Raw genomic sequence first — 57,671 nt, 5'->3', positions numbered from 1 at the left:
GATGGTGCGTATTTTTGAATTTTTCTTTTTGGTTGTTCGCCAGATATTTCTGCAATCATTTTGACCAAATCATGTAAAGAATCAAGCTCCGTTAGAGCACGCTCAGGCAAATGAATTGAAAATTTTTTTCTATACGACTAAAAAGTTCCACTTTACCGATACTATCTATACCTAAATCACTCTCTAGGGAAGCATTTAATGATATTTTTTGCAAAGCACGCTGGGCATCAAGATCCATTAAGAATTTATGCACAATATCAAGTAAGTGTTGCTCAATTATTTGATGCTTCTTCTCTATGCTCATTATTGAAATCGCCCTTCAAATAATCATCCTATATTAAGCATATACGCCTTTTTACTATGAGAGTACCTCAGCGTAATCTCTTTAACGGCGCCATACCTATTAGTGTAGGTTTTGACTATCCCATGGATTAATCTTCTAATTTCAATTTACACTGGATAATTAGGGATTTTCATGGAGCATTTTTGCGATCCATTTTTTTAATTTATTGAAATGATTCCCTTTCCAATAAATTTTTCTGCAGGTTTGGCATTGCTTAAATTCTTTATAAAATTCTTTTGTTAATAATGGTATCTCATTCATAATGTGATTTTTCGCTACTTTTTTGAGTAATCCATTACAAACCAGGCAGCGAGTAAATGGATGGCATTATTTCGATAAGTCAAATCGCCTTATTACTTCTTTTACTTGCTGATTAAGTTCTATCTGACGCATCCAATGAGCATGTGTAATACATTTGTTTTTCAACAAACCTATATCGCGGGTTAGTACAATGCGCGGTTCTTTTTGGCAGCGCTTCACAATGGCTTCATCTGATAAATTTGTTTCATAAACAGTATCAAATCCCAGTAAACGCAGATACTTAGCTAGCTTTCCCAGATGAACATCAAGAATAAAACGAGTTGCTCGTAATGGTTTTGGACGAAGACGCGTGGGTTCTTTTATATCCAAACTCTCAAACATAGGATATACAGAAATGTTATCTTGATCTTGGATTAAGTAATTAAAAGCAACAGAATTACCATTGACCAAAATCAAATCGATTTCAGTGTGTGGAACTCCAAGTGACTCTATAACGTCTTTTATACTTGTTTGTTGTTTCAGAGTATGGGAAAAACGCTTTTGTCGCCTTTCCATGGGTAGAAAATCATTTAACTCCTCATAAAAACGCAACTGTATTGTGATCATGCTATGCTTAAATGAGTTACTTTTCTTAATTTATGGCAAATTAAGGAAAAAAAGACAGGGAAAAACACAAATATAAGGAGATTATTTTGAGTTTCTCACTAGAAAGCCCAGCATTTGAGCACAATGCTTTGATTCCTTTAGAATATACTTGTGAGGGAGATGACAAACCGCCCCCCCTTATTTGGCACAATCCACCGCCGCATACACAATCATTCGTTTTGATTATGGATGACCCTGATGCACCAATGGGGGCAAGAGATATTATTAGTGTAGCGCTAGTTCATCTCTTAAAAACAACCGAGGCTAAAAAAATTAATGTGCTTATTAAAATAATTAAAGGACCAGAGGGAAATCCAGTTAATTGAAATAATACAATTCCAACACAAGAAGAAATGACTCCAAGGATGATTGAAAGAAGACGATATTGTGCTAGATTCTGGGATAAATTTTTAGCCGCAGCTGAAGGAATGGAAACTAAAGCAGCAGTAAGTAATCCCCCAACCAGCTGCACCCCCATAGCTACTATCACCGCGATCATCATTAAATAAATGAGGTTGTAAAATTTAACATTAATACCTTCTGACTTAGCCAAGTCTTCGGAAATATTGATCAAAACCATCTTTGGATATATAAATTTAATAATCAATAAAATAAAAATCGAAACAATCATTGATATGATGGTCTCTAAAAGGGTGACCTGCTCAATGCCCCCAACTAATGCAGTTTCTGCTTGCTCTATTGACAAAAACAAAAAAGCTATGGCAACTCCAGATGCAAAAACAACGGCCGTCAAAGCTTCCATTGGCAACTTTGTTTTAAGTTCCAAAAGCCAAATAAAAATAATACCCAGCAGGACAAAAGGAAACGCACCTAATGCGATACTAAAGCCATAAACTAACGCCAAAGCGATTCCTGGCAAAGTCAAATGCCCCAAAGGACCAGCAACAAGTGCCATTCTTTTACTGAGCATCAAAGAGCCTAAATAACCTGATGCTCCACCAATAAATATTCCTGCAAGTAAACTCAAAGTAAATTGATAACTCATGTTTTACTCAGTGCTTATGTAAGTAATACTTTATTCCACCACCATACAATTGCTGCAAGCTTTCTGGAGTAAGTACGTTATTTGCCGGGCCGATGCACACGGCTTTTTTATTTAAACAAATAACCTGATTAGAAAATTGATAGACAACATTCAAATCATGGGTCACTAGTAACATGGTAAGCAACCAGTCTTTTTTCAACGTATCTAAAAGAGTATAGATGGTCTCTTCGCCACCGATGTCGATTCCTGTTGTTGGTTCATCAAATAGCAATACGTCCGGTTTTCCAACCAAACTCCAAGCTATCAACAATCGTTGAAACTGACCAGAGGATAAGTCACTCATTCTGTGGACCAAGAAACCATGATTAAGACCTACAGCACTCATAATCTGATCTATCACTTGATTGCTTGCCCGTTTTAACGAAAAAAACTCACCAACACTTAAAGGGATGTCTTTAATAAAAGGCAAACGTTGGGGAACATAACCAATTTTAATGTCTTTTTTCCATAATATTTCACCCTCATAAGGTAACAGTCCAAGCAAACATTTCAACAAAACAGTTTTTCCAGCCCCATTTGGCCCTAAAATGCTTACTATGTCACCCTTCTTTACGGAAAAAGACAGTTTATCGAGGATAATTTGGTGATCCAGTTCAACCGTCAAATCCCTCGCCTTTAAAATAAATTCATTATCCACGCTTTTCCTTTAGCTCTGCAGGAATAATAACGTACCCACCTAAAGAGTTTGAGCCCATTTTATCTCTTCCTGTGAAATGAACTGATCGAATCTATTGTAAAAAGTAGCATATAATTTCATTTTGTTCAGAAGCAATTTCATATTTCTTCCTCCAGATTGATATGAAACAGAATGAAATATCAAAAAAGGATTTTTTAATGCAAGGAATAGCAATAAAAAATTCATTTGGTTTTGGCAAAACAGTAGCTTTCTCCTGTGAGAAGATAAGAGAACAAGTTACTAACAGAGCTGAAAAAGAAGGTCTTGGAATTCTGGCAGAGATTGGTATTGCTTCAAAAACGAAATCGAAGAGTCAAAACCTGTTTGTCCCGTGTTTTGCATGAGGTATCAGCAATATCCTGGTTGATAGCGAACAATAAGGCATTCTGTCTGTTATGACCTTGGTTTAAAGCCCAATGCAGTAGATGACAACACCACTGGCTAACATTCCAAGTAACAACATAGAGGAGTCAAAAGCAAAGCGAACCGGTGTGAAACACCATACTAAAATTATTTTTGATATATAACTAGCCAAAATCGCGATGTATACCATAAAACGCGCATCATATATAGGAATATGATTTCCTAAATAAAGTAAGGCTGTTGCTAATGAAACACCATGGATTTCGACAAGCCCACCCAAAAATGAAAGCAATAAAATGCCCTTAACAGAAATAATTCGCCTTGCCATAGCAATCATTAGCAAGAATAATCCAATAATAAGAGACGTACGTACAATGGATAATAAGTTGAGCGGAGTAGATAACAAAATTTGCTCATTTGCTTGTGCTTTTTGAAAACGAAGCAAAATAAATGCGAACAAAACCCCACTACAAATCATTGCAACTATAGGCCAAATAATATAAATAAATAAACCTGGGGACGCTACCAAAATGATAATAAGTACATCTACTAACATTGCAATCGCAGCTAAAAGCCCTGAAGCAAGAATTGCATTCCATGATTTGGGATATCGCTTTAATGTATCATTTAATTGAGCAAAAACAGCAGTACTTGAAACTAATCCCCCAAATAATCCTGTCAGAGGAATTCCCAGGCGCTCACCAAATAAATGGATTGCTATATACCCCCCCAATTGAATCGCAGCAACTGTTGCAATTAATAATCCAAAATCTTTTGGATTGAATAAATGCCAGGGATCAAATGTACGATTGGGAAGGAGCGGTAAAATCCCTAACGTAAAAATAACCAGGATAATAATCGTTTCAATTTCATGAGGTTTGAATTTTTCTCGTGCCAAAATATGCAGGCGTTGGCGTTCAATGAGTACAAGAAAAATAATGGCACTCAACGTAATTGCCAGAAATGGTGATGTTGGAACCATATAACCCAGACAAAAAATGAAACACGCTGTAATTTGAGTTAAGATTTCAATACTATTGTTTTTTTTCTGATTAATAATCGATTGATAATAATTCAGCAACAAAATACCTATGACAAAAACACTTACTGCTATGGTAAGAGTCGCTTGTTGCAATACAGCAACCAAAGTACCCAACATCGATAATAATGTAAAATTTCTAACCCCCAGAAATTGGCTTCCTTCAGGGTGCCCACGCTCTCGTTCAATGCCAATTAGTAAACCAATTAATAATGATATGGTAAAGGAAAGTAGTGTTTCTAACATAATAATCAATTCCATGAACAGGAAGCTCTAAACTATCAATTCATCTGATATAAGGAATAATATAGTTCGATTAATGTTAAAAAACACTTTTTAAATTCGCATCAATGACTTGTTAGCATTGTTGTGACGAGGCTTTTCCAAATTTGTATAAGCCCTGGTTGCTACATTCTTGACTTGACAAAGTGATTTTGTACATCAAACTTAAATAAGCATAATGGGATAATTTATTGAACCACAATAAATGGAGCTTATCATGAGTAAAATAGCAAAATTGAAAAATATACACCCTGCAGAGCATACTTCCTCTCCTTTTATAAGACTGCAAAATGAAGTAGATAGATTATTTGGCGAGTTTTCCGATTTTTTCTCACCTTCCCGTTTTAAAGGCTGGGAGCAATTTGAACAGTTAAATCTTGCTCCATCTATGGATGTGGTTGAAGATAAAGATCACTTTAGTATCCAGCTTGAAATGCCGGGAATGGATGAAAAGGACATCCACCTATCGATAACAGATAATGTACTCACCATAAGTGGTGAAAAATCTACATCTAAAAAAAATAAAAATAAAAAATATGTTTCTCGAGAAATCAGTTACGGGAAATATGAGCGTTCCATCTCATTACCTTCGTCCGTGGATGTAGATAAAGTAAAAGCAAATTTCAAAAAAGGGATGCTTTGGATTCAACTTCCTAAGAAAGAAGAAACTATAGGTGGGGCTCGCGACATCAAAATAGAACAAGCCTAAACTTATTGCCCTACAGCATCAGCTATAGGGCATTACTAACTGTTTTTAAATCGATTAAATATTGAGAAAGTACATTGTTCAACAAAACGGGTACATTTCAGTATTAAAGATTTGAAAGTTCTGTGATCATTTAAATACCGCCCACTTCTTCACTCTGCCACTGATCCAAACCAAAGATTAATTCCTTCAACTAATGTCGGATGAGCAAACATAACATCACGTAATTTCTGGTAAGGTATACCCAGCTCCATGGCTAGTTGTACTACGCCAAGAATTTCACCCGCTTCGGCACAGAAAATTGAAACGCCTAAAATATGATCTGTTTTTGCATCAATAACTGCTTTCAAAAGACCTGTTGTTTCGCCTTGTGTTTTTGCCCGAGGAATACTCGCAGCAGGTATTTTTGCTATTTTTATAGAATGACCTTCAGCAAGGGCTTGTTTTTCTGTCATGCCAATTCGTGCTAACTCTGGGTCAAGAAATACTGTATAGGGAATCAACCGTCCTTGAGCCGAATGTTTACTCTGTGGGTTTTGTAGGTTATGTTTTAATAAACGATAATCATCCAGGGACAAATGAGTAAATTGAGCCCCCCCCTTGACATCACCTAAAGCCCAAATTCCCTTAGCTGTAGTTTCAAGATATTCATTAACTTTAATAAAACCACGTTCATCAAGTTCAACCCCCGTCTTTTCTAAATTTAACCATTCTGTATTTGCAATACGTCCAACTGCAATAAGCACATCACTTCCACGAATTAGTTCCGATTTTCCATTTTGATTCAAATCAACAATGATCGCCTCATGTTCCTCGTGGATACTTTTAATTTGAGTATCCAGTGCAAAATGGATTCCCTCCTGAGTCAAGGTTTCCAAAACTTGCTTGGCGATATCGCTATCTTCACGGCCAAGAAATTCCTTACTTGCTTCTATAACAGTAACATCTGCTCCCAAACGACGGAATAACTGCGCAAACTCCAAGCCAATATACCCCCCTCCAACAATCAGTAAATGTTTAGGCACCTCATCAACATTCATTAAACTGTCATTGGTGTAATAGTTGACTTTATCGAGGCCAGGGATAGGCGGTATAAAAGGCAAAGCCCCTGTATTAATAACAATTTTGTCCGCAGTAATTTCTAATTTATTTTGACCGTCTCGCGGCGAGGATAAATTCACCTCAATCAATTTATGGCCTAAAAAGTACCCTCGACCCAGCATAAGATCCATACCGGAGTCTAAAAATTGTTTTAAATTAGCTTCACGCATTGCAGTGACTACAGCATTTTTGCGTGCACGAATTGCTTTAAAATCAATAGGAGCAAGAACAGCATCTAAACCATAGGCTGTCGCTGAACGACAATAATGCGCAATCTTGGCCGATTGCACCAACGTTTTGGTAGGTATGCATGCTACATTAATGCACGTGCCACCAATTTGATTATCTTCAATCATGGCAACTCGTTGTCCATTTTTTGCCAAATCAACAGCAAGAGTTTTACCACCTTTGCCACCACCTAAAATGATTACGTCAAATTCCAAGGCCATTATAAATCCCTTATCGGTCATGATTTAATTTAAAATTAAGCACACGCATGATATAAATACAAGTTTCTAAATGTTCCATTTTCATTTGCCGAAAATTATCCGAAGGTTTATGCCCCTCTTGAATCTCAAAAAAAACTCACTATTTCCCCGAATCTGGCAAAAAATTGTAACGCTTAGGAAGTGAATTTATTCCCTATCCAACTTCATTTTGAAAATTCTGGTAAATCAATATTAATTCGCGAACCAAAAGCCAATCTTAAAGCATTAACAATTGCAAGAATGTCAATTAGCTCTTGAATTATTGCACCGCTTACTGGATTGATAAATCCTCCTGCTGCAACCCCCATCCCAATGATACTAAGCAACATACCTCCAATAGCGCTTTGCGAAGCAATCCTTCGAGTATTTAGGCTAAGATGGATTAATTCATCCACCTTACATAATGTATTTTCCATAATAACCGCCCCCGCCGCTTCAGCTGTTACATTACTGTATTGTCCAAACGCAATTCCGACCGTTGCTGCCGTCAATGCAGGCGCATCATTAATACCATCCCCCATAAAAACAGTTGGCGCTCTTTTAATCTCCTCTCGAACTATAGCCAGTTTTTGTTCTGGACTTTGCGATGCACGAATTTCTTTTATATTTAATAAATTAGCTAAATAGACAACTTCTGACTCACGATCTCCGGAAACCAACATAATTTTTTTAAATTGATGTGATGGGGCTAAATGGCCTAAAAATGATTTACTTTCAATGCGTGGAGCATCATGAAAATGTAACGAGGCAGCATATTGGTTATCAATCAAAACGATACATTCCAGTCCAGGTGCTACGGGCGGTAATAAGTGAATACCCTCAGGACTTACTTCTAAAATTTTTTTTCGGCTAGTAATGAGAATTGTATGGTTCCCAATAATTCCTCGTAACCCCTGTCCGGGTTTTTCAGATACATTTGAAGATTCAAGAAGAGTTATATTTTCTTTTTGTGCGGCATTTAAAACAGCATTTGAAAGAGGATGTTTTGAATAGCGTTCGAGGCTTGCCACATATTTTAAAACCATTTCTTTGGTATAGCCTGGAACCACGCTAATTTCTGTTAAAGCAGGCTTTCCGTAGGTAAGTGTGCCTGTCTTGTCAAAAATGGCAGTTTTGCAAGTAGGTAATTGTTCGAGAACAGTTGGATCTTTGATAACGATAGATTGTCTTGCAGCTCTTGAAATAGCACTAATGATAGTAATGGGGATAGCTATTAATAGCGGGCATGGTGTTGCAATGACTAGCACAGAAAGAAAACGTATTGCATCTCCTGTGAAATACCAAGCTGCTATTGCAAAAACAAGAGCGATAGGCGCAAAGATTGCCCCAATTTGATCCCCTAATCTCCTGATGGAGGGACGTTTTTGCTCTGCTTCCTCTAATACTTTTACAATGGCACAATAGCGTGAATCTGATGTAAGTTTCGTTGTTTTTATAATTAGTAAAGTTTCTCCATTAATTGCGCCTGATAAGACGAAAGCCCCTGGTGTTTTGGAGATTTGATAGGGCTCTCCTGTCAAATAGGATTCATCCATAGATCCATGCCCTTCAATAACAATACCATCTACAGGACAAGTTTCATGTGGATAAATCACAATTAAATCGTCTACCTTAATGTCTAATAATGGAATATCTTCAATATGGCTGTTTATTTTTCGATGAGCAATTGACGGCATACGCGCTACAAGGGAGCGCAAAACGGAAGATGCTTTTCGCATCGCGTAATATTCCAATGTTTGCCCACTGGCAAGCATAAGAATGATTAATGTTGCAGCCAGGTATTGATGTAAAATAACACCAGTTACCAAAGCGATCGCCGCCAATAAATCCGCACCTAAATTTCCTTTAAATAATTTAAATAATATTTGTAGAAATACAGGGATACCACCAATAACTATAACAAACAACAAGGGAATATTAAGCATAGGAATATCGAAAGCAAGCATAATAAGATATATGCCAATTGCAATTAATGCTAATAGTGCAATATATAATTGCCATTTTGACTTTAATGAAATTAAAGATAGGCGCATAAAATATCATTGAATTAATGTGATTAATTTCATCGTAGATGCTTTGCGTTTTTTGTCAAACTTATTGGGTTACATTTAACAGAATAAATGATGAACTATCCCCCTTGCTAAACCGCCAAATTCTGGCACTTCTATTGGTTCAGTCCTTCCCTATTTACCTATGTATAAAAAAATGACAAAGACAAATATATAGCCACCTGCATACATAAATCAATCAAACTTTAAGCACTGATAAAATTGTCTATAATATAATCAATCATGGATGATAATGGACTAATTATAATGACAATTCAACTTCTAATAATCTCTGAAATTGCTATGTCTTATGCACTATATAAATCAAAAAAGACAGGTTAAAAATTTAATTTATTTAAAGAATATTGACACCATTCAAAGAACAAATTTGCAGTATTAGTTCCGAATTTCCCTGATGAGCACATAGGGATCTATAGCCGTATAACTTAAGGTAAATAAAGGAGAGTTGCGTGTTACGTGCCATTGTTGCTCATATTTACCCGCCTTTCGTTTTCTTATTCTGGGTAACTTTCTTTTTGATTCTTACCAAGGTGGTGTTTTTTTATAAACGGCAAACTATGCATATTACGGCAGAGATGCACGGTACACGATTGGTTGTCAGTATCATAGGAGGTCTTTTTAGCATCTTTCTAGGATTTGTTACCTTTATCTCATGGAGTAATTATAAAGAAGCAACTGGTGTGGTTGCACAAGAAGTGACACAAATATATACAACTTGGGAGAATAGCAGAGGATTTCCATCTCCTGTTTTTCAAAATATTGATAAATTACTTAATGCATATATTTTATCGATTCTCAATGATGAATGGTCTGCAATGAAAAAAGGAAACGCATCATCAAAAACCCAAGATGCAAGCAACGCACTCTACTCAGAATTCTTGAAATATCGCCCTTCAGACTCTTATACCCAATCCTTTTATAATAGAGCGATTTCTTCTTTAAATGCAGCAACTGAGGCAAGAAACCAACGTATCAGCATGCTTGATGTCATTATCCCCACAGCATGGTATCTGATGATCTTAATTGGCACATTTACGATTATTTTCGTTTCAATTTTTTTGCTGGAAGGAATTTTTGTGGAGAATTGTATTCACGTAATGCTCTGCATTTTTCTGTCATTTTATCTTACTGCAATCATCGTCTTAAGTAATCCTTTGTCTGGCTTGATTACGATTTCTAATCAACCTTATAAGGCTCTTATATCCAGGATAAATGATCGACTTTAAAAACAGTCAGAGTCTGCCTTTTCTATTTTTTAATTGTCAGAAAAATTAAAAAGATCTGAACCTAAATTATTCCAAATGGGGTCTGGATTAAATAATTTGTCAGAGCTTTGATAAGAAACAAAACAGCATGATACAATATTTCGCCAAACAAGATACCTATTGAGTAAGAAATGATGGTACTACGCGAACCTTCCGCCCAGGATGAAACTGTATTTATTTCTACCATGAAAAATAGCCGTAGTTTTCATCTCCCTTTTATAATTGCGCCTTGTACTTCTGAAGAGTTCCAAACTTATGTGAATAAGAGCAAACAAGAAAGTGAAAAATACTATATTGCATGGGATGATAATCAACAAATTATCGGTGTTTTTAATATTAGCGGCATCATTCGTGGTGCATTTAAAAGTGCTTATTTAGGTTATTATGCCTCTGTAGAGCACCAAGGAAAAGGATTAATGAGTCAGGCACTTAAGCTTGTTCTTAAAGAGATATTCACAACTCTGGATCTTCATCGAATTGAAGTGAATATCCAACCTACAAATACAGCATCGATACAGCTGGCAACAAAAAACGCTTTTATTAAAGAAGGGTTTTCACCCCGCTATTTGAAAATCAATGGCATCTGGCAGGATCATTTTCGTTTTGCTCTAACTTTCGAAGATTGGGAAGCAAATCAGCAGTAGGAGATTAAGTTATAGCTGCAAAGTCAGGCATTAAACAACTACTAGCTGACACGCCTAACTTCATCAAATTTCTTAAGATCCAAAAATCAGCCTAATTAGTCCATCAGCTATGCAAATTTAACTTTTAGTTCTAACGATTTAAAGAGAAAGTAGGCTCTTTATCAGGAAAACCTGTTGGATTCGAATTTGGTTCAGTTTTGTTTTTTTGAAATAAACTCACGGTATGAATAGGCTCATCCTCGTTATCCAAATGGCCCTCATTAGCAGGAGTTCTCAAATTCTTTGCACCCTGAGAAAAAGATGATGGTGTGCTCTCTTTTACGTTCTCATGACGTGTATGTTTATCACGATGCCTGAATGCCTGGATGCCGTTATAAGGAGCCAAAAGTATATTTGCGATAGGGCATACCACAATTCCACCTACACCAACTACAGCACCACCTGCAAGAGCCAGTACTCCAACTTCGAATAGTCCTTTACTAAATAACAATCCTAATGGAATGCATATCCCTCCAACTACAACTCCCCCTGCTAATGCCGTAGCTCCAATTAATGGATCTAAAACCAATCGGGCTGGCAGAGTGACAATTGCTTCGGCATGATTTAATTTACTTTCTCTTTTCAACTCCTTTTTTTCATCTTTATCCCATGTAAATGCCGATTGCAAGCCTTTTCCATACTTACTCATTCCCCTAGAAAATTTTCCCATTTTATTTCCCCATTATTTAATATTTCGTTCCTTGTGTCTTAAATAATAACGGCGGGATAGTAAATAATAAGTACTTAATTTACAAAGGAAATACAGGAATTAAACTTATTCCACTCTGGAATAACTGCTGAGTTATCATCAAGCACCGAAAAGAATGGACCTTTCAACTGGGAAAATATATCCGTGTCTCCCGCTTTTATAAGTAGAGACAAGCTTTTTCTTCCTAACAACAGGCGAGCTTGGGCTTTTAGTTGCAATATACGCACTATACTCAAAATAAGAAGAACCTACTTTATTTACCCGAATAAAATGGCTTCCTTGTTCAGCGCTACTAAGAAATATTTTTACACCAATCCTTTATATGCTTGATAAGGATGGACTAAAAATAAGTGTGTTGGGCTACAGGTTTACCTCACAGTTTCTCAAGGGGATTTCTTGTTCATCAGGTTACCCAAGTTCGGTCTATTTGTACCAAAAATTTTTTGCCAAAAGATATACAAGACAATAGATTCTGGAAATGTAACCTGGAAAGCTATATCGGATTGTTACTTCCCAAGTTACGTGGTAACAACCTTAGATTATTCAGGATAACAACAGCTATCACTTCCACCTGCGATTCCAGCATGGAATAGGAGTGCATTTACTCCAACAATATCCTTTTTTCTCTTTTAAACAGCGATATCCAGAATAAGTATAATAATAATCACCCTCTGGAACCGTTCCCTGAACTGTATAGGTATTAGCCTGAGTATCTACAGCAATAGGCACACTTAACTTTTGGAAACTGGTAATGGTTTTCCTCCAGTCCCTGAGCAGCAATAGAGCGAATAAACTGACGGGGGAAGGGAATCAGGAAATGACAACAAAATTAAAAAACGGGATCCCATAAAAATCCCAAGGAAGAACGGACTCTTAGGCAAAGGTAGAGTCTCAAACAGAGTTATCCGAAGAAAACCTCAAAGAAATTGTGAATTCAAGAAACAAATGCAAATTCCAACTTTATTCCAGGTACATCTTTCAAAAACTTATAGAATAGGAAAAGAATTCAACGTATTTTCCTGTACGTAGTTTTGCAAGCGAATGATTTGATCGCGGGTTAGTTCTAACCTTTCAAGATTAGTAACCGTATGATCCCATAAATGGGATAAATCTTTATCATTAAGAAAGCATCCCAATACGCGCATAGGGCCACCATGAGTGATAATACAGATCTCTTGAGGTTTATCACCATAACTATTGCAAAGTTCCGAGAATGTTTGTAAAACCCTATGTTGGAATTCTTCTAATGTTTCACCGTCAGGAAAACCTGGAAATCCAAGAGGATCATTTTTCCAGAGATTCCATATTTTTTCTGGTTCCCCAGAAAGCTCGTCTACATAAAGTCCCTCTAATTTACCGGCATTAACTTCCTTTAAACCCTCAATAAAAACTGTAGGGGTTTTTATTTGTTTAAACTGCATACCAAACCATGTTTCCGCTGTTTGTATACATCGATGCAGAGGGCTTAAAATTAATAAATCAGGGGTTTTACTAGAATCCAATGTCCTAATAATATCTTGCTTGCCTTTCTCCGATAGTTCAATTTCAGCGTTAGGAGATTGTCCCTGTATTCGCTTTCTAGGCTCATTCCAGAGCGTTTCGGCATGGCGCATAATAACAATTTTCGCATTCCCTCTCCTAAAAGAAGAATCTGGGCTAACAGAGGAAAAAACGCTATGAAATAGGCCTGAACTCAGAGAAGAACTTTTTTGCTCTTCTTTTTTATCAATACATTCCTTTTTTTCTTGCATGCTTTACCCCAGCCCCCACCGAAAGATATATATTTTAAACATATTGTCTTTTAATTGTCAATATGACAACTCAATGAATGCTTTACTATTGTCGGTCAAAGGATTATAATTTATCAAATTAAATAAAATATAAACACTTTAAGCCCAAGCAAATCAAATAATTAAAGGATTCTTATGAAAAGTAAGATAGATTTCCACATGCACGAATATCCAGCCTCTCACTGGTCAATTGACTTTGCTAAGGCAGGCACTTCAATAGCAACTATTACTGTTCGCAATAAATATCATTTTTCAGTAATTCTTAATCCAACTGATTGTCAAGGATATCGCAGCATTATCCGTTACATTAATGAAGATAAATCCAGCATTTCCTCTGCATTTAACCGTATTTATACTCTATCGGAACAACGAGCTCTTAATGATGTGGCAGCTATAATGACGAAAATTTACGAAAAACTGGGAGTTATCGCACAATTTTCTCAGTTAGGGAATAATTCTCATCATTTTAACTCGCAATCTCGAGTCATACATGTAGGCGATGATGAGGAGCCAAGTCTTTTGCATCTTCACATGTGGGGAAGAGGAGATCCTGAAGTAGAATATATTCCTAGAGTACCACTCAGAGGACCTAAACCGGGTTTAATGTTTGATTTAAGGACAAAAGTTACCCCCGATAAGAGGGAATTGGATACATGTATCACTACATTTAAAAATCTATTAGGTGATTATATTAAATCATCGGAATTTATTGATGAATTTGAAAATTCTATAATGGTTTCCTTTGAAGAAACGAATGTAAAAGGAGCTCAAGTTAGGGAAAAAAGATCAGATGCGGGATTTTTTTCTTCGACTATATCACCAAAAACATGTTCAACTGATTCTGTATCTCCCTCTTCAGGACAACCTACACCAAAATTATAAATATGCAAATTCCGAATAGGGGTTAGTTTAACCTCAAAAAGAAGTAGACATTCATAATAAAAGTCTACTTCTTTTTAGGCATTCAGAATAGCCGCAAAATTGTCCTCTTGAATTCGATTTGAGAATTGTTAATCCTGGATAAATATTTTCAAAAGCCAAGAGGTGTCAGCGTGGTTCAATCAATTGGCACTAATACAAATCCCCTGGCTTGAAATAATTGATAAAACAAATATTAGCGAAAAAATTTTGCATGGTTTCTTTAAATAACCTGATGTCCCAATAAAAATAGTTCCATAAAAAATCATTTTATTTTTTAATTGGAAGCCGGGTTAATACTTTATTTGAAGACACGATATTATGTTCTCCTTTTCTGAGATACAATTATCTAAAGAATTTAGTAAACCCTTAAGCGTGGGACGAGCACCAGGATCTTTTTTTAAGCAGCTATCGATTAGAGTTCGCATTTCAATATCTGGCTCCAGCAATATGTCTTCCATAAGTTTACCAAGAGAGTAAACATCCATTGCTGAAGTAGCGAGTACTTGTTTTGGCTTTACTGACCAACACTCTGGTGCGATATGGGAATAATCTTCCTTGAACTCCTCTACTTTCTCTTGGCTTGATTTTTGAAACGCCAAAGGGTCAAGAGAAGTTCCTCTGAGTGCCGAAGAACCACCGTCGATTAAATAGCTCTTTTGCGTACTGGAATCGTAATAAATGTTGTCTGATTTGAGATCAACCATAATAATTCCTTTAGCATGGCAATCTATTAAAGCTTCGATAGCAGAACGAAAAATAAGCTTTTGAAATTCTGGTGTGTCAACTTTAAGCTTTTCATAGGGAACATGGGAAATATAGGGTACAATCAATCTATAATCCTTATTCCTCATAGAGAACAAGTGAGATTGCTTGTCAGGATAAACCGTTTGAAAAAATCTCTGTTTCAATATAGCTTCACCAAAATCTCCAGGCAATGTAACAGGGTTTAGAACAACAACAGATTTTTTAGTTTGAGATTGAAACAACCTGGCCTTAGCGTAACCTCCTACACCAATATCTTCTACGGGAGAATACTCCGTTCCTCCATCACTTTCATATCCTGAATCATATCCTGAATCTGGACTTGATTTAGTTTTGATTTTTCTTTTGGTTTTGTAACGAGGCATAACAATAATCTCCAATTATTGATTGAAAAAACCATCTGGTCCCTGGTCTTTGTATGGTGAATCAAGGTATTCATCACAGTTTAGGTGATTTTGAAATACGCTATAAACACACCTAAGTAAGTGATCTATCACTGTTTAAGAGCTGGCATATTACTGATTAATGATCAACTTTAGAACTTTAAGTTCTTAATCATACCATATGGTCACGCAAAAAAGAAACAATAAAGACAAACATACTGCTTAAATCCTATGCGGGTTGGCAACAAAAATGGGAAGGGTAGATTTGCTGATAAAACTGCCGTCAATTTGGAATCTGACTGTTCTAGGATTATTATTTGCTAATTTGGCCTAACAGATGTTTAAACATCAGTATAGCTGTCAGGCCACTCTTGTTGCTTAACTTTAATACTAAAAGTTAAATTGTCTTTCATTGTTTTGTTTCGAAGAGAGCTCTTCCTTAAATTTTAATAAATCATTTTTCATCTGTTTACTGTAGTCGACTTTTAAGTTATCAACAAAGCTTTGTATTTTTCGAACATATTCTGTATCTTTTTTATGTTGTTTATATGCTAAGTATTCTTCCCCTAATTTAATTGCCTGTTTAGGATCTGTTTTACTTAAGTGTTCAAGTCGATCTGCTACTTTATATATAGGGACAGCAACACTTTCAAAACCCATATCGGACAATACTCTCCACATTGGCCTTTTCTTTGATGTTGCTTTAGGTTCAACAGATTTCTCTACTGAAGGCTTTTCTTTGTTCGCAACTTCCAATGAAGGACTGTCAATGAGTTCCAGGTTAATGGAAGACTTTACATTGAGTCCAACCTCTGAAGTCGTATTATCGAGGAGCTCCTCCACTAATTTAGTCGCAGCGCCGGAGTGAAATAAAACCCCTACGTCGAGTGGCTCTTGAACGCCTGTCTCTATGCTTCTCATTTCCTTAGCATGAGGTAACACTTCTACTGGATCCTGGCCCACGTAGATCATCGTTCCGTGCAATACCTCAAGCGCGCTGTGGTAACCACAACCAACCAGAAATGCACACGCCCCAGCGGCTCGGGCTGAGGAGAAATAGTCTGTTTCCTTTTCAGGGTTTCCTGTATATGCTGAATCAAGACCACGCCCAGCAAGTATATCCCAGGTCCACAGAATTTCAGATGGCGAAGCAGACATATGCCCTGCCAGAGGCTCATCAATGTTGTTCACCCGGGTTTCATGCAGTCGAGCAGATGCCCATTTCGTTGGTACTAGATGCCCTTTTTTCTCAAATCGTCCAAGCAGTTCATCTGCGTCTTTACCGCAGTCGTGTATTCCCGTCCTGGGAATAAGCTCCTCTTCATCAACACGTTTTCTTTCTTTACTTTTTGTCGGACCAACAACGCCTCCACCACCAACATTTCTACCCCGCTGGGCAGAATCATTAACCAGATCTCGATGCTCAGGCCCCATCCCTTCGATTTGGAGTGCATAATCACTGAATGATTCCTTAAGTCTAATCGACACTTTCTCATCACGCACAGTACCTGTGGTAGCACCAGTGGCCGTCATAAATGCCCCCACGTCTCCGAGAAGAGCTATCGTTATTGCGCGCGCATGCCCAATTTCAGGGCCGTCAACGCCCTCGTACACACTAGACAAATGGCTTTCTAGTGTATTTCTGCAGAACTCCGCTAACCCCTTAGGATTATCAATGATCGTTCCTCTGGTTGCTTCGATAAAGAAATCTTGCGGATCCAAGCCTTCAGGGCCAAGAACGCGAGCACACAAGCCAATTATAAGAGAATCACCGTCTTCCTGCTTTGTAAGAAAATCGATGTATCCTAGCAGCCCATGTGCAGCAACACTTAGCTCATCTATTAGTTCTGTAGAGGGCCAATAAAGGCTTGCACGAGCTGATATAGTCTGGCTTAATGCTAGAGATAATGTTTCGCTGTCATCATTGCTGCTCAATATTGCCGGATCGACGTGTTCTCCAACGCGCTCACGTGGCGGAGAACGTCTTGGCGAACGCTTGGTTGGCACATTTTCTAACTTATCATCTCTCATAATTTGCTTCTCCACAGATACATGTTTAGACTTGTGTAGAGTACTCACTAACCTTGTTACCTCCGATTCTGTTACAGATCTCCAAGGCATATTAGTTTTTGTATATCCAGCATTCCATCGCAGATCATTCAACTGAATCTGACCCACACAACAAAATTTATTTGGAATATGCACATGTTTGATGACCAATCTCAAGGAGGAAACCAAGACCAAGAATATTGCTGCAGACAACCACGCTCATCTGATTGGTGCTCTATGTCTCAATATATAAGAAAGCATATTTCCATTTTTATGTACAATTATTGATCGATAAGATATTTATGTCAACAGCAAGGTCTTTTTCATCGCATCTTGACGCTTAAAAAAATGTTCGGAATTGTTTGCAATAACAGTATTCAGCTTATTTGGCTATCTATAGTCTTATAACCAAATGATTTGACTGTAGCTTAACTTTAAACTTTCAAGATTAACCACTAACTGCCCCGGTATAGGGCATTTTCCATATAAATTGATCATGAGCAATACACCACAAATTGTTCCTTGTTAGAACAAGGATGTTTTTTGGATTGCTTTAGCTTGAGCCCATTTATTTTCTATAAAATTAAAATTAGCAAAAGGGAATATTTTCCAGTATATATTAAGTGTATTACAATGCGTGTGATGACATTTTCAATTGATTTAAATGCACTAGAATCTTTGGAAAATCAGCTGCTAAACTCTGTATAAAGTTATCTACTTGATATGAAATCAAAACGGATGACACCGGAACACACGCTCCAGATACTTTTTAGAAATTGGAGTTTTCGATGAAACAAAATGTCTCCCATCTGCCAAGAGAACTCAGCCATATGGTTTCTTGGTCTCTTACTCATTTAGGGAAGGCCATTGCAGAAGTTTATGGAAAAGAAACATACGAAATAATTGAGCAAATTCGAGTGTCTATGCAAGACACCATTGGGAGTAAAGCACTCGAGCTTAGAAAGGCGCTCCTTAGTCTCCAGATTGAGCTTTCCAAGCTTGATAGAAGTCGTCTTTATCAAATTGCGCATGGGTTTTCTCTCATGATGGAACTCATTAATGCCTGTGAAAGTGCTTACCGAATTTCTCGTATCAACCAAAGAAAAGAAAAAATTTATTCTGACAAACCGCAAGGTATTCATTATATTTTAACAGCACACCCAACCGAAGCTCGCACCAATGAATTTTTAATACTTTTCAAAGCAATTCGTGACTATCTGGTCGAGGTGCTTAAATCTCCCTATCTGATGAATGAATCACACCTGGATCAAATGCTTAAAATTTCGCTCCAAATTAACATTTCTCCACATAAAAAGCCCAGCGTAGAAGACGAGGCTCGATACATCTATCAATACGCACTCAATCCACTCAATATCCAACTTTATCATTCCTTTTACACTAAGGGTGTTCCTATTCAATTACGGACCTGGGTAGGAGGTGATAAAGATGGGCATTCAGGGGTTAATGAAAAAATCATGGTTAAAAGTCTCGAGCTTTCTCGATCTTTTTTTATCACCTACATTCAGGAGTGTTTAAAAGAAGTACTCGAAATTGTTAAATTCTCAACGGGATTAAATGCAAACAAAATTTTGGCAAACCAGATCAATCAGCTTATCAGGAAAACCCAGGACCTTAGGAAAATAAAACCCAGGGATCATGGAAGAGTTTCTGCGTTCAAAAATGAGTTAACTACGATCCAAGCGGACACCCTAAAGTTTTTAAATTTTAAACTCGAACAATTCTCCGTTATTGCCAGCATTTTTCAGCTTTATCCTGCATTGGTCATACCCTTAGAGCTCAGAGAGGATTCAGCCGTTGTAAAAGAAAGTTTAACAAGCATCAAAAAAACCACAATCACCAATATGCTTGAACAAGTTTATTCTATAACCCATGGGACCGATCCCAAAAACTATATACGGGGTTTTATTCTCAGCATGGTTGAATCCGCTGAGGATATAAAAAATGGAATTAAGTTAGTGAAACAAGTGTTTAGAAGCTATGCCTTACCTGTTGTACCCTTATTTGAAAATCAACTTGCGCTCACCAATGCGGATACGATTTTAAATAATTCTATCACTGAAGATATTAAAGAAAAGCATCTTAAGCAATGGGATGGCAGCTATGAAGTCATGCTGGGTTATTCCGATTCCTCTAAAGAAAATGGCGTATTAGCTTCTCGGCTCATGATTGCTAAAAGTTTAAAAAGTATTCAGTCTACATTAGAAAACAAGAATCTTAAGCCCATTTTTTTTCATGGTTCGGGTGGCAGTATTGAGCGTGGCGGTGGGGATATCAAAGAACAAACTGCATCCTGGTCAAAGGAAATAATGTCAAATTATAAAGCGACGATTCAGGGAGAAATGGTTGCACGACTTTTTGGGTCGAGCTCTATACTCAAAAGCCAGATTGACAAACTTCTTGATATCTATTCACAACAAGATAATAAGATAGATAATGACTATCCTGAGGAACTGGTATTATTTGCCACAAAAGTCAGCCAACAATATAAAGCGCTGATAAAGAGTGAATGGTTTTGGGCGGTAATTGAACAAGCATCCCCCTATCATTTTTTGAAGGAACTTAAGATTGGATCTCGCCCAACCAAACGAAAATCAGGCTCGGATCAAAGAAAGCTTCGTGCTATCCCATGGATTCTATGCTGGACTCAAACACGACTCCTTTTCCCAACCTGGTGGGGCCTGGGTTCCTCTTGGCTAGAGCTAAATGATCCTGGAAAAAATAAACTTAAGCTTGTTTACAACGAAAATGCTCTTTTTGCTTCCTTTGTCAAACAATTAGGAGTGACCCTCTCCAAAGTTTATCTCCCTATCTGGGAACAATACCTCTATCAATTGACTGGTTCCAATAAATATCTTAAGCCTTTTCAATCAGAGTTAGAATCAACCATCTTATTCTTCTACCAAATAACAGGTGAAAAGGATTTTTGTTTTCATCAACCCTGGCTAGGAGAAAGTATCCAATTAAGATCAACCATGGTTCATCCTTTGAATCTCATTCAGATTGAGGCCATAAAAAGAAAAGATTTACCTCTTTTAAGAAAAACAGTCACAGGCATCTCTTGTGGTATGTTGACAACAGGATAATAGGAGGCTGAAATATTACATCCTCCTTTCTTAACTAAAACCAATATGGGCTTCAACTTTTAGAAACTATTCGTTCCTTCGTCGAGCAAAATAAGCTGTAGCTAAAACAGCAATAATTAAAATAGGAATAATGATAAGAAATATGTGTGATTCCATCCATGCAATACTTATTGCGAATAGACCAAGTGCTACTCCAATCAAAAGAAAAGTAGGCTCAATATAAATACCTGCTAAAAAAATTGCCTGTGCAAGAAGTGCGAGTACCCCTAATGCACCGATAAATGAGCTTATAATTCCTATATCGACATAAATTGAAATGATATAAACAGAACCCATGAGTCCCAACCAATGCAAAATTTCATGCCAAATGAGAACTGATGTTGGGATTTTCTTCACATGCCTATGATAAAGACTTAATCCTAAAGCAAGCAGCGCAATGATAACTGTAATTATCTGCCAAAATCGCCATGCGCTTGCCGCTTTCATATTAGTCAGGATTAATCCTATAAAAGCGAGCAGTAGGATGATAATTCCGATAATAAATCGCGCATTCCATGGATGTCGTGAGCTCTGATTTTCCATTGATAAATTCCTTTTTACTCTTTACTTACAATATACCAAATCTTTTTTCAATTGCTACCAAGAAACCAAATATATAGTAAAGCCTCAATACCGAAATTCACCTTTTAGAGAAGATAAATAACTTTGAATCGCTTCTGATGTCGTTACATAAGAACGGATAGGAATATCCAGGGGTGTTTGTTGGATAACCTGCAAAAAAGCATATAACGACATATCAATAACCCGACATTTGCCTTGTTGGCGATGAATAATAAATTGCTCAATCGCTTGTAAATCATTAATGCCTTTTTGATAAATTTTATGAATACCATGAATATTAACGACTATTAAATCATTCCTTTTAAAAATCAAGTTATCCCGGTGGATATCTGTTGTCGATTGACGAGCAAGCATGTATGCAGGCGGGTACATGACGAATTATCCATAAATGTCGATTAAAAAATTTGAAACTTGCTATATCCCCATAAAGAGAAGCAACCTGGTTCATAAAACAAATAGGCGCTTTGTGAAAATACGAAATCGCCTTTAATGGTAACCATCGTGGTTTAAATGAAACCTCTTTTAACATGCCTCAATCTCAATCCATTTTGGTTTGTCAACATAACAGTAAATGAGAAGTAATAAAACCTCTATCCTGTTATTATGGGGAGCTTGTCTGGCAGGTTTAACTTGGAGGAATAACTGGATGATATTCGTTAAGTTAGAATCTTAAAAAATACACCGCATTTTGCAAAAAACAGGTGCTGCACGTTATTAAAGCTCGCGAGAATCGATTGTTCCTTCCCAGAATCCATTACCCCATCTTGAGAGAAAGAATGTAATAATGATTTGCAAATACTAAAGGATTTATTAAATTGTTGCCGTTTCTCAAAAATATCTTTTCTCGTGCAAACCAAGAAATAATCCTCTTGAGCATTTTTCGGTGAATACATTTGGACCAGCTCTTTTAAATCATCCATATTCCTTTTGAATTGCATATATTTATCATGAGTAAGGCTATTAATTTCACTATCTTGACTCTGCTTAAAAATTTCATCGATAAAATGTAATCCCGCGACTTCTGTAAGAAGAAGTTGGCCACTGATTTTTAAAATATAACATTTTTTTAGTAAACTCTCTGTGTGTTCTATGTGGGCATTAATTAGTTCAAACTGCTCATTAGAAACACCGTGTATCATCTGCATTAGTTTTTTTTTTCTATCATTCAATTTATTAGCGACAACTCGAAGTATTGCATCATTGGCTTTTAAAACATCTTTTTTAAATAGCTTCAACTCTGCATGGCCATTTTCACCAGCTACAAAGAGTTCTAAATCAATTTCATAAGTTCGAAGGGAGCCATTATCAGGGATTACTTCATAGTAATTTATCATGTGTTCCTGAATTAACATCATTCTCCATTCTGATTCCACATCACCATTTTCAACTAAATAAGCAGCAATTGCATCCAGGGTTTCCAATACTTTTTTTCTTTGGGAGCGCAAAATGTTTTTATGCTGTTCTGAAAAAGTGGTCACATTTAATTTCATAACATAATATGACATTGAGATTTTAATTAATTATAGGCAATTTTTTGCCCCATAGATAAAATCAATAATCTCTTAAGTCAGCGTAAGAAGGTTTTATTAAGACCTCCTTACGTGGAAATGATTCATTGAGTTTTAAGTTTTAAGATAAATCTAAACGTCCTAAGTTAAACTCATCAAATGGATTATCAGATGAAATAGAAAGTAAAATTAACATTTAATGCAGCATTAAATGACCCTCATAAAAATACATCACTTAATATAAACTGTGAAGGCACACCAGCGAGAAAAATCTGCTTTTTCAATTTGTTGGTTGTCTCTTTAGGCCCACAAACATAGACACGCGTTGTTTTCGAAGCATTTAAATGTATCAACGCTCGTTTTTCTACGGATGCTTCTGGATAACCCCCATGACTTTGAAGCACGCAAGGGTCATAGACAAAAGAGCTAAATACCGCTGATAACATTTCCAGCTCTTCACGGTAGTATATATCCTCATCTATAAGGCCACCATGTACTAATGTAATTAACCCCTGGTGGTTTTGACTTAATGCGCTTTTGATAATTCCAATAAGTGGCGCAAGTCCTGTTCCTGTTCCTGCCAATAGGATATCAAAAGCCAGTTGCTCTGGATTATAATAAAAACAACGGCCAAAAGGTCCCCTAAGTTTGACTTCGATATGTTTTGTTGCCTTATTCAGTAGCCATTGTCCCATACTACCATTAGGATAAATTTTAACGTGTAGCTCAATAAATCCTTCTTGTATAGGTATATTGGCGATTGAATAACTACGCATGATGCCTTCAGGATTAATCAGACTAAGATATTGGCCTGGGATCCACCCCTCCAGATTCTCTACGCAAAGCTTGACTTGCATTACATTATGGTTAAGTAGTTTAAGATCTATTATTTTTGCATCTACTTCACACTCCGCACTTTCAGGTGCTACCACCTGAAGTGCTGCTTCTGGTTTTGCAAGACATGCTAGAAAATAACCTTGCGATTTAAGTGTCTCCGGTAATCCCTCTTGCCAGGAGGGATGAATTACACCATCTTTGGCTTTAATCAAACATGATTGGCAAATACCAGCCTGACAGGAGTTAGGATAATCCACACCATGGCGTAAAAGGCACTGCAACACATTTTCCTGAGGAGCCAAGCGAAACGATTGATTATTAAAGTCGATGCTACTCATGCGCGCCCCAATACTTGATCCCGTACGCTATTTGCAATAGCGGCCACTTGTTCGATATCTTCTGCTCCAACCCCTAATTCATTAAGCGTTGCGCCTAGATGTTCGATGACAATATCTACATGTGTGTCATTCAATCCACGTTTGAGTAGATGGGCGTGTCCCTCACGCATATTTTTTCCACTGTAGTTGTTCGGACCTCCGAATACTAAAGTTAAAAAACCTTTCTGCTTTAGTATTTGTTGTTCCATATCAATATCATCAAAAAAATGGCTTACCCGTTCATCCGTCAACATTTTGCGATAGAAAATGTCAACTGCACTATTAACTGCTTCTTGACCACCAAGACGCTCATATAATGATTTATGCATGGTTCCCCCTTAAAGATGCATTTGCAATACATCTTATAAAAAGAAATAATCAGAGTCAACTAACTATTAGGAATTAATAATGCAACTCACACAATTTACTGATTACTCCTTGCGCGCTTTGATTTATATCACTTTGAGAAAAGAATCATGCACGATTAAAGATATTACTGATGCTTACACTATATCGAATAATCATATGGTTAAGATAATTCATAACTTAGCCAAACTTGGGCTGATTAAAACCAGTCGTGGAAAAGGAGGTGGTATCTTAATAGCAGTTCAACCCGAAACAATTAATTTGGGCAAACTGATTGCTCAACTAGAGCCTCATTTTGATTTAGTACCTTGTTTTAATAAAGAAAAAGCAAACTGCTGTATTGCCCCTGTATGCCGATTAAAAGGTATTTTACATGAAGCCCAGACTGCGTTTATGAAGGTTTTAGAGCGTTATACCCTGGCTGACGTTTTACATAATCCAAAGGAACTATCTGTATTATTGAATATGAAACAAATTAATAACCAATAGCATAATACCCTTGTAGGAGTATAAATAGGTGGATCACTTTTTCATCAGGATAAATGGTATTGGCCTGGCTAACATTTTTCTAAAACCAATTTTTGGGTATGCTTATCGGGTTTTCTGGAGAATATAGCGCAAACAAACACGATTAAACTGAAAAATAATAAATATACTAAATCCCAATAACTAGCCAGGATATGTTTGCCTCCAAAATTACCAAGATAAGAGAAAAGACTAAGTCCCAAAAGATATAGTATAAGCCAAAGTGCATGTTTGCCATCAAGATCTTGGTGCGTTTTTTTTATAAAACAATAAAGAAAAGAAGCAGCTAACCCTAAAATTGTGATCACCAATAATTTGCGGATACTATGAAAACCAGCCCAATAAACACCAACCGTACAAACATAAAACCCAATAAAAGCAATCATGTTACACCCTTGCAAACGAAAAGACCTTTTATAAGCAGGCAATTGTTTACGTAAACAAACAACTCCTATGGGGCCTATGGAATAGCTAATCATCAGTATTGACACAAGAAAAGAAGACATTTCCTGCCATCCATGCAACACAAACGACATTGAAGCAGCAAGTAAAAAATTCACGCCCAAACTAACCCATGGCACTTGATACTTATTACATTTGGCCAAAAGTCTCGGGGTGGAAACCACTGAACCCATACTGCTTAACATATGAGCTGCTGTTGTTGAATACACTAAACCAGTTGAATAGGGAGATATAAAAGCATCGACATATAATAAAATACTCAACCAAACCATTCCCACTAATGCAGCCAAAGCTGCAAATGGGCCTGCGTCACCAGTAAACGATAAATTCACCCAGCCTTTTTCAAGCGCTTGTGCGCTCACACTCCCAATAAAGGACCATTGTAACCCTGTGTAAAGTAAAGTGACGAATAATAATGAACCACCCAAAATCAGGGGGATAGATTGTCCTGGTTTTTCGAGCTCTCCCATCATAATAATCACTTGCCTAAATCCCAATAAAGAGAATAGTACGCCCCCACTCGACATTGCCGCCATTATGCCCTGCCAACCATAAGGCATGAAGCCGCCGTATTGAAAAAAATTATTGGCGTGGTAACCCATAGTGATTAAGCTTATGATGGTAAGCGTTGGAATTATTATCTTCCAAACAGTAAATGCTGCATTAATACGGGCAAAAAAACCAATACCAAAATAATTAAAAAAAACAAAACTCATTAATACAACCAGGGACGACAAATAACCCAAAGGAGTATTTTTATAGTAAATACCCTTATGGGTTACCAGGCCTGGTATGTAATTACTAGCGTATTGAAGAACGCCTTGAGTTTCAATTACAGGCAAAATAGCCAAAGAAAACCAGGCCATGCTGCTCATGATAATCCCAGTTAAACGCCCATGAGTATATAAAGGCAAACAAGCCAGGCTATCGGATTGCGGAAACATTGTACCTAATTCCGCGTAGGTTAATGCTACAAACAGGAGTAAAAAACCCGCCAATGGCCAGGCTATAACTGCGGCAGGACCGGCAAAATGTGCCGAATATAAAGCACCAAACAGCCAACCTGACCCTATCATACTGGTAATTGAAATCCACAGTAAACTCAAAGCACTTAAATTTTTATTCATCTATTCTTCGCACATCCCTATGATCTTGATACACGGTGAACCACTTAAGTAGCCAAGTGAAACTATCATTTTGAATTGGATTTTTTTAACTTCATTGCTGTTACCCCAGCAAAATAAATTACCTGTTGCATCGATTTGCAATGATCCCTCCTCGTTCATCAATGCAACCATTTTTTCGTTTAATGCATGCCTACAGATTTACCCTGCACACGGGGTGTCTTGCTCTTTCCTGTGCGCCCTTCTAATTCATTGATTACTTCCTCTACTGAAGCAATGAAGTGACGAGCCATCATAGAGCTCATATTTTCTTTAATAACCACCCGTAATGCTTCAATTTCATCTGCCGCTTCTGGCAAAGTGTATGCAGGGACTATCCAGCCATATTCTCGCAATTTTTTAGAAATCTCAAAAACCGAATAAGTTGTATTATCTTTGAGGGCAACAGTTACGACTGGTGCCATACGCCGATCACCTAGTAAAGCAAATTTGCCAGTAGCGATTAATCCTTTAGCAACTAGATCACTAACAGCTAACATATTGCTGATAATTTTTTTATATCCATTTTTTCCAAGTCTTAGAAAATTATAATACTGGGCTATGACCATCGAACTGCTCCTTGAAAAATTAAGCGTATACGTTGGCATTTGGCCGCCCAAATAATTTACTTCAAAAATCAAGTCCTTGGGTACTACCGCTTCATCCCTAAAAATCAGCCATCCTACACTTGGATAGACTAAGCCAAATTTATGGCCAGAAAGATTAATTGACTTAACTTGTTCAAGGCAAAAATCCCATTTAATGGCATTATCATAAAACATGGAAATAAACCCACCGCTGGCGCCATCAACATGTAAAGGAACGTCCCAGCCCTTTTCTTTTTTTACTTGAATAAGTAAATCATTAATTTCTTCGATTTCATCGTACTCACCAGTAAAAGTGCTCCCTAAAACAGCCGCAATACAAATGGTATTCTCATCAATCAGTGGCGCAACATCATCAGCACTAATCGTAAATTTATTTTTTTTAAGAGGAATAATACGTGCTTCGACATCAAAATATCGAGCAAATTTGTCCCAGCAAACTTGTACATTTGCACCCATAACGATATTGGGTTTGCTACTATCAAGATTTTGCATCTTACGCATATTGCGCCAGCTAAATTTATGAGCAAGGCCTGCAAGCATGATTGCTTCAGAAGAACCGACTGTAGCAGTGCCAACATAGTTACATCCCTCAGGAATGTTTAGTAAATCAGCAAGAATATGTACACATCGTTGGTGGATTTCTTGCACTCGTGGATACTCTTCATAATTAATAAAATTTTTATTAATGCTTTTGTTAATTAACTCTTCTGCTTCAGGCTCCATCCACGTGGTAACAAAACTCGCCAAATTTAAAATAGGTGTGGCTTCCAGACTTAACTCATCTTCAATAAGTTGCTTGGCCACAGCAGGTAACATGCCATATTCATTACAGGTTGCTACAGAAAAATCATCTAAATCGTAACGGCTTGCATAGACAGAGGTTGAGTGGGTACTCGCATTTGATTTTTTTTGATCCTTTTTAACAATCATAATACCACTCCTTATTTAGGTATTAACATTTCTATTCCACGCCAGATAATCTGAAGTCCAATACAAATATTCAGGAAGGCAGCTAAACTCATCACCACATTTTTGCCTGCATCTTTTAATTTATCAAAAATATAATAAGAATAACGATAGCAAAAAAATACACTAAGACCAATGAGTATGATACCAATGGAGTATCCTAACATGGCCAAAAATTTGCTTTCCCAGACATTTTGAGCACCATGTGCCCCCAAAGCGATTGTAATCGCGATGCAAGTAGGACCCGCAGTTACCGGCAAAGTTAAAGGATAAAACGCTCTGGGATCTTCTATACTTTTTAATTGACTTATTTTTTTGCCCTGACTTGCGGATGAAGACAACCCTGTAGATTCATCGTGTGGCTTATACAGCATTTGCCAACCTACTTGCGTCAGTAACAATCCGCCACTGATTAGCACTATAGGTACAGTGATACCAAATATCGATAATATCAATGAGCCTACCACAAGAACAAGCAACAACATAACGACAGTATATATTGAAATTTTAATGGCCAAAGCATTAATTTGTTGTCTTGAGGACCCTTTTACTAAAGTAAGAAAAACAATAGAGGCTCCCACAGGGTTTACAATAGGAAAAAGTGCAGCAAAAGAAAAGAAAATTGCCTGTATTAACACCATCATAAGCAATGACTCCTTGTCATTATTCTATCCTTAATTAACAAGTCCCCTAAATAGTCCCTGCTATTTTCGTGACTTCCGTATAATGCTGTTTATGCTCTTCATTTATCGAACATTCATGTGATATGATATTGGTTCTTCAGGCATGACTTCCAATACTTTTTTGAGTAGAGCGATTTTACTGTCACTAAGTCTTTGGCTGATTATGTCATTTGAGGGCATTAAATCAGTTAATTCCAATTCTTGAATTGGTAATATCTGACAAAGCTCCTGGCATTTTTTATCTGATAAGTATTCCATAAGCGCGACTACCTCATCCAATGTTGGCCTCATATCGATTATATTTTCTTTAACAGCATGATAGATGATTTTTTGGTGTTCATATGTAGGAAGTGTTTTCATGAGCAAAAGTACATCCGCCATTGTTGTAATTTTGTTATTTATCTCAAGTACCTCTTTTAACTGCTTTGGAGTTAAAAATGAAGCCATATTTGCTAAATCAGTCGCATTGGTTATAAATCCTCCCAGAGATTTCTTTTCTTGTTCAAAAACTACCGTACGTTGTCTTACAGAGCTATGAAATAATTTTTGTGATAACTCTTGGGCGTTCGTTACAACACCATCAACAACGGGTTGATCTGCAGCGAGTAAATTTGCAGAAAAAGTTTCACTTTCATCGATAAATTTTATTAAGTGTGGATGCATTAAAGGATTTTCAGTTAATAACATTGAGGTTAATTCTTTTAATTTATCATGAACCTTACCGGGTATATCTCGTTTTGCAAGGCTGATATTTGATTGTATAGATTGTGCAAAAAACTCCTTCTCTTTCAAGCTTGGGTTTTCTAATTTATAAAAGTTAGCAATGAGTCTGTATATATTTTTTTCTAATTCAGCGATTGTTTGTTTGTTATGTGGTTTTAAAGTACTTTGCTCTTTACTGTATTGAACAATACTATCAAACTCAACAATAAATTCGCGCAAGCCTTTAGCTTTATCTGTATTTTTTAAAACAGCTTTCGATAAAATCTCAAAAGTTGTCTCATCCATAGTTGCATGATGTAATGCTAAAAGCGCCTGACCCCATTTAAATTTGCCCCCGTCATCTATAGGGCAAAAAATTTCTGGATCATATTGGCTTTTCAAACTTCGCAGAACGCTCATTTTATAGGAGGGTAAATATTCTGCCCTGCCTACAACGCCAAAATGAAATTTTTGTTGTTCAACTTTGGGGATTACATAATCGCGGTCATCATTTTCTCTCCAAACAAGACTAGTCGTAGTTAAACCTCTATTATATAAAAAACTTGAAGTATATGTTGTTGCCCTGCGATTAAATTCGACATGCATTTTTTTGGGAACCATAAAAATATGACTATCAGTAGTTACATTAAACTTAGGTGCCATTTGCCTGAACCACTTATTTTCCCAACCTTGATTATGTTTCGAATAAGTGCCAAGCAGTATTTCTCCTCTTGCAATATTTCTACAATGACTCAAATCAAAATTTTTGGCATATAGAGAATCTTGTTTATACGTATTTTCACGAGAATTACCAGGAACTGGATCTTCCGCTAAAAGCGACATAGGAGTATCTAAATCATCGAGCGCCCGAGCCGTTGCAAAAGTAGCCACCGCGCCACGGCTGAAACCATTTAAAGTAATGTCATCTACTTCTTCTACATCCATTAACCCTTCTTTGGGTTCAATAATGATCGAACTACCGAATTCCCTTTTTAAATCAGCAAGATTCAATGTAACAACATCATCTCTAGAAAAAGCGTGACGCACCTTATTTGCAACAACATCGAGATTTGGATCTAAATAGCCCTTTAGTTTTGAATGGCCTCCAATATGTTTATCCTGACAACCATTAAAGTACACCCGAATCACATCATCATTAAATGATTCACCGGTATCTTCTGTTCTACCTTCAGTGAAATCGCGAATCATTTGCGCATTAACTCCTGTACCACCAAATACAAAAAGAACTTTTTTAGCCATATGGTACCCCACGTATTCCCAATGAACACAAATTGATCTACAATATCAATTATAGAACATAATTAAAGGTGCTGAGATGCCTGGATCAAATAAGTCAATTACAGTAAATAAAGATAGCGAATTTTTTATGACTATTGCAAAAGAAGGAGTGCATAGTTTTATTATGTTGGGTGTCATGGTCGATAATAAACCTCAACTTTTAGCCAGAGTAGGAAAAGGAAACCTTATAGATCCAAGCTTTGGTACAAGTTGCAGTAAAAGTTTCACCATGTTTGGGAAAGCGGTAGCTACCCGTACTGAAGCTTCATTAATGGATGAAGGTATTAGCGATGATGAAGATGCTACGTCAGATATTAGTTATCAATCCTATTCGATCACCTACGAACAATATTTAGAGTTTTTGGCGCTCACAAAAAACATCCATGAGGAGCAACTTGAGCACTATAAAGAAAGAGAGGTGCCTAACGTAGCATATAGGGAATTGACTTATCCTCAAAGAGGCGTGTACAAGCTAAGAGATGGGATCAAATGTTATATTCCCACTCAAGACGAAGCAGGAAAAATAACGTTCCAATATGAGTCAATTAAAAATTTTGAACCTCAGATAGTTAACGATAACCAACCATTGCAGCAAGAAATAATTAGTGGCGCCAAAGAAATTAAAGCGTCTAACACTTGTCGCACTACAGCACGCGCTCTTCTAAATTATACCTTGCACTATTCACCAGATGTCCCTGCTTTGTTTGCCATTGGACTTGATTACAAAACAAAGCTGATTGGTGGAACACCAACAGCAAATACATTTTATGTTCTGCCACAACCACCCAATTGTTTTGAGGTAAATCCAACTCAAATGAAAGTCCTTAAAGAACTCTATAAAAAACTTGAGAATTTGCCTAAAACTAATCCCGCATCTGACACTACAAGAAAGAAGTTTGATGAATTAAAACATCTTTATAAAGAAATAGCAGGCGAACCTCAATTGGGTCTCGCTAATCTTTTAGACAAAATCACTTTACATCGTGTTGCACATAACACATTGTTTGATGAACGTAGAGGCCAAAGTATTATCAGCAAATTTGCTGAAATGTTGGGAATCAAAACAGGAACGCAACAAGCCTATGACCGAATGGAAAAGGCAGTGAAACAAGAAATCGAACGTGTAAATAAAAAGGAAATGAAACAAGGTAAAGGCGTCGATAAAGATGGGTTTCAATCCGATGAACATCGACCTCCTCACGCAACAACAGTCTTTCATAAAAATTGATAGACACTATCGGCCTTAACACCAAAGGCTGTGCCTATTACTGACTTTCTCTGATAGTGCGACATGCTTTTAAAAGCGAACGCACTATCACAAATACCCCATTATTTTCCCTTATACTCAACTTAGAGATTTGCCATAACAGGGACAAAGTTAGGAAGATTGGGTGAGCCTACTCCAACTGCATCATTCCAAAATTGACTTTCTGGCGCAATGGTTAGTGCAGAATCCCAACCCCAAATATCCAAATCTCCTTGTTTATTCGGTAAGACAAAAGCGGTTGAAGGCGCTGTTGGATAAGTCGATGGATCAGGAGCAGTTGCCCCATCAATCACTTTAACCGGAGGCACTATGGGATTTAGTGCGCGTTTGAACCGTAATATAGTATTCAGTTGATATAAATAAGGTGCTGTATGCCCAATACGTGGTTTATTTAATAATGCACGGGCTTGATTGACTAAAAGCATCGTAGCAGAATATAAAGGGCAAGCTAAACTCGTACCACCATCTTGCAAATAAGCACCATCCAGTACGATATTTAGACCCGTGCCTGGATCACCCAACATGGATACATCAGGCACCGCGCGGCAAGGTTGATTAGCCCCTGTCCCACAAACAGTATTTATTGCATCATTTATATACCCATAACCGCCAGCATAAAACGACTTTATAGTGCGTTGCCAAGTGGGGGCTTGATAAAATTGGCTAAGTCCTCCTGTAGTACCTGAAACAAATCCGTTCCTCTTCACATCATAAGTACCCCAAACATTTTCAAAAGCATAATTGTAAAAGGTATCTACAAATACGGAAGTTGCACCTACAGCCGTAACGTAAGGGGAGCTTGCTGGATAATTCACTGATTTTGCGTCACCTTTATTTTGACATTTTATTTTCCCATCTGCACCTTTACGAGGGCTGGTATACGTGTTATCCCCACAATCTCCGGATGAAAATTGCACGCTGATTCCAAATGCAGCGGCAGTTTGTAACGATTGTTCCATTGATGTATTGGGATCGGCGTTAGCTGACTCAGGGCTTGTCCAGCTGTTAGAAATCACGTATGCGTTAGAAAATCCAGCAATAGTGAAGTTATGGGAAGTTAAATAACCAATCACATTTTGCAAGGCTACTGCTTGATTATTATCATCCGTAACAATTAACACCGTATTATTTTCTGGGGCTAAGGTGTGAGAAGATTCAATATCCAGGGCAATTTCCCCAGTAAAACCATATTCTCCCGGTCTGGTTGGTGTGCATAAGGTAGTGTATGGTGTGAAATTTTGATTAAGCATCGCAAAATTTCGTGATGGACCAGTGGTAAAAAACGGCTTTATCCCATTCACACTAAAATATTGGTTCGCATCACTCAAAATTTGTTGCGGTTGGGTTGCACCGCACCCATCAACGATGATTAATGTTTGCCCTTTCCCATCCAGATGGGTACCATTTACTGGAGGGATATTATTGATGTTATAGGTGTATTGTAACTGCTCCCCAGAAAACCCATGCACCGAAGTTGTAGTTGGAATGGCGTTGGGCATTAATGCATCCCAAAAGAATGTTTCATCATGAGAAGCGACATTCCCCGGGCTTGACACATTGTTAGGATAATAAAGTGGAATATTGTTTAAACCAGTAATATCAACAACGTATTGAGCCATTTCAGCTTGCAACGAAGCCTTACTTGTACTGGCATAAACGATGTCATGCTCATAAAGGTAATAGTTTATACTTGTGTGCAAAGTATTTTCAATTTGCTGTACTGAAGCAGTTACATGCACGCTGTGGTTGACAATATCTGCTTGCATGCCTTGAGCAATGAAATATTCTTGCAGGGTATGCTCTACTTCTTCAGTCGGTGCATAGTGCGCTTCGAAAAGATCCTGAGTCAAGTAGTGCTGGTAGTTAGGGCTCTTGGGATCATAAATTCCTTCTACTAATTTATCTAATTGAGCTTTATTTCTTAGTTTTAACCATACAATAAATTTTAATTTTTTATGGGCTTCAACTGGTTTTATAAAGATTGCTTTTTCTATTAAAGCAGATCCCGGGCTGGGCAAACTTACAAGTATGTTGGATTTTCCTGCGTAGGAATTAGCTACCATTAGACAAAAAGGTACTAAAGCCAACGAGAGTGATTTTAGCTTTAACATGAATTATCTCCCTATAAACTTAGTTTACGCCCAGTAAGAAAACGCTATTAATCTTCGTATCTGTTATAAATCCATATAAATCGCCGGTCATTAATGAGTAAACAAAACCATCTTGCGTACCCGCTAACATTGAAGTGCCATCAGTACTCACAAAGAAGCTGTAAACTGCCTGATCCATAAAAGGGCTCCAAGGACCATTTGTGGTTAAATCATAGGTATAAACGTACTCACGTGGCCCCCTACCCTGACTGTCTGGCGGTATTTGAATAGGCGCGGTATTGGCATAGAGTAAGGCATTAATCACAAAAATATTCCGTATGGCCTTAACATCCATGGGGCCAGGAATTTTTGTCCAACTACCACCGTTAACAGGTGAATAATAGACATGCCCCTCATTACTGTCTGTACTTCCTATATAAATTGTTTTATTTGTGACATAAATACCATTAACAGCAGTTACAGCGTTGGGTAAAGGACGATTGGTCCACGATTTCCTATCGTCCTTGGAATAGAATAAACTGCCATTCTTCGTACCCGCATAGATCGTTTTTTGAGTAGGTTCAGTAGTTACAAAAACGCTCAATACCTCAGAGTTATCTGGAGACTTGCCTTGATCCCAGTTCCCGCTACTATTGCTATAACGATAAACGTGATGGTCTGCACTACCTGCGTATATATCTGTATTAGTTGCATAAATACTGTTAACCGCATACCCAGGTGCTGGAATAGCACCAGTCCAGGTAAGACCATTATCAATGGAGGAATACACCTGGCCATTCTCTGCACCACCCAATATAGTCGCTGCCTGATTAAATGTAACTTCAATGGTATGATTCGCAGTAATAGTGTTTAGACTAAAATTTAAACCGCCCCATTGAGCTGGATTACCGTCCACATACCATTGATAAACTTGATAACCACTATTAGGTGTCGCCGTAAAAAGCAAGTTACTGTTTGCAACGGCGATTTGCGGTTTTGCCGGCGAAATTATCCCATTTGCTCCTGCACTTGGAGTAATTACAAAGCGGGCATTGCGCACTGTAATATCTAATGGATTACCCGGTTGATAGCATTGCAAGGAGCTGCCCTGGTCACACACGGCAGGACCACCTTTAATATTACCAACAAGATGGCGAGCCTCCACAAACAAAGTGAGTGCACAAGATTGTTGATAAGCCAATGTAAAGGGATTTGAGCAGTTTCCTGGCGTTGTCATTTGAGTAACTCCAGGGATGGAGTTCATAATTAAAGTTTTTGTTTTCTTTGATTGGTTTGTTACTGTATATTGCACATAAGCATATCCAGACTGGGTCAGAGATACATTAGGGGGGAAAGCAGGATTGGGTGTGAATGTCCACATAGGAGTTCCCGCTTGAGAAATACTGTTCATAATTAAAACTGCTGCACAAAGAAAGAAGCGCAGGATGATGCCTTGCCATTTAATTTGCATTATCAAGTCCTTTTGTTAAACATTGTTAATTTTGGATGCTTAATACTATTCCTGGGGGATTTTATTGTTCGTGCTTTCCGCTGCTATTTTGAAAAAAAAGCAAGTTAATTTTGGCAAGTATACAGAGATATAATCTCAGCAACAAGACGCGATGAAGATGGGTGTCATTACACTAGCGTGAAAAAATTAATGTAAAAATAGTACACATAATAAAGAAACGGAAACTTGAACTTCTTTTGAGTTGCAGATTGTAGGTTGGGAATAAAGATAAATAGATAGGGATTTCAAAAACAAAGTAATTGAATCGTTATTCAATATAATCTAAGTTTTAGAGGAGTTAGATCTATCGTGAATCAATATCGTATTTTAATCCAGGCACCTGATCGAGCCGGTCTTGTGTACAAAGCCGCCAAGATATTTTACGAACATGGGCTAAATATCATTTCTAACAATGAATTTGTAGATAATACAAATCATCAGTTTTTTATGCGTACCGTAGTGGCTGGTGAAATAGATGTATCACTTCTATACAACCAATTAATAGACCAAATGCCTCAAAATACCCTGGTTGTCATTAAACCTCCTCATAAAAAAAATATTGTCCTTATGGCTACAAAAGAAGCCCATGTTTTAGGTGACATTTTAATTCGTTATCAAGAAGGGCTTCTTGATGCCAATATTCTTGGTATTTTATCAAACCATAATGTTTTATTTCCATTATGTAGTCATTTTAATATTCCTTATTATCATATAAGTGCTGACAATCTCTCCAGAGAAGAACACGAAGCCCAAATTATCAGTATTCTGAACCAGTTTGATTCCATTGATTATATTGTGTTAGCTAAATACATGCGTATTCTGACACCCAATTTTACACAACAATATCAAGGAAAAATAATCAATATCCATCATTCATTCTTGCCCGCTTTTATAGGAGCCAATCCTTACAAACAGGCTTATGATCGGGGTGTCAAGATTATTGGAGCCACTGCCCATTTCGTCAATGAAAATCTGGATGAAGGGCCTATCATTGAGCAAGATGTAATTCATGTTGATCATGCTTATGACTGGCAAAGCATGCAACAATATGGCAGAGATGTTGAAAAAGTAGTTTTAGCTCGGGCCTTAAAGCTTGCTTTAGAAGATCGAATATTTGTGTATGGCAATAAAACCGTTATCTTTTAAATATAATGGAGATCCCCCCACAGTAGAGAATACACTGTATTAAGAAAAAAACGTGCTGCTCAATGTCCCACAGGTTGTTGGCGGGAGCCATTTGATGCAGACACAATAATCAATTAGAAATGGATTTCCACTTTCGCGAAAATGAAAAAAACTTAGGTCAATGGATCTACGCCTCAGCTAATAAATTCTAATCGCGATAAGATCATCAATTCTTGAAATTATCACGGGGCTAAGAACCCCAAATTTTTTTAATTACTCGAGAAATAGGCCCATTGATAAAACGTTTATTTGTTAGCCGGTTATTGGCGGTACGGTGATATTTGCTGATTCCCACATCATCAATCACATCCATAATGATATGTATACGATCCTCATTGCCATGGTTGTATGCTTTGTGTAAACAATTTACCGCAACAAGATAACAAAAACCGTCGGCTGGCATGTGAAAGGCACCTTCTTCAGTTTCGAATTTACACGCAGGATTCGTGATCACAGGAATATGCAACCGGACTTTATAGGAATTTTCCCATGTATCGCGATGCCAAATTGTAGTTCCGTGTGGCGAAATCCGTGTCCATCGAGCATGATGAGGTTGTAGTCCCAATTGGTAAATAGTATCGATAATCTCAGCGATGTATTCAGTACCTACTTGAGTAGGATTAATATGCATCTTTGGCCACGTATAACCTATTTCACGATTGGCTCTTTCATAATCAAATTTATATTCGCCACTAACCTGATCGACAATGTAGAAACGCTCTTCTGTTTGTTGAAAACCATCTCGATAATCACCACTTGTACTAAGAATACTCCAACCACCAAACATTTCATTTTGTTGGACGGGTTCCAGATGCTTGACGTATTTATTAAAATAATTTTGAATGCGCTCAATATCAAACTTGATGTTCAATTTTTCTGCAATCATTAGAATAATTCCTCTCGTTGAATACTACCAAGATATATTGAATTCTCATATCCAGTGAGCTCTTTTTGGGTGTTGTCACTTACTCAAGCTGATATTTTATGATTCACCTCTAAAAACATAACGATCTTATCTAATTATTTTACTAAATGTTTTACAGAATCGCTATTTTTGCAATATAAAATCAATTTTGCCTATAAATAGGAAGGTCAAAAAGCATGGCCAGGAAACGATGCTCAAATAGTCACTGAAAATAGGGACCATATGGATAAATTCGGCAGAGTTGACATGATTCGCCAAGGTAGCGAAAAGAAGGTAAGCTCAAGGAGCTTACCTCATATTTTGAGTGCTAGGGCGATGGAAGCCTCATAGGAACAATCGCAAAATTACTCGATTGAGAACCGCCTACACTATTAAAATCACCGCCTATGTAGACAGTGCTATCACTTAATGCAATTGCATAACCAATACCGGGTAAAAGAAGATTGGCAGTCCATGAAGTAGCGCTGCCAGTGCTATTCGTGTCAGCATTTAACGCAGCAATACCTGAACGACTTTTTGAACCAATATTGGAAAAGGCCCCCGCTGCATAAAGTGTATTATCACTTAATGCAAGCGCATAGACAGCATCATCAGCATCAGGATTCCAAGCTGTAACAATACCTTTACCACTCGTACTTACCGCTGCTATATAATTGCGATCATATTGAATCGTATTGTTGTTAGCATCAGCACCACTGATAGTAGTGAAGTCGCCGCCTAAGTACATTGTACTTCCATTCAAGGCAAGAGATCTCACGATATCATTCGCGTTGACACTCCAAGTAGAGTTAAGCGCGCCCGTTGTAAGACTTGCTGCCCCAATAAATTTTTGTTGTAAACTTGGGGTAAAATAAAATCCTCCAAAATAAACCTGATCACTGACGACGATACTGTAAATTTGTGCCCCGGAAAGATTTGCATTCCAGTTTTGTTGGGCACCACCATTCCCGCCTATATCAAGTGCTGCAATACCATTACGGGTGGCATTGTTAAGGGTGATTTTGCTGAAGAGTCCTCCTATATAAACAGCATTGGCACCAACCACAACAGAATTTACTGCGCCATCAGGATTCGGATGCCAAAAAGGATCTGCAACAGCATCGCTGGTACTCACACGTGTAATATAATAAATTACCGATTGATTAGGGGATGTACCAACAACATTGAATTCCCCACCTATATAAACTTGATTACCGCTTAGGAAAAGGGTCTTTACTGTACCATTAAGGTTTGGATTCCATGAGGTCACCTCACCGCTATCAGCACTAATAGCAGCAGCATGATTTCGAGTCACCGCAGCGAGGCTACTAAATTTGCCTCCTAAATAAACCGTACTGCCACTCATCGCCAAAGTATCCACACTTCGATCAGCATTCAGTTTCCAAGAGTTAGCTGTACCCGTGTTAATATCAAGTGCTGCAATATGATTACGATTTTGTCCCCCAATGGCGGTAAAGTCTCCTCCAGCGTAAATCATATTATCGCCTAATAAGAGACTATTGACAGACTCATCCGCATTTGGATTCCATGAATTGGCCAATCCACTTCTAATATCAATGGCTGCAATATGGTTACGGTTTTGTCCGCCTATAGAGGTAAACTCGCCGCCAGCATAAATCATATTAGCACCAAATATTAAGCTTTTTACCGGCTTATTCGCGTTCGGATTCCATGAAGTTGCCAACCCGCTATATGCATCAATTTCTGCAAGATGGTTACGATTTTGTTTCCCAATAACTGTAAAGTCTCCACCGACATAAACACCATGATCACCTAATAGAAGACTTGTTACTTTTCTGTCCGCATTGGGACTCCATGATCTTAGTTTAGCTGTATCCACATCCACAGTGGCTATATTTTTTCGCGGTTGTCCATTAATACTTGTAAAATCTCCTCCCAGATAAACACTACCCTCAGTAACCGCAAGTGCATAAACAGTTCCATCAACATTAGGGCTCCATGAAGTGGGATAGCCGGTATACGCATCCAGCGCTGCAATATGAAAACGTTCTTGCCCATTAATGCTCGTAAAGCGTCCACCCGCAAACAGTGTATTATTACTGAGCTTAAGAACATGTACAGCACCGTTTACTTTGGGCTCCCAGCTTAAATCCAGACTACCATCATGGAGTATATGGGCAAGATTATCACGTTCAACTCCACCTACCTGACTAAAATTACCGCCAATATACCAGCCACCAAAGCCATCCGATACCACAGAAAGCACAGGTCCATTGACAGAGGGATAAACTGTTTCGAATAAGCCCTTATGGATGTCTACTGGAACACCAAAACCCGTATTCGGCCCAACTTGTGTAAAGTCGCCACCTATGTAGATAATATTATTCACTTTATCCAGCACTGTCGCATAAACAATATCATTCGCTACATAAGGAACTGCCACACTCAAAGTTGCATTAACCGAATTGGTATTTGTTCCAGCAATCGTAATGGTTGTTGCTGAATGCACTTGCGCATTTGAAGTAAATTGCAAATAACAACTACTTTTAGAAGCAAGAGAAACACAGTTACTGGCATTTTGAGTCACATCAGCGGCTAGATCAGGAGGTAATGTTGCCTGAACATCTATTGCTGTTACTGAACCATTATTTGTTACCGTCAGATATCCCGTTGTATTTGGGGTCAGTAATAGCGGAGACCCTTTAACTGAAATTGTAGTACTTTGGATAAAACTGACGAAAATAGTTTGATTACTAGTCACATTAGTTAACTGACAGGTGGTATCTTTGCCGCACGCTGCGTAATCAGAGCCATTTACCTGCCACTTATTGACTACATAACCCGAGGACGGGGTTGCAGTGAACGTTATATTTCCACCAGAACTAACCTGAGTCTCGCCAGCTGGGTCAATGCTTCCATTAGCACCTGCACTCGAGGTGACGGTAAACGTTTGGATAAAATTGACAGTGAGTGTGTGATTAGCGGTCACATTAGTTAATTGGCACGTTGAATTCGTGCCGCACACTGCAGTAGAGCTATCTAATACCCAACCACTAACCGTATAACCAGTATCTGGATTTGCACTATATACCGAACTATTTGCTCCATAAGCAACTTGCTCGGGTGTATTTGGGTAAATTGCTCCATTCCCGCCGGAAATCGGGATAATCGTGAACTGTTCCAAGACAAAATTTACGGTAATCGTCTGATTAGAAGTAACGTTGGTTAATACGCATACTGTATCTGTACCGCACGCATCATAACGCACTCCATTTACCAGCCATTCACTGACGACATAGCCAGTAGTCGTCGCAGCCGCAGTGAAGGTTGCATCCTCGCCATATAGTACCTGGGTTGTGCCATCTGGTGTAATGGTTCCATTTGCTCCTGCATTTGAGGTAACCGTAAAGGTTTGTGACACAAAATTGACCGTAATCGTTTGATCTGAGGTGATGTTGGTTAATTGACATGTCGTACTTGTTCCACAAGCATCATAACGGGCTCCATTTACCTGCCATTCACTCACTTCGTAGCCTTGGTTAGGGCTCGCTGTAAAGGTATAGTTACCATCATAACTTACCTGTACCGGGCTAGATGGCATAATGCTTCCATTTTCTCCTGCCTGGGGTGTAACCGTAAACGTCTGCAGTGCAAAATTAACCGTAATTGTCTGATTAGAAGTAATGTTGGTTAATTCACAGGTCGTATACGTTCCGCACACATCATAACGGGCTCCATTTACCTGCCATTCACTGACTTCATAGCCAGTATTTGGAGTTGCCGTAAAGCTTGCATTCTCACCATAAACAACCGGGGTTGTGCCGTCTGGTGAAATGCTTCCATTGGCGCCCGCATTTGAGGTAACCGTAAACGTCTGCAGCGCAAAATTGACCGTAATCGTCTGATTAGAAGTAATGTTGGTTAATTCACAGGTTGTACTCGTTCCACACCCATCATAACGGGCTCCATTTACCTGCCATTCACTGACTTCGTAGCCAGTATTTGGAGTTGCCGTAAAGCTTGCACTCTCACCATAAACGACCTGGGTTATGCCGTCTGGTGTAATGCTTCCATTGGCGCCTGCATTTGAACTAACCGTAAACGTCTGCGATGCAAAATTGACCGTAATCGTCTGATTAGAAGTAATGTTGGTTAATTCACAGGTCGTGCTCGTTCCACACGCTGAATAAGTAGCTCCATTTACCAGCCATTCACTGACCTCATAACCAGTGCTCGGAGTTGCCGTAAAGCTTGCATTCTCACCATAAACTACCGTGGTGGTGCCGTTTGGTGTAATGCTTCCATTGGCGCCCGCATTTGAGGTAACTGTAAACGTCTGCGACGCAAAATTGACCGTAATCGTCTGATTAGAAGTGATGTTGGTTAATTCACAGGCCGTGCTCGATCCACACCCATCATAACGGGCTCCATTTACCTGCCATTCACTTACTTCGTAGCCTACGTTAGGACTCGCTGTAAAGGTGACACTTCCACCATAAGCTATCGTTTGAACTGAATCAGGGTCAATAGCTCCGTTTGTTCCTGCACTGGGCGTAACACTGAATGTCTGCTGCACAAAATTAACCACTATCGTATGAGCAGTGGTCACGTTAGTTAATTCACATACTTGATCTGCACCACACGAGTCATAAGAAACTCCATCTACCATCCAGTTGCTCACTACATAGCCTGTGCTTGGAGTTGCTGTGAAGCTTAGATTCGCACCATAAGCAACCTGGGTAGTTCCGTCTGGTGTAATGCTCCCATTTGCTCCCGCACTTGAGGTAACCGTAAACGTCTGCAGCGCAAAATTGACCGTAATCGTCTGATTAGAAGTAATGTTGGTTAATTCACAGGTTGTACTCGTTCCACACCCATCATAACGGGCTCCATTTACCTGCCATTCACTGACTTCGTAGCCAGTATTTGGAGTTGCCGTAAAGCTTGCACTCTCACCATAAACGACCTGGGTTATGCCGTCTGGTGTAATGCTTCCATTGGCGCCTGCATTTGAACTAACCGTAAACGTCTGCGATGCAAAATTGACCGTAATCGTCTGATTAGAAGTAATGTTGGTTAATTCACAGGTCGTGCTCGTTCCACACGCTGAATAAGTAGCTCCATTTACCAGCCATTCACTGACCTCATAACCAGTGCTCGGAGTTGCCGTAAAGCTTGCATTCTCACCATAAACTACCGTGGTGGTGCCGTTTGGTGTAATGCTTCCATTGGCGCCCGCATTTGAGGTAACTGTAAACGTCTGCGACGCAAAATTGACCGTAATCGTCTGATTAGAAGTGATGTTGGTTAATTCACAGGCCGTGCTCGTTCCACACCCATCATAACGGGCTCCATTTACCTGCCATTCACTTACTTCGTAGCCTACGTTAGGACTCGCTGTAAAGGTGACACTTCCACCATAGGCTATCGTTTGAACTGAATCAGGGTCAATAGCTCCATTTGTTCCTGCACTGGGCGTAACATTGAATGTCTGCTGCACAAAATTGACCACTATCGTATGAGCAGTGGTCACGTTAGTTAAATCACATACTTGATCTGCACCGCACGAGTCATAAGAAACTCCATCTACCATCCAGTTGCTCACTACATAGCCTGTGCTTGGAGTTGCCGTGAAGCTTACATTCTCGCCATAAGGTACCTGGGTCGCACCGGCCGGTGTAATGCTTCCATTTGCTCCTGCACTGGAGGTAACCGTAAGCGCCTGCTGGGCAAAATTTACCGTAATCGTATGATTGGAACTAATGTCAGTTAATTGACACGTCGTATTCGCTCCACAGGTTGGATAAGCGACGTTATCTACTAACCAGCCACTGACCTCATAGCCAGTATTTGGAGTCGCTGTAAATGAAATATTATCTCCAGAGTTTACAGTTTGTACTGTGTCTGGAGAAATACTCCCATTTTCTCCCGCACTCGGTGTAATCGTGAACGTTTGGATAAAACTGACTGCAATCGTATGATTGGCAGATATATTGCTTAATTCACAGGTTGTACTCGTACCACATGTTGGATAAGCAGAACCATCTACGGTCCAACCGCTAATAATAGAACCAGTGTCCGGGGTTGCAGTGAAAGTGATGCTATCCCCTGAGTTTACAGTTTGCACTGTGTTTGGAGAAATGCTTCCGTTTGCTCCCGCACTCGGAGTAATCGTGAAGGTTTCAACAAAACTAACTGCAATTGTATGATTAGCTTGTACATTGTTTAATTGACAGCTCGTATCCGTTCCACATGCCGGATAAGCAGTACCATCCACGGTCCAACCAGTGACTGTAAAGCCTGCATCTGGAGATGCAGTAAAAGTGGGGCTATCTGCACCAGCAGTTACGGCTTGTGGCGTGTTTGGCGAAATAGTCCCATTAGCGCCTGCACTGGGCGTAATAATGAACGTTTGATTAAAACTGACCGCAATCTCATGATCTGCAGTCACATTGGTTAATTGACACGTTGTATTGGTAGCACATGGAGCATAAGCTACTCCATCAACAGTCCATCCAGCCACATTGTAGCTTGCATCTGGAGTTGCTGTAAAAGTAATGTCATCTCCTGCGATTACGGTTTGGTCTGTGCCGGGTGATATAGTTCCATTTGCACCGGCACTTGGACTAACAGTAAATGTTTGAATAAAACTGACTGCTATTGATTGATCAGATTGTACATTGCTTAATTGGCACGATGCATTGGTACCACATGCTGCATAGGGTACACCATCTAATGTCCAACCACTAACAGCATAACCGGTGTTTGGAGTCGCAGTGAATGTGATGTTACTTCCATAAACTACAGTTGTTGGGTCGGAGGGTGAAATAGTCCCATTTGCTCCCGCACTCGGCGTAATCGTGAATGTCTCCTGAGTAAAGCGTACAGTAATTATATGATTGGCAGTTACATTGGTTAATTGACACGTTGTATTGGTGCCACACACATCATAGGGAACACCATCTACCCTCCAACCACTAACTACATAACCCGTATTCGGCGCCGCAGTGAATGTGGTGCTGTCTGCACCATAAACTACCGTTTGTAAGGTGCTGGGAGAAATAGTTCCATTTGCCCCACCTCTTGGCAGAATAAAAAACGTTTCTTGAGTAAAACTTACCTCAATCGTATGATCTGCAGTTACATCAGCCAATTGGCAGGTGGTATTCGTTCCACACTCAGCATAAGCAACATTATCGACTAACCAGCCACTAACCTTATAACCGGTATTCGGTATTGCAGTGAAGCTGATGTCGTTACCATAAGCTACCGTTTGAATGGTGTTGGGGTCAATGCTTCCATTTGCTCCTGCATTGGGGCTGATGCTAAAGGTTTGCTGAACAAAACTGACTGCAATTGTGTGATTGGCTTGCACATTGGTTAATTGGCAGGTTGTATTCGTACCACATGCTCCGTAAGAAACACCATCTACAGTCCATCCCTCCACATCATAGCCAGTATCCGGAGTCGCAGTGAATATTGGACTATCTGAATCATATGTTACGGTTTGGACTGTATCAGGTGAAATACTTCCGTTTGCACCTGAACTTGGGGCAATGCTAAACGTTTGCTGAGTAAAACTAACCGCGATCGTATGATCAGCGGTCACATTCGTTAATTGACACGAAGTACCTGTGCCACATGCTGCATAGGGTGCGCCATCTAATGTCCATCCACTAACAACATAACCTGTACTCGGAGTCGCAGTGAAGCTTATATTATCTCCATAATTTACCGATGTTGGGTCGGAGGGTGAAATAGTCCCATTTGTTCCCGCACTCGGCGTAATTGTGAATGTCTCCTGAGTAAAGCGTACTGTAATTATATGATTGGCAGTTACATTGGTTAATTGACACGTTGTATTGGTGCCACACACATCATAGGGAACACCATCTACCCTCCAACCACTCACCACGTAACCCGTATTCGGAATTGCAGTGAATGTCGTACTGTCTGCACCATAAACCACCGTTTGTAAGGTGCTGGGGGAAATAGCTCCATTTGCCCCGCCTCTTGGTAGAATAAAAAACGTCTTTTGAGTAAAACTGACCGCAATCGTATGATCTGCAGTCACATTAGATAGTTCACACGTAGTATTTGTACCACAGGTGTCATAAGGACTACCATCTACCGTCCAGCTACTCACCTCATAACCAGTACTCGGTGCTGCAGTAAAGCTAATGTCGTTACCATAAGCTACCGTTTGGATGGTGTCGGGGTTAATGCTTCCGTTTGCTCCCGAACTGGGGGTAATGCTAAAGGTTTGCTGAACAAAACTGACTGCAATTGTGTGGTTGGCTTGCACATCGGTTAATTGGCACGTTGTATTCGTACCACATGCTGCATAAGAGGTTCCATCCACAGTCCAACCACCCACAGCATAACCAGTATTTGGGCTCGCGGTGAACGTAATGTTATTTCCATAAGCTACGGTCTGAGTTGTATTGGGTGAAATGTTTCCGTTTGCCCCTGAGCTTGGTGTAATGCTGAATGTTTCCTGCGCAAAACTGACCGCAATCGCATGATCAGCGGTCACATTCGTTAATTGGCACATTGTATCTGTACCACATGCTGTATACGGGGCGCCATCTAATGTCCAACCACTAACAACATAACCAGTACTTGGAGCCGCTGTAAATATTGGACTATTCGCACCATAGGTTACAATTTGTTCTGTATCTGGTGAAATAGTCCCATTTGCCCCTGCACTTGGGCTGATGCTAAAGGTTTGCTGAGTGAAACTAACGGCAATTGTATGGTTAGCTTGGACGTTGGCTAATTGGCACGTAGTATCCGTACCACACGCCGCATAAGCAGCACCATCCAGGCTCCAACCTGCAACGATATACCCCGCATCTGGAGTAGCCGTGAAGGCGATGTCATCACCATAAACTACAGTCTGGATGGTATTGGGTGAAATAGTTCCGTTTGCCCCTGAGCTCGGCGTAATGCTGAATGTTTCCTGAGCAAAACTGACTGCAATCGCATGATTAGCAGTCACATTCGTTATTTGGCACGTCGTCTTGGTACTACATGCCGCGTACGGGGCACCATCTAATGTCCAGCCACTAACAACGTAACCGGTACTTGGAGTCGCTGTAAATATTGGACTATTCCCACCATAGGCTACAATTTGCTTTGTATCAGGTGAAATAGTTCCGTTTGTTCCTGCGCTCGGCGTAATCGTGAATCTTTGTTTCACAAAACTGACAGCTATCAGATGGCTGGTGGTCACATTCTTTAATTGACATGTTGGACTTGCACCACATGCAGGATAGGGAACACCATCTACTCTCCAACCCTTCACTATATAACCCGTATCGGGTATTCCGGTGAAGGTAATGTCGCCTCCATAAGCTACAGGTTGTAATGTGTTTGGCGAAATACTGCCATGCGCCCCACCCCTTGGCCTAACAATTAAGATCTTCTTGGTAAAATTGACTGCAATCGTATGATCAGCAGACACATTGGTTAATTGGCATGTTGTACTTCTATGGCAGGCTGTATAAGGAGCGCCGTCTACAGTCCAGCCACTGACTGTATAACCTGTGCTCGGAGTAGCAAGAAATGTAATATTATCACCATAAATTACTGTTTGTGGGCTATTGGGTGAAATAGTCCCATTTGCTCCCGCGCTTGGGGTAATTGTATAAATACCGGGTGTCACTGGATTTGATGGACTTGATAAAGGGCCTGTTCCTATCACATTAGTAGCAGAGACTCTGAAAGTGTAAGTTGTTCCATTGGTTAATCCCTGAACCGTACACGTTAATCCTGATGTTTTGCATGTATAGCCCTGGGGATTGGAAACCACCGTATATGAAATTATGGGAGAACCCCCATTATCACTTGGCGCTACCCAGCTCACCGATGCAGAAGCAACCCCTGCCACCGCAGTTACTTGAGTAGGTGCTCCTGGTATAGTTGCTGTCTTAATATTCAGTTCATTGCCTTGGCTTGGACGATAGCATTGATTAGGATTGGGGGATCCATTAGATTTGGCCTGGCAAAGAGCGGGGCCACCTGAAATACCAGAAGGAGGGACAAGACTTCCATTGACGATCAAAGTGAGCGTACAGGTACCCTTAGGTGCCAATTGACACGGTTGAACCTGGCTTATTCCTCGTTGAGGCAACATCACCAGGGTGTGCTTTCTACTTGATTGGTTTGTTACTGTATATTTAACCGTGGCACTACCCATTTTATCCACTGTCACAGTCGGTGGGAAGCCTGCAACAGGTGCAAATGTCCATACAGGGTTTCCTGCATGAGCCATGGCCATGACTAAAAAAACGGACAATGTGATGAATAACTGAGCAATTCGTAATCTTTGCATTCTGGCATCCTTACGCAACACAACTAAGGTTAAATATCAATATAGAGGTATAGGAGTAATGAGATTTAGGAGTGAATTAGTTATAGCAGCTACATCCAATCTAGATTGCCTCTGCAATAATTGTGACATGATCTTTTTTATTTCCTAAAAAAATTTCAGTCATTAGCATACAGAGAGCAAAGCAAAAGTTGATATACAACTTACAAATTGACAGCTTTTCCCAGTCTAATCCGGGTTACAAATCCTTATTACTTCTGTCATGTTAGAAACAGGTTGATCCTAATTTAGAGTTAGAATATTTGCCCGGGATTTCCAACAAAAATAGTGCCTCACTTTAATTAGGGCGACATCATATGTTTCTTATTATTAAATGTAAATAGAGAACTTTGTCTCTTACAAAAAACTTGAAAAAACCATGATTAAAGTATTATCAAAATAGATATTTGTCACCAATCTTGATCAATAAATTCAATATACTTCAATTAAGATAGAATAATTTTTTCATTCGGTGGTACATTGAAAAAAGAACAAATCTAATCTTAATTATCTTTGGAGATAGAACATGTTTTCAAAACAAATTTTTGTTGTAACAGGTGGCTCCACAGGAATTGGCCAGGCTACGGCGGCTCTTTTAGCAGAGAAAGGGGCTCAAGTTTATAATTTGGACATAAATAAGCCCACGCATAGCCATTCTTTAATTCATTATGTTCCTTGTGATATATCCGTATTCCCAGAAGTAGAAAAAGCATTCCAGAATATTATTTCCCGTGAAAATAAAATCGATTTATTATTTGCAAATGCAGGTATCCATTTATTTGCAAATTTAGAAGATACTTCAGTTGAAGATTTGGATAGGGTCATCAATATCAATTTGAAAGGAATTTATTACGCCCTTAAATGTACAATTCCGGTTATGAAAAGGCAAAATAGTGGTGCTATTGTTTTAACTGGCTCGGATCAGTCTCTTATTGGTAAAGGAGAAAGCTCGATCTATGGAGCAACCAAAGCTGCTATAGCTCAATTGACTAAAAGCACAGCTATTGATTATGCAAAATATAATATTAGAATCAATTGCATATGCCCAGGAACCATTGAAACACCCTTATACCACACTGCTGTCAGTGCTTACTCATCTAAATCGGGGATTCCCAGGGAAAAAATTTATGAATCATTAAAATTAGCACAACCTATCTCGCGGGTGGGTACGGCAACAGAAGTTGCCAATCTGGTGGAATTTTTACTGTCAGAAAAGTCCTCATTTATTACAGGCTCATTATTCAGTATTGATGGTGGTTTTGTAGCCCAGTAAAAACCGTAACTTCCATTTAAACATCTTCTAAATTCCCTATAAATAATTAGGGAATTTCTCCACTCAGTGGTAATTTATACCAATAGCCTCATTGAAGATCTCATTTAGGCCACTGCCATTACCTTACTCGTATCCCATAAAACTAATAAAATCGTTCTTAATAAATTCTTAATCTCATTACATTACACTTATGCACAATTATTGTTCTTTTTGATTTATTTTAATCGAGAGATTTGCATGAAAAGAAAACATGAGTTAAGCAAGTATGAACAACACTATTACAAAGAAATCAGCAAAAAAATTGTTCTTATAAAAAACGAAGATGAGCAAAGAAAAATCGATAGGTATATGGAAAAACATACGACTAACCCTCCTCGAACAACGCGTGAATCAGGTTATTCAGCTTATTTGTTTAAGGGAAAAAAAATTGATGTAAATTCGTCAATGGTCAAAAAACGAAAAATAGATAAAGATCATCTTCTGATTACGAGACTCAATAAAGCACCTACCTTACCCATCTCTTGTTTGGCCTCAACAGAACATGTAATCGCGATGCAGGATGGGGTTGACGATTTCGAATCAGAACTTGAACCCAAAACAAAACAGAACGTGATGTATCTGATCCAATTAAAGTGCCATGCTAAAAAAATGAATGTCCAACGCGAAAAAAAGGCACTCTTATATCTTTTGCATGAATATGATGACACATTAAGTAAGAACAATGTCAGTATTCTTTATAATAAAGAGAAAGCTGTATTTGAAATTAAAGTAAGCACCCAAGTTGCTGATATTCAATTACTGGTTCGTGCTTTGACCAGCAAAAAAAAATTCAACATCATTAATTGTGATTTTGAAGATATAGGTTTAAATCAGGGTGTTTGCCTGGTTAAAAAAGATGCCTCCAATCCAATTCACGCCTTGGTCAATATTGCAAATTCAGAATCTGAAAAGGGATTTCTTGAGCGTGATGCGGGTACAACAACAGGGCTATATACAGCGAGTTACCAAGATCGAAATTGGACATTTAATTTCTTTTCCAGTCTGGAACATATGCGAGAAAAAACGGAGTATCCTAAAGATTCTTTTGCGATAAAACTTTTTAATGCCAATTAAATGCTGAGACACCTTTTCCCTGGTTTGTGCGGAAAGGTGAGCATTGTCATTCCATTATTTTTCTTTAGAAATTCGACTGCACGATACTATCGTTTAGATGATTTTTAATTTGACTCCACTGTTCAAAGAGCTGCTGTTGTAGGAGTGGAATACTCTGAATTTCTAACTCTTTGGCATTTTCTTTGGTATAAAGAATATTCAATACCAATAAATCGTTATGATTGGCAAACGCTTTATCTATTGATGCACTATTTCTTTTTGCATCATCAACAAAAATAATAGTTTTAATCTCTGTTTTTATTTTGGATAATGCACACAGTAATGCCTGTCCTTTATCTTCTCCATCAAGAAACATAATACCTCGTTGATAAATAACCTCTTTACTGAATTGCGGACAATGAAAACTATCGGCGATTGATGTTTTATTGTTTTTAAATTTCAGTCCTTTTTCTTGAAACAATAATTTATCACCAACTGTAAAATTATTGTCCCTAAGTTGCATCATTGTTGCACTTAAATGTTCTTTGCCACGAGCAGTTAATCCCATAATAATTGTACCTTGAGCTGTGGCATTATTAAGGAAAGGCAATACGTATTTATCAGTAACCTCCATTTTGATTAATTGAAACAAGATATTTTGGATACGTACCAATTGTTGGTAATCAGCAGTAAATAATTTTTCAGGATCCTTTCCGGTTTTTTGTAATTCCGATTGCCAATCCCACCACCCCACACTGCCTAATGGTTGCGTCATGGTAATTAAAGTGTCATCTAAATCAAAAACCAGTAAGGTTGATCGAGGCTCACTTCGTACCCCCTCATATAAATTTGCAATGTCTGCAAAACTATCCATCTCATAATCAATCACCTTGGCACATATAGGGTTAATAAATAATGAACAAATTAAAAATAAAATAAACTGCATTATCGCTCCTTGAAGTTGTAGATCAGGAGTTAATGGTATAGATTAGCCAATTAATTGATTAGATAGAAAAATCAAAACATATTGTTCACTATGATAAACAATCAATTGAATCTAAACGATTTAGCAATTTTTGCTTTGGTAGTAAAAAATCAAAGTTTTACCCAAGCAGCACTTGAAGCCGGTATCTCTAAAGCCTGGGTCAGTCAAAAAATATCACAACTGGAAAGTGTTCTTGGTATTAAGCTATTCAAAAGAACGACCAGATCCTTAAGTCTCACGATTGGTGGGAAAATTTTATTTGAACATTGTCAAATCATGTTGCAAGAAGTTGCGAATGCAGAAAATCATTTGCGTGAGTACGCAAAAACCCCTTCTGGAAAACTAGTAATTACTTGTCCTGAGATCACTGGCTTAGAATTATTGCCTACTTTATTAAGTGAGTTTAACTCACTTTATCCTCAAATAAGAACTCGTCTAATAATTACGGATCAGCTCATGGATTTGACCCAACAAGGAATTGATTTTGCCTTCCGAACTGGTAAGCTCGCTGATTCAACGCTTGTATCTCGTTACATCGGTAAAGTATCTCGTTGTCTCGTTGCTTCTCCTGCATACTTATCCAGCCATAATTCGCTGCCTTATTTATGTTGGTATAACTAATAGCCAATTTTACCGATTCTTCTTTGAATTCCTTAGTGTATTTTCTTAATTGCCTTACCATGCTTAACACCTCTTCGTTAGTTCATATATTTTAACAAATTAGTGTCCATTTTTTCGCGGTAAGATTAGCGATATAGTCTGTAATTATTTTACAATTATGAATGTAGGCTCAATTAAAGCCATGGATCTACTTGTTGATAATTTCAAAAACTCCAATAGTCATGAGTTTGATTACAGTAAAATGGAAAATTTATCTAAAACTCATATTCTCTCCTTAGTAACCTTTGTCGAAGTATTAAAATTTATTTTTCTGAATATTGTTCCCTATAATATTTTTAAAAAATCTGAAGAAAAAAATCTGCGCACCGAGGAAAATGGGATTAATCGGGGGTTATTTAAAGAAAAAATGGATTCATTAGAAAATGGGGCATATATTAAATTTGTTGCATATGAAACAAACTGGGCCCTCCCTTTAACTGGCCATTCGATGCTTATTAATAAAATAGAGCCTGACAAGTATTTATTTTTTAATCCTGATGCGAATTACCCCGAATGTAGATTTCTCAATGGCACCCAACTGTGTGAAAAAGTGGATGATATAGCTAAGGCTTCTGAAAGAGTAACTTTTATAGATAACATGAAATTTATACAGAGGGTAGAAGACACATTATTTGCAGCCCCAACAAAGAAAAAAAGTGAATCCTGTGATTTAACTTCACCGCCTAGAGTACCTATATTTGGCAAAGGTTTATTAAGTAACAAGCTTAATTGTTTATCGCCAGGAACCATGATTCAATTTGATGATTTTGAAACGAAAAATGGACTTAAGTTGTCAGGACATACTTTGCTTATCCATAAGCTAAGGCATAATGATTTCATGTTTTATAATACGGAGGCACAACCAGAATGTATATTTTGCACTAGTGAACAACTTATTGAGGAAATAGAAAAGCTTGCTTCTTCTCAAGGTAATGTGCTTATCAATTGCGAAAAGTTACTCCAAAAAATAGACGATGCATTCATAGAGAAAACTAAAAGCTTAAAATTAGCGCTTCAGGACACAATTTTGCCCGCTTTAAGCGAAGAACCATTATCCCCTACTTCCCTCTAAGGAATTACCTGCCTGGATTGACGCCCCTATAAAATAATAAAAAAATTTAGGTGGGTGTCAGATACTTTTCGGTAAAATATTCAAATAATTTTTGAATATTTTTAGGTGTAAAGGTAATAGCGATTTCATTTTCATTGGTAACTCTGTATTTTGCTATATCCGTTATTGATAACATTTTGTTTATGACATTCATCCCCTGAGGATCATTTGACACAAATTTTATAATTAATTTTTCTTTATCCCCCGATGTAGCTAGACTAAAATCAAGGCTCTCAATGCCAATTTTTTTAATTCAATCCTAATTGATTCATCGTTTACTACAAGATTAAGTGAATCAATTTTATCTTGAAAATATTGCTTATTGATTGAGGGTATAAAATATTGCTTCAAGTAATGTTCCAGTTAAAAAAAACTTAACTCATTCCTTTAATCTATTGGTGAGTACTTTGTGTACTGTCTAACCATGAATGTAAAACCTCCGCATACAACTTTGGCTGTTCTAGATGAGGATTATGTGACGCGCCCTGGATAATCGCCAATTGCGCACTACTCATCAATTCCGCATATTTTTTGCATGTGGTGGGTGAAATAAAATCATACCCTCCAACTGTAATCAAGGTGTTTACCTTAAAATATGATAATGAGGATAATCGTTCATAATTGTTTAAAACTCCGGTCACCAGGAAATCATTACATCCCCACATGTGATTGCGTAACTGTGTATTGCCAAACAACATCATCTTTCTTCGACCAAAACTATCCGACAATGGACCATAGAGCAAAGCCCCAAGAAAATAGCCTAAAAAATTATAGGTAATTGTCGCTTGAATAACACTTTCAGAAACATTAAAAAAACTGCGCAATCTGAGGAAATCCAGGCACGGAAATGTCCACTTCAGCACAAGTACTGATTAACGACAGCAAAAATAACCATGGTAAAAATCGGTTTTACATTATTACTCCTTCAAAATGATGGTTCTATAAGGATACTTACCCAATATAATGCTGAGCAAAATCTACATAACATCCTTTATAATCACGAACACCTGTTTGCGGGTCGAAATATAAGATTCTCGTTGCAATTTTGTCAACAAAATGTCGATTGTGGCTGACAAAAACAACCGTTCCACTATAATGAACCAAAGCCTGCGCCAAAGCCTCTATGGTTTCCAAATCCATGTGGTTCGTTGGCTCATCAAGAATTAATAAATTGGGTGATTCCAAAATAGTCTTAGCCAATAAGAGCCGAGCAGCCTCACCTCCACTGAGTGATAAAATATCCTTATCTACATCTTCTTTCACAAACAACATTTGACCAAGTGCCCTACGTATCTGCTGCTCGGTCACACCGCTCACTACGTCAGATAACCAATGAAAGACACTCACATGCCGGTTGAGTAGTTCATGGTGATCTTGAGAAAAATAACTCATACGTACTTCATGACCTAAAATAACCTGGCCTTCATCACTCTGTACCATTCCTGTCAAGATTTTAATTAAGGTAGATTTCCCAATTCCATTAACACCCATAATTGCTACTTTTTCACCGCGGTCTACTTTAAAATCAAGATGCTTGAATAAGGTCTTATTTTTGTAAGATTTACTCAAATTTTCTGCTTTAATTACATGTTTTCCAGATATTTTTTTAGGTGCAAAATGAAAATGCGGTGCAACCCTGGAAGAGTGCTTCACATCAGGAATTTCAATTTTTTCAATCATCTTCATGCGCGAGCGTGCTTGCCCTGCTTTAGAAGCTTTAGCTTTATATTTATCTACAAATTTTTGCATCTCTGCAATCTTGGCTTCAGCACTCTTTTTTTCAAGATTTTTTTGCTCTTCCAACTGATTTTTTTCCGCCAGGAATCGCGCATAATTGCCGCGGTATTGCCTTATTTCACCGTAATCAAGATCCAAAATATAATCCGCTAAATTATCAATAAATTCCATATCATGAGAAATAAAGATAACTAATCCTTGATATTCATTTTTTAAATACTTCTCTAACCAACGAATGGATAAAATATCCAAATGGTTTGTTGGCTCATCGAGTAATAAAATGGAACGATGTTGAAATAAAGTTTGTGCTAATAAAACACGCAATTTATAACCACCTGACAATGCCTTAAGTGGCTTTTGCAGATAATCTTTGGCAATCCCTAAACCTAATAAAATGGTTTCAACCTCTGCTTCCGCCGAATATCCATTATAATGCGCGATAATCTCTTCCAAAGCTGCAAAACGAAAGCCTTTATCATCATCCCATGTATCACTTGCCATTAAGGTTTCACGTTCCGACAATGCCTGCCATAATTTTGGCTTTCCTTGTAAGACAATATCCTTAATTAAAGTATCTTCATAACGAAATTGATCCTGCTTCAACCAGCCAATTGTGGCATCCTTGGGCATCATAATTTCCCCGGACGTCAACTCCTCCTCTCCAGTAATCAGCCGAAAAAAAGTTGATTTTCCGCAACCATTTGCGCCCACCAATGCATAGCTAAGTCCTGAATTTAAATTCAGGCTTACATCATAAAAAAGAAGACGTTGGCCATAAGCCATACCCAATTGATTTAATGCAATCATGCCTCAACCTCAACCAATAATTCCCGGCTATAGTATCTTTGTTTGAGCTCAAATACGAGAGCATCTGCAATCACTTGTACATGAGGTGCTGCATTCATCGTAATATGCGTACCTGGGACCAAAATAGATTTAAAAGATCCATGAATCAGTTTCTGCCAATGCGTTTCCTTATCAGAAGGAAAATCATCGATAATCTCAGTATGGGCAAAAAAGAGTACTCTACCAGGATAAGGCTCTGGCTGATACTGATGCAAAAGCTGTCCATGTGCTTGCCAAGTATGTAAAAATAGCGGTAAAAACTCTGTGGATAATAATTCTTTTAACTCTGAGTCTTTGGCTCGATTCGCAATGAGCTCTATTTTCTGCTCCAATGTTTTTTGTGCCTCTAACTCTGCAATTGAAATCTGTAAATTACCTAATCCATGTTGCATCAGATAAATAAGAATCTCTTCTGGGTTCATCAACTTAGGTAAATTGGTATAAGCCGGGGTATCAATAAGTACTACTAGTGGTATTGATTGTCCTGATTGAGCCAATTGTATTGCCATTTCGAATGCTACTGCACCACCAAACGATGAGCCACCTAAAATATACGGGGGTTGTAACCCCAATTGCTGCAGATGATGCAGATACGAAGCTGCCATAGATTCAATGCTGGCAAAGGATGCCCCCATCCAATAATGGCGAGCGTAGGGCATACACGGCCTAGTTTTCAGGGAGTGCTTTGGCAAGATCACGATAAAAATAAACATCGCCACCGATTGGATGAATGAGCACTAATGGAATCTTTTTTTGATGTGCGTTTCCGGCTTTAGTTAAAACCACAGGCGAATGTGCTTTATCAGTTTTTTCTTGTTCTTTTTCGATTAATGCCAATAAACCGTCAATAGTAATTCGATTTAAGGACATTAACTCCAGATGCACCCCTAATTGTCGTTGCAATTGCGCATTCAATTGCACTGCAACGAGTGAATCCCCTCCTAAATCAAAAAAATCCTCATTATTTGTAAACGACTCAATGCCCAATAACGATGTCCATAGATTCCGTAATACAGAGATCATAAGATCGCGATCAGAAACAATAACCCCATTTGCGTGAGTTGGTGGTCTGGCAACTACGGCTTTTTTTCGCGCGGGTAACCAATATTCCGTTTTGGCAAAAGGATAAAGTTAAGGCTGTTGGCGCTCTTTTTTGGCCTCTGCGGGTGCTTCTTCAAGAATCAAATGGGCATTAGTGCCACCAATGCCAAAAGAACTCACCCCGGCACGCCGTGGAAAATCATCTTGAATCCAAGGTTTTAATACTGTATTGACACAAAAAGGGCTGGCAGCAAAATTGATTTTGCTGTTCGCAGATTGATAATGCAGCGTTGGAACCAACTGCTTATGATAGAGACACAAAACCGTTTTTATTAATTCGGCAATACCTGCTGCCACATCTAAATGCCCTATATTTCACAAGTTTCGCACTTAGCTCATGCGGCTTGAAGCATTAAGATCTTGATGTGCTCCTGAATAGCATTTTTAATAACACTCCAGTTTTGTTGATACAGTGTAATTTTTTGTGAGGTACGCAGTTTGTGTTGTTCAAACCAAGCTGCAATAGCAAGAAAGATATGATTTCTTTGCGCTCGACCTGTGCATGCCTGACAACGCTCTATTCCACATGTTTGTTTCACTTCTCGATGATAGACCTCGACTGACCAACGTGCGTCCGTAAGGTGTTGCACCTGCTCACGTGTTGGGTTTTCCATGTTTGTCGTCACGTAATCAATGCGGCCATTTTTTGCCACAAACTTGAATACAAAAACCCAACCATACCCACGTAAATGAACCGAAAGTCCTTCTTCGGGAATATCTAACGTTTCTAATCG

The 57,671-nt window shown here is 38.4% G+C and carries 45 protein-coding genes and 1 pseudogene (1 of these 46 running past the window's edge); 14 read left to right on the top strand and 32 right to left on the bottom strand.

Annotation, left to right across the window (positions count from 1 at the left end):
- The 3 genes and pseudogenes from EKG34_RS16450 to EKG34_RS16440 form a co-directional block, all read right to left on the bottom strand.
- On the bottom strand, nucleotides 1-59 hold the beginning of the coding sequence (locus EKG34_RS16450; RefSeq protein WP_003634905.1) for an AMP-binding protein. The gene continues 2,506 nt to the left of window position 1, outside the view; the window shows 59 of its 2,565 coding nt (coding positions 1-59); the start codon lies at nucleotides 57-59; the stop codon falls past the left edge of the window.
- 32 nt (nucleotides 60-91) lie between these two features.
- Nucleotides 92-304, bottom strand: a complete 213-nt coding sequence (locus tag EKG34_RS16445) for an acyl carrier protein (protein WP_035904969.1) — start codon at nucleotides 302-304, stop codon at nucleotides 92-94.
- A 159-nt stretch (nucleotides 305-463) separates the two neighbouring features.
- Nucleotides 464-1,159: pseudogene (locus EKG34_RS16440) on the bottom strand (Mut7-C RNAse domain-containing protein).
- Between the two features lie 137 nt (nucleotides 1,160-1,296).
- Here EKG34_RS16440 and EKG34_RS19035 point away from each other — a divergent pair.
- Nucleotides 1,297-1,575 (top strand): YbhB/YbcL family Raf kinase inhibitor-like protein, encoded by a 279-nt coding sequence (locus EKG34_RS19035; protein ID WP_041819179.1) that lies wholly within the window; start codon nucleotides 1,297-1,299, stop codon nucleotides 1,573-1,575.
- Here the strand turns inward: EKG34_RS19035 and EKG34_RS16430 are convergent.
- Complete coding sequence (locus tag EKG34_RS16430; protein WP_003634900.1) at nucleotides 1,491-2,255, bottom strand: metal ABC transporter permease; 765 nt, start codon at nucleotides 2,253-2,255, stop codon at nucleotides 1,491-1,493. The two genes, EKG34_RS19035 and EKG34_RS16430, sit on opposite strands and share 85 nt — an antisense overlap.
- Before the next feature lie 7 nt (nucleotides 2,256-2,262).
- Nucleotides 2,263-2,952 (bottom strand): metal ABC transporter ATP-binding protein, encoded by a 690-nt coding sequence (locus EKG34_RS16425; RefSeq protein ID WP_012979455.1) that lies wholly within the window; start codon nucleotides 2,950-2,952, stop codon nucleotides 2,263-2,265.
- A gap of 161 nt (nucleotides 2,953-3,113) precedes the next feature.
- Between EKG34_RS16425 and EKG34_RS16420 the strand changes: the two genes are divergently transcribed.
- Complete coding sequence (locus EKG34_RS16420; RefSeq protein WP_223800055.1) at nucleotides 3,114-3,335, top strand: hypothetical protein; 222 nt, start codon at nucleotides 3,114-3,116, stop codon at nucleotides 3,333-3,335.
- 62 nt (nucleotides 3,336-3,397) lie between these two features.
- On the opposite strand, the gene EKG34_RS16415 is transcribed toward EKG34_RS16420, so the two are convergent.
- Nucleotides 3,398-4,639, bottom strand: coding sequence for an MgtC/SapB family protein (locus EKG34_RS16415; RefSeq protein ID WP_003634897.1), 1,242 nt, complete (start codon nucleotides 4,637-4,639; stop codon nucleotides 3,398-3,400).
- A gap of 253 nt (nucleotides 4,640-4,892) precedes the next feature.
- Here EKG34_RS16415 and EKG34_RS16410 point away from each other — a divergent pair, with 253 nt between their 5' ends.
- On the top strand, nucleotides 4,893-5,384 hold the full coding sequence (locus EKG34_RS16410) for an Hsp20/alpha crystallin family protein (protein WP_003634896.1): 492 nt from the start codon (nucleotides 4,893-4,895) through the stop codon (nucleotides 5,382-5,384).
- Between the two features lie 149 nt (nucleotides 5,385-5,533).
- On the opposite strand, the gene EKG34_RS16405 is transcribed toward EKG34_RS16410, so the two are convergent.
- Nucleotides 5,534-6,931 carry a mercuric reductase gene (locus EKG34_RS16405; RefSeq protein WP_003634895.1) on the bottom strand — a complete coding sequence of 466 codons (1,398 nt, stop codon included), beginning with the start codon at nucleotides 6,929-6,931 and terminating at the stop codon, nucleotides 5,534-5,536.
- Nucleotides 6,932-7,134: 203 nt separating this feature from the next.
- On the bottom strand, nucleotides 7,135-9,003 hold the full coding sequence (locus EKG34_RS16400; RefSeq protein ID WP_003634894.1) for a heavy metal translocating P-type ATPase: 1,869 nt from the start codon (nucleotides 9,001-9,003) through the stop codon (nucleotides 7,135-7,137).
- A 485-nt stretch (nucleotides 9,004-9,488) separates the two neighbouring features.
- Between EKG34_RS16400 and EKG34_RS16395 the strand changes: the two genes are divergently transcribed.
- Together EKG34_RS16395 and EKG34_RS16390 are read left to right on the top strand one after the other, a co-directional pair.
- Nucleotides 9,489-10,265 (top strand): bestrophin-like domain, encoded by a 777-nt coding sequence (locus tag EKG34_RS16395; protein WP_003634893.1) that lies wholly within the window; start codon nucleotides 9,489-9,491, stop codon nucleotides 10,263-10,265.
- Between the two features lie 170 nt (nucleotides 10,266-10,435).
- The gene (locus EKG34_RS16390) at nucleotides 10,436-10,948 is read left to right on the top strand and encodes a GNAT family N-acetyltransferase (RefSeq protein ID WP_003634892.1); all 513 of its coding nucleotides are present in this window, start codon (nucleotides 10,436-10,438) and stop codon (nucleotides 10,946-10,948) included.
- Nucleotides 10,949-11,078: 130 nt separating this feature from the next.
- Here the strand turns inward: EKG34_RS16390 and EKG34_RS16385 are convergent, their stop codons facing one another.
- Nucleotides 11,079-11,657: a hypothetical protein gene (locus EKG34_RS16385; protein ID WP_003634891.1), complete on the bottom strand. Its 579-nt coding sequence runs from the start codon at nucleotides 11,655-11,657 to the stop codon at nucleotides 11,079-11,081.
- Between the two features lie 1,025 nt (nucleotides 11,658-12,682).
- Nucleotides 12,683-13,447, bottom strand: coding sequence for a histidine phosphatase family protein (locus EKG34_RS16380; protein ID WP_003634889.1), 765 nt, complete (start codon nucleotides 13,445-13,447; stop codon nucleotides 12,683-12,685).
- Between the two features lie 174 nt (nucleotides 13,448-13,621).
- Here EKG34_RS16380 and EKG34_RS16375 point away from each other — a divergent pair, with 174 nt between their 5' ends.
- Complete coding sequence (locus EKG34_RS16375) at nucleotides 13,622-14,368, top strand: hypothetical protein (protein WP_080619946.1); 747 nt, start codon at nucleotides 13,622-13,624, stop codon at nucleotides 14,366-14,368.
- A 329-nt stretch (nucleotides 14,369-14,697) separates the two neighbouring features.
- Here the strand turns inward: EKG34_RS16375 and EKG34_RS16370 are convergent, their stop codons facing one another.
- Both EKG34_RS16370 and EKG34_RS16365 read right to left on the bottom strand, forming a co-directional pair.
- The gene (locus EKG34_RS16370) at nucleotides 14,698-15,534 is read right to left on the bottom strand and encodes a protein kinase domain-containing protein (RefSeq protein WP_003634886.1); all 837 of its coding nucleotides are present in this window, start codon (nucleotides 15,532-15,534) and stop codon (nucleotides 14,698-14,700) included.
- Nucleotides 15,535-15,942: 408 nt separating this feature from the next.
- A complete protein-coding gene (locus EKG34_RS16365; RefSeq protein WP_003634885.1) occupies nucleotides 15,943-17,583 on the bottom strand; it encodes a hypothetical protein in 1,641 nt (546 codons plus the stop codon).
- 806 nt (nucleotides 17,584-18,389) lie between these two features.
- Between EKG34_RS16365 and EKG34_RS16360 the strand changes: the two genes are divergently transcribed.
- The gene (locus EKG34_RS16360) at nucleotides 18,390-20,705 is read left to right on the top strand and encodes a phosphoenolpyruvate carboxylase (protein ID WP_003634884.1); all 2,316 of its coding nucleotides are present in this window, start codon (nucleotides 18,390-18,392) and stop codon (nucleotides 20,703-20,705) included.
- Nucleotides 20,706-20,771: 66 nt separating this feature from the next.
- Here the strand turns inward: EKG34_RS16360 and EKG34_RS16355 are convergent, their stop codons facing one another.
- The 5 genes from EKG34_RS16355 to EKG34_RS16335 all read right to left on the bottom strand — a co-directional run bounded on the left by EKG34_RS16355 (nucleotide 20,772) and on the right by EKG34_RS16335 (nucleotide 24,377).
- The gene (locus EKG34_RS16355; RefSeq protein WP_003634883.1) at nucleotides 20,772-21,287 is read right to left on the bottom strand and encodes a hypothetical protein; all 516 of its coding nucleotides are present in this window, start codon (nucleotides 21,285-21,287) and stop codon (nucleotides 20,772-20,774) included.
- Between the two features lie 84 nt (nucleotides 21,288-21,371).
- Nucleotides 21,372-21,698, bottom strand: a complete 327-nt coding sequence (locus EKG34_RS16350) for a hypothetical protein (RefSeq protein ID WP_003634882.1) — start codon at nucleotides 21,696-21,698, stop codon at nucleotides 21,372-21,374.
- Nucleotides 21,699-21,982: 284 nt separating this feature from the next.
- A complete protein-coding gene (locus EKG34_RS16345; protein WP_223800056.1) occupies nucleotides 21,983-22,804 on the bottom strand; it encodes a hypothetical protein in 822 nt (273 codons plus the stop codon).
- 248 nt (nucleotides 22,805-23,052) lie between these two features.
- Entirely contained in the window at nucleotides 23,053-24,009 is a 957-nt protein-coding gene (locus EKG34_RS16340; protein WP_003634880.1) for an FAD-binding oxidoreductase, read from the bottom strand.
- Nucleotides 24,006-24,377, bottom strand: a complete 372-nt coding sequence (locus EKG34_RS16335; RefSeq protein ID WP_003634879.1) for a group I truncated hemoglobin — start codon at nucleotides 24,375-24,377, stop codon at nucleotides 24,006-24,008. Before EKG34_RS16335 ends, EKG34_RS16340 begins: the two co-directional genes overlap by 4 nt.
- Before the next feature lie 79 nt (nucleotides 24,378-24,456).
- Between EKG34_RS16335 and EKG34_RS16330 the strand changes: the two genes are divergently transcribed.
- The gene (locus tag EKG34_RS16330; RefSeq protein ID WP_003634878.1) at nucleotides 24,457-24,903 is read left to right on the top strand and encodes an Rrf2 family transcriptional regulator; all 447 of its coding nucleotides are present in this window, start codon (nucleotides 24,457-24,459) and stop codon (nucleotides 24,901-24,903) included.
- Between the two features lie 68 nt (nucleotides 24,904-24,971).
- Here EKG34_RS16330 and EKG34_RS16325 read toward each other — a convergent pair whose 3' ends face one another.
- The 4 genes from EKG34_RS16325 to EKG34_RS16310 form a co-directional block, all read right to left on the bottom strand.
- A complete protein-coding gene (locus EKG34_RS16325) occupies nucleotides 24,972-26,528 on the bottom strand; it encodes an APC family permease (RefSeq protein ID WP_003634877.1) in 1,557 nt (518 codons plus the stop codon).
- A 179-nt stretch (nucleotides 26,529-26,707) separates the two neighbouring features.
- Entirely contained in the window at nucleotides 26,708-28,102 is a 1,395-nt protein-coding gene (gene gad / locus EKG34_RS16320; protein WP_003634875.1) for a glutamate decarboxylase, read from the bottom strand.
- Nucleotides 28,103-28,113: 11 nt separating this feature from the next.
- Complete coding sequence (locus EKG34_RS16315; RefSeq protein WP_003634874.1) at nucleotides 28,114-28,782, bottom strand: MarC family protein; 669 nt, start codon at nucleotides 28,780-28,782, stop codon at nucleotides 28,114-28,116.
- Between the two features lie 102 nt (nucleotides 28,783-28,884).
- Nucleotides 28,885-30,783, bottom strand: a complete 1,899-nt coding sequence (locus EKG34_RS16310; RefSeq protein WP_003634873.1) for a hypothetical protein — start codon at nucleotides 30,781-30,783, stop codon at nucleotides 28,885-28,887.
- 76 nt (nucleotides 30,784-30,859) lie between these two features.
- Here EKG34_RS16310 and EKG34_RS16305 point away from each other — a divergent pair, with 76 nt between their 5' ends.
- Nucleotides 30,860-32,050: a hypothetical protein gene (locus tag EKG34_RS16305; protein WP_012979458.1), complete on the top strand. Its 1,191-nt coding sequence runs from the start codon at nucleotides 30,860-30,862 to the stop codon at nucleotides 32,048-32,050.
- A gap of 122 nt (nucleotides 32,051-32,172) precedes the next feature.
- Here the strand turns inward: EKG34_RS16305 and EKG34_RS16300 are convergent, their stop codons facing one another.
- Both EKG34_RS16300 and EKG34_RS16295 read right to left on the bottom strand, forming a co-directional pair.
- A complete protein-coding gene (locus tag EKG34_RS16300; RefSeq protein ID WP_003634871.1) occupies nucleotides 32,173-34,200 on the bottom strand; it encodes a S53 family peptidase in 2,028 nt (675 codons plus the stop codon).
- A gap of 19 nt (nucleotides 34,201-34,219) precedes the next feature.
- Nucleotides 34,220-35,650 (bottom strand): InlB B-repeat-containing protein, encoded by a 1,431-nt coding sequence (locus tag EKG34_RS16295; RefSeq protein ID WP_003634870.1) that lies wholly within the window; start codon nucleotides 35,648-35,650, stop codon nucleotides 34,220-34,222.
- A 348-nt stretch (nucleotides 35,651-35,998) separates the two neighbouring features.
- Here EKG34_RS16295 and purU point away from each other — a divergent pair, with 348 nt between their 5' ends.
- Nucleotides 35,999-36,835 carry a formyltetrahydrofolate deformylase gene (gene purU, locus EKG34_RS16290; RefSeq protein ID WP_003634868.1) on the top strand — a complete coding sequence of 279 codons (837 nt, stop codon included), beginning with the start codon at nucleotides 35,999-36,001 and terminating at the stop codon, nucleotides 36,833-36,835.
- A gap of 229 nt (nucleotides 36,836-37,064) precedes the next feature.
- Here purU and EKG34_RS16285 read toward each other — a convergent pair whose 3' ends face one another.
- Together EKG34_RS16285 and EKG34_RS16280 are read right to left on the bottom strand one after the other, a co-directional pair.
- A complete protein-coding gene (locus tag EKG34_RS16285) occupies nucleotides 37,065-37,760 on the bottom strand; it encodes an aspartyl/asparaginyl beta-hydroxylase domain-containing protein (protein WP_003634867.1) in 696 nt (231 codons plus the stop codon).
- A 346-nt stretch (nucleotides 37,761-38,106) separates the two neighbouring features.
- Nucleotides 38,107-48,096, bottom strand: coding sequence for an InlB B-repeat-containing protein (locus EKG34_RS16280; RefSeq protein WP_012979459.1), 9,990 nt, complete (start codon nucleotides 48,094-48,096; stop codon nucleotides 38,107-38,109).
- Between the two features lie 562 nt (nucleotides 48,097-48,658).
- Here EKG34_RS16280 and EKG34_RS16275 point away from each other — a divergent pair.
- Both EKG34_RS16275 and EKG34_RS16270 read left to right on the top strand, forming a co-directional pair.
- A complete protein-coding gene (locus EKG34_RS16275; protein ID WP_004450504.1) occupies nucleotides 48,659-49,405 on the top strand; it encodes an SDR family NAD(P)-dependent oxidoreductase in 747 nt (248 codons plus the stop codon).
- A gap of 237 nt (nucleotides 49,406-49,642) precedes the next feature.
- On the top strand, nucleotides 49,643-50,518 hold the full coding sequence (locus EKG34_RS16270) for a hypothetical protein (protein WP_004450505.1): 876 nt from the start codon (nucleotides 49,643-49,645) through the stop codon (nucleotides 50,516-50,518).
- A 64-nt stretch (nucleotides 50,519-50,582) separates the two neighbouring features.
- Here EKG34_RS16270 and EKG34_RS16265 read toward each other — a convergent pair whose 3' ends face one another.
- Nucleotides 50,583-51,443 (bottom strand): DUF2608 domain-containing protein, encoded by an 861-nt coding sequence (locus EKG34_RS16265; RefSeq protein WP_004450506.1) that lies wholly within the window; start codon nucleotides 51,441-51,443, stop codon nucleotides 50,583-50,585.
- Between the two features lie 90 nt (nucleotides 51,444-51,533).
- Between EKG34_RS16265 and EKG34_RS16260 the strand changes: the two genes are divergently transcribed.
- Nucleotides 51,534-52,103: a LysR family transcriptional regulator gene (locus tag EKG34_RS16260; protein ID WP_004450507.1), complete on the top strand. Its 570-nt coding sequence runs from the start codon at nucleotides 51,534-51,536 to the stop codon at nucleotides 52,101-52,103.
- A gap of 181 nt (nucleotides 52,104-52,284) precedes the next feature.
- Nucleotides 52,285-53,214 carry a hypothetical protein gene (locus tag EKG34_RS16255; protein WP_012979460.1) on the top strand — a complete coding sequence of 310 codons (930 nt, stop codon included), beginning with the start codon at nucleotides 52,285-52,287 and terminating at the stop codon, nucleotides 53,212-53,214.
- A 431-nt stretch (nucleotides 53,215-53,645) separates the two neighbouring features.
- On the opposite strand, the gene EKG34_RS16250 is transcribed toward EKG34_RS16255, so the two are convergent.
- The 6 genes from EKG34_RS16250 to EKG34_RS16225 all read right to left on the bottom strand — a co-directional run.
- Complete coding sequence (locus EKG34_RS16250; protein WP_004450511.1) at nucleotides 53,646-54,077, bottom strand: alpha/beta fold hydrolase; 432 nt, start codon at nucleotides 54,075-54,077, stop codon at nucleotides 53,646-53,648.
- Between the two features lie 127 nt (nucleotides 54,078-54,204).
- Nucleotides 54,205-55,797: an ABC-F family ATP-binding cassette domain-containing protein gene (locus EKG34_RS16245; protein ID WP_004450513.1), complete on the bottom strand. Its 1,593-nt coding sequence runs from the start codon at nucleotides 55,795-55,797 to the stop codon at nucleotides 54,205-54,207.
- A complete protein-coding gene (locus EKG34_RS16240; RefSeq protein ID WP_004450515.1) occupies nucleotides 55,794-56,495 on the bottom strand; it encodes a thioesterase domain-containing protein in 702 nt (233 codons plus the stop codon). Before EKG34_RS16240 ends, EKG34_RS16245 begins: the two co-directional genes overlap by 4 nt.
- A 7-nt stretch (nucleotides 56,496-56,502) precedes the next feature.
- Entirely contained in the window at nucleotides 56,503-56,859 is a 357-nt protein-coding gene (locus EKG34_RS16235; RefSeq protein WP_080619944.1) for a phosphopantetheine-binding protein, read from the bottom strand.
- A gap of 108 nt (nucleotides 56,860-56,967) precedes the next feature.
- Complete coding sequence (locus EKG34_RS16230) at nucleotides 56,968-57,234, bottom strand: ketoacyl-synthetase C-terminal extension domain-containing protein (RefSeq protein WP_004450519.1); 267 nt, start codon at nucleotides 57,232-57,234, stop codon at nucleotides 56,968-56,970.
- Between the two features lie 38 nt (nucleotides 57,235-57,272).
- A partial coding sequence (locus EKG34_RS16225) for a transposase (RefSeq protein ID WP_165391553.1) occupies nucleotides 57,273-57,671 on the bottom strand: 399 nt, incomplete at its 5' end.

The sequence above is a fragment of the Legionella longbeachae genome, from assembly GCF_004283175.1.
GTDB lineage: Bacteria > Pseudomonadota > Gammaproteobacteria > Legionellales > Legionellaceae > Legionella > Legionella longbeachae.
This window is presented reverse-complemented; position numbering and strand designations above follow the sequence as displayed.

Bases quoted from the DNA above. Each gene is read 5' to 3' on its own strand.
- EKG34_RS16445 (WP_035904969.1), bottom strand. From the start codon at position 304: ATGAGCATAGAGAAGAAGCATCAAATAATTGAGCAACACTTACTTGAT.
- EKG34_RS16430 (WP_003634900.1), bottom strand. From the start codon at position 2,255: ATGAGTTATCAATTTACTTTGAGTTTACTTGCAGGAATATTTATTGGT.
- EKG34_RS16420 (WP_223800055.1), top strand. From the start codon at position 3,114: ATGAAACAGAATGAAATATCAAAAAAGGATTTTTTAATGCAAGGAATA.
- EKG34_RS16415 (WP_003634897.1), bottom strand. From the start codon at position 4,639: ATGTTAGAAACACTACTTTCCTTTACCATATCATTATTAATTGGTTTA.
- EKG34_RS16410 (WP_003634896.1), top strand. From the start codon at position 4,893: ATGAGTAAAATAGCAAAATTGAAAAATATACACCCTGCAGAGCATACT.
- EKG34_RS16405 (WP_003634895.1), bottom strand. From the start codon at position 6,931: ATGGCCTTGGAATTTGACGTAATCATTTTAGGTGGTGGCAAAGGTGGT.
- EKG34_RS16400 (WP_003634894.1), bottom strand. From the start codon at position 9,003: ATGCGCCTATCTTTAATTTCATTAAAGTCAAAATGGCAATTATATATT.
- EKG34_RS16390 (WP_003634892.1), top strand. From the start codon at position 10,436: ATGATGGTACTACGCGAACCTTCCGCCCAGGATGAAACTGTATTTATT.
- EKG34_RS16385 (WP_003634891.1), bottom strand. From the start codon at position 11,657: ATGGGAAAATTTTCTAGGGGAATGAGTAAGTATGGAAAAGGCTTGCAA.
- EKG34_RS16380 (WP_003634889.1), bottom strand. From the start codon at position 13,447: ATGCAAGAAAAAAAGGAATGTATTGATAAAAAAGAAGAGCAAAAAAGT.
- EKG34_RS16375 (WP_080619946.1), top strand. From the start codon at position 13,622: ATGAAAAGTAAGATAGATTTCCACATGCACGAATATCCAGCCTCTCAC.
- EKG34_RS16370 (WP_003634886.1), bottom strand. From the start codon at position 15,534: ATGCCTCGTTACAAAACCAAAAGAAAAATCAAAACTAAATCAAGTCCA.
- EKG34_RS16365 (WP_003634885.1), bottom strand. From the start codon at position 17,583: ATGAGAGATGATAAGTTAGAAAATGTGCCAACCAAGCGTTCGCCAAGA.
- EKG34_RS16360 (WP_003634884.1), top strand. From the start codon at position 18,390: ATGAAACAAAATGTCTCCCATCTGCCAAGAGAACTCAGCCATATGGTT.
- EKG34_RS16355 (WP_003634883.1), bottom strand. From the start codon at position 21,287: ATGGAAAATCAGAGCTCACGACATCCATGGAATGCGCGATTTATTATC.
- EKG34_RS16350 (WP_003634882.1), bottom strand. From the start codon at position 21,698: ATGTACCCGCCTGCATACATGCTTGCTCGTCAATCGACAACAGATATC.
- EKG34_RS16340 (WP_003634880.1), bottom strand. From the start codon at position 24,009: ATGAGTAGCATCGACTTTAATAATCAATCGTTTCGCTTGGCTCCTCAG.
- EKG34_RS16335 (WP_003634879.1), bottom strand. From the start codon at position 24,377: ATGCATAAATCATTATATGAGCGTCTTGGTGGTCAAGAAGCAGTTAAT.
- EKG34_RS16330 (WP_003634878.1), top strand. From the start codon at position 24,457: ATGCAACTCACACAATTTACTGATTACTCCTTGCGCGCTTTGATTTAT.
- EKG34_RS16325 (WP_003634877.1), bottom strand. From the start codon at position 26,528: ATGAATAAAAATTTAAGTGCTTTGAGTTTACTGTGGATTTCAATTACC.
- gad (WP_003634875.1), bottom strand. From the start codon at position 28,102: ATGATTGTTAAAAAGGATCAAAAAAAATCAAATGCGAGTACCCACTCA.
- EKG34_RS16315 (WP_003634874.1), bottom strand. From the start codon at position 28,782: ATGATGGTGTTAATACAGGCAATTTTCTTTTCTTTTGCTGCACTTTTT.
- EKG34_RS16310 (WP_003634873.1), bottom strand. From the start codon at position 30,783: ATGGCTAAAAAAGTTCTTTTTGTATTTGGTGGTACAGGAGTTAATGCG.
- EKG34_RS16305 (WP_012979458.1), top strand. From the start codon at position 30,860: ATGCCTGGATCAAATAAGTCAATTACAGTAAATAAAGATAGCGAATTT.
- EKG34_RS16300 (WP_003634871.1), bottom strand. From the start codon at position 34,200: ATGTTAAAGCTAAAATCACTCTCGTTGGCTTTAGTACCTTTTTGTCTA.
- EKG34_RS16295 (WP_003634870.1), bottom strand. From the start codon at position 35,650: ATGCAAATTAAATGGCAAGGCATCATCCTGCGCTTCTTTCTTTGTGCA.
- EKG34_RS16285 (WP_003634867.1), bottom strand. From the start codon at position 37,760: ATGATTGCAGAAAAATTGAACATCAAGTTTGATATTGAGCGCATTCAA.
- EKG34_RS16280 (WP_012979459.1), bottom strand. From the start codon at position 48,096: ATGCAAAGATTACGAATTGCTCAGTTATTCATCACATTGTCCGTTTTT.
- EKG34_RS16275 (WP_004450504.1), top strand. From the start codon at position 48,659: ATGTTTTCAAAACAAATTTTTGTTGTAACAGGTGGCTCCACAGGAATT.
- EKG34_RS16270 (WP_004450505.1), top strand. From the start codon at position 49,643: ATGAAAAGAAAACATGAGTTAAGCAAGTATGAACAACACTATTACAAA.
- EKG34_RS16265 (WP_004450506.1), bottom strand. From the start codon at position 51,443: ATGCAGTTTATTTTATTTTTAATTTGTTCATTATTTATTAACCCTATA.
- EKG34_RS16260 (WP_004450507.1), top strand. From the start codon at position 51,534: ATGATAAACAATCAATTGAATCTAAACGATTTAGCAATTTTTGCTTTG.
- EKG34_RS16255 (WP_012979460.1), top strand. From the start codon at position 52,285: ATGGATCTACTTGTTGATAATTTCAAAAACTCCAATAGTCATGAGTTT.
- EKG34_RS16245 (WP_004450513.1), bottom strand. From the start codon at position 55,797: ATGATTGCATTAAATCAATTGGGTATGGCTTATGGCCAACGTCTTCTT.
- EKG34_RS16240 (WP_004450515.1), bottom strand. From the start codon at position 56,495: ATGCCCTACGCTCGCCATTATTGGATGGGGGCATCCTTTGCCAGCATT.
- EKG34_RS16235 (WP_080619944.1), bottom strand. From the start codon at position 56,859: ATGATCTCTGTATTACGGAATCTATGGACATCGTTATTGGGCATTGAG.